Origin of the sequence: Brevundimonas sp. Root608, assembly GCF_001427825.1 — a bacterium.
Taxonomy (GTDB): domain Bacteria; phylum Pseudomonadota; class Alphaproteobacteria; order Caulobacterales; family Caulobacteraceae; genus Brevundimonas.
In genome coordinates, this window is sequence record NZ_LMGT01000010.1 from 53,253 (window position 1) to 99,124 (window position 45,872).

Consider the following 45,872-nt stretch of genomic DNA (forward strand, 5'->3'; position numbering starts at 1 on the left):
CCGTCGGCTTCAGCTACGCCATCGGCGGGCAGTATCAGAATTTCTGAGTGGCTGGTGGCTAGTGGCTGGTGGCCACCTTCTCACGCCGCCAGCGACACCACGCCCGCGTCGATCCAGCGGCGGGCCGCCTTCTGGGCCTCGGCGATCTCGTCCTGCTCCATCTCCTGGCTCATCTCGCGGCGATAGACGCGCGCTTCGATCGAGCCCTTCATGGCGGCGAGGTTGAAGATCATATGAGCAGAGACGCGGTCCATCGGACAACCGCCCTGGCCGCTCGAATACATCATGCCCAGCCGGAACAGATCATCGCCGTTCATTTCGGCGGTGGGCAGGGGAAGCCCCTGCTCCTGATCGACTTCCGGCGCCATTTCTTGCGCGTTCATCACCGTATCTCCCGGGTTGGTGGCCGTTCTGGCCCTGCCCTCTGACGGAGATCAAATACCCGCGGTTTGAAGTTAAAGTTAACAGCGAAACGGCCCGCCAGACTTTTCAGTAAAGCAGCAATGAATACTGGATCAGAGATTCAGATTTCTGAAATCTCTCGTAAATCTCCCGGTCACACCGGCTAACGAAGAGTCACCGGGCCCGTTGGCCGAACAGGACCCTGCGCGCCGCCTCGGCCGACCTGCCGGACGAGGCCAGATTGGCCCGCAGGGCCTCGCCCAGCGCCCGGCCGGCGATGACGCCGGGGCGTTCGCCGACGCGCTTCATCCAGGCCGCCAGATGCGGAAACTCGTCCAGGTTCTGACCCTGGAGCTCGGGAAGGATCCACGGCCAGCTGGCCATGTCGGCGATAGAATAATCACCGGCCAGAAAGTCACGGTCGGCCAGTCTTCGGTCCAGCACGCCGTAAAGACGGTGCGTTTCGTCGGTGTAGCGGCGGACGCCATAGGCGAGCTGGCGCTGATCCTTGATCAGGGCGGGGGCGTACTGGCGGAAATGATGCGTCTGGCCGGCCATGGGCCCCAGGCCCCCGACCTGCCAGAACAGCCACTGGTCGACCTCGGCCTTGCCGCGCGGGTCCTGCGGGTAGAAGCGGCCGGACTTGACGCCGAGATACTGAAGGATGGCCCCGGATTCGAAGATCGACAGCGGCCTACCATCCGGACCGTCCGGATCGACGATGGCCGGCATCCGGCCGTTGGGACTGATGGCCTGGAAGGCCGGCGCGAACTGGTCGCCCGCGCCGATGTTCACCGGCTTCATCTCGTACCGCAGGCCCATCTCCTCCAGGGCGATGGAGATCTTCCACCCATTGGGCGTGGGCCAGTACCAGAGTTCGATCGGACGGGTCACTCGGCGCTCCTGAAACGGCAGCACCTCAGGTGGGCGCCCCAGCCGTCTCGCACAACAGCGAACCTGACAGAGACGTTCAGGACGCGTTCATGCGCGCGGGATGAGCGTCAAACATGATTAACGGGCGGCAGGCAGTTCCGCCCAACCGGAGGGACGACCATGAACCGCTTCACCAGGGCCGCCGTGCTCGGGCTGGTGCTGGCCACCGCCGCCCCGCTCGCCGCCGAGGCCCAGAGCCTCAGCGACCGCCGCGAGTATCGCCAGGATCGCCGCGACGACCGGCAGGATTATCGCCGGGAACGCCGCGACGACCGTCGCGACTGGCGCAACGGCGAATACGACAGCCGCCGCGAATATCGCCGGGACCGGCGCGACGACCGACGCGACTTCCGGGCCGAGCGCCGTGATGACCGGCAGGACTTCCGCCGCGACCAGCGCTGGGACCGCAACGATCGCGACTGGTGGCGCGGCCGGGACGACTTCCGCGACTATCGCGGCGCGCGCAGCGGCTACTGGTACGCGCCCAGCTACGGCTACTACCGGGTCGAGCCGCGCTATTACGGTCAGCGCTGGCAGCGCGGCGGCTATCTGCCTCCGGCCTACCGCGGCTACTATGTGCGCGATCCGTACGCCTACGGCCTGGGCCCGGCGCCGCGCGGCTATCGCTACGTCCACGCCGGCAATGACATCGTCATGATCGCGATCGCCACCGGCCTGATCGCCAGCGTCCTGTCCGGCGCCTTCTAGACTTCGGCCATCGCATGAGGAGCGCCCCGTTGACGCTGGTCAGCGGGGCGTTTTTCTGTCCAATAGTTAACCTTACGACGCCGTTCGTTCAGTCACGGTTCATCGACCAGGCGCGACCTTTGGATCAAGCCGTCTGACAGGGACGTGCGGGGAAAGACCAAGACCATGAAACGTTCTCTGATGATGGCCGCGGCGGTGGCGGCCTTCGCCGTGCCCGCGGCCGCGCCGCTGGCTGTCCTGGCCCAGGACGGCGAACAGGACGGCGGCCGCCGCGGGGCTGCCCGCCAGAACGGCGACGACGAACGCGCCCTGGCGCGGGCGGACGCCCTGGCGCAAGCGCCGCAGCAAAACCGCGAACAGCGCCAGGAGAATCGCCAGGAACGCCGCGAAGAGCGGCAGGAGGCCCGTGCCCAGCCGCCCGAAAACCGTGAGCAGCGGCAGGAAAACCGGCAGGAGCGGCGGGAGAACCGCCAGGGGGCCCGGGCGCAGCAGCCCGAGACGCCCCGTGATCCGAACCAGCCGCTGTTCCGCAATCACCAGGACATCCGCGACGCGCTCGCCCGCGACATCCGGGAACGGAACCGTCAGGAGCGCCGGGAAGACCGCCCCAACGACCCGCCCCAGAACCGTGAGGAGCGTCGCGAGAACCGTCAGGATCGCCGCGAGGACCGTCGGGAGAACCGCCAGGACCGGCGCGAGGACCGCCGCGAATACCGTCAGGACCGGCGCGAATACCGGGAATTCCGCCAGCGCTTCAACAGCGATGCATGGCGGCGCGACTGGAACCGGAGCCACCGGTCCGACTGGTGGCGCAACGACCGGCGCTTCCGCGGCTACAACGGCCTGCGCATCGGTTTCTATTTCGCGCCGGGGTACGGCTACTACCAGGTGCCCCGCAACTACTGGGGCCAGCGCTACTACGAGGGCCAGTACCTGCCCTCGATCTTCTGGCGCTACCAGCTGAACGACTGGCGCACCTACGGCCTCGGCTATCCGCCCGAGGGCACGCGCTGGGTGCTGGTGGACAACCACATCTATCTGATCGACGCCTACGACGGCTACATCATCGACGTCGTCTACGACGCCTGGCGCTGGTAGTTCGTCAGTCCACGGAAGAAGCGCCGCCCGGTCTCGCGATCGGGCGGCGTTTCCGTATCCGGAACGGAGGTTGCGGCGGCGCGCTGGACACGCCAGAACCGGGGCATGACCGACGCGGCGATCAGCGACACGACCCGGGGCGAAGAGGTCCCGTCTTCGCGCGCGCCCCAACTGCATCTGTCCGAAGAGCTGATGGCCTCGCCCACGCGGTTCTTCAACCGCGAGATCTCCTGGCTGGCGTTCAACGGCCGGGTGCTGGAAGAGGCCGCCAATCCGGCCCATCCCCTGCTGGAGCGCCTGCGCTTCCTGTCCATCTCGGCCAATAACCTCGACGAGTTCTTCATGACCCGCGTGGCCGGGCTGAAGGGCCAGGTCCGCGAGCGGGTGCGGGTCCTGTCCTCCGACGGCCTGACGCCGGCGGAACAGCTGGACAAGGTCAATGTCGCCGCCGGCGCCCTGATGGCAGAGCAGCAGCGGCGCTGGCGCAAGCTGCGCAAGGAACTCAGGACCGTCGGCATCGACGTCGTCGACGCCGACCGGATCAGCAAGACAGAGCGGGACCGTCTGGAGCCCGAATTCCTGAACCAGCTGTTCGCCGTGCTGACGCCGATGGCGATCGACCCGGCCCACCCCTTCCCCTTCCTGCCCAACCTCGGCTTCTCGCTGGCGCTGAAGCTGAAGCGGCGGTCGGACAACCGCATGCTCTATGCGCTGGTGCCGGTGCCGACCCAGGTGAAGCGGTTCTGGCCGCTGGCCACCGACGGCCGCTCCACCCCGGGCAGGAAGCGCTACGTCAGCCTGGAAAGCCTGCTGACCCTGTTCATCGACCACCTGTTCCCGGGCTGCGACGTGCTGGAGCGCGGCGTCTTCCGCCTGATCCGCGACTCGGACATCGAGATCGAGGAAGAGGCCGAGGACCTGGTCATGGAGTTCGAGGAGGCGCTGAAGCAGCGCCGCCTGGGCTCGGTCGTGCGCATCAAGATCGAGGCGTCCATGCCCGACGACCTGCGCACCTTCATCACCAACGAGCTGGACGCCGCGCCGCAGGACATCGTCCTGGTCGCCGGCATGCTGGGTCTGGCCCAGGTCGCCGACCTGATCCCGTCCGGCCATCCCGACCTCAAGTTCAAGGGCTACGAGCCGCGCTATCCCGAGCGGGTGCGCGACAATGGCGGCGACATCTTCGCGGCGGTCCGCGAGAAGGACATGCTGATCCACCACCCGTTCGAGAGTTTCGACGTGGTGGTCCAGTTCCTGCGCCAGGCCGCGCGCGATCCCAACGTCATCGCCATCAAGCAGACGCTGTACCGGACGTCCAAGGACAGTCCCATCGTCGCCGCCCTGATCGAGGCGGCCGAGAACGGCAAGAACGTCACCGCCCTGGTCGAGATCAAGGCGCGCTTCGACGAGGAGGCCAACCTGCGCTGGGCCCGGGCCATGGAGCGGGCCGGCGTCCACGTCGTCTTCGGCTTCGTCGAATGGAAGACCCACGCCAAGCTCAGCGTCGTCGTGCGGCGCGAGGGCGAGGCCCTGCGGACCTATTGCCACTTCGGCACCGGCAACTATCACCCGGTGACGGCGCGGGTTTACACCGACCTGAGCCTGTTCAGCTGCGACCCCATGCTGGGGCGGGACGCATCGCGGGTGTTCAACTACATCACCGGCTACGCCCAGCCGGACGAGCTGGAGGCGCTGGTCGTCTCGCCGCTGAACATGAAGACCACCCTGATCGACCTGATCGGCAAGGAGATGACGGCGGCGGCCCAGGGCAAGCCGGCCGCCATCTGGGCCAAGATGAACTCCCTGGTCGATCCGGAGGTCATCGACGCCCTCTACCGCGCCAGCCAGTGGGGGGTGCGCATCGAACTGGTCATTCGCGGCATCTGCTGCCTGCGGCCCGGCGTGCCGGGGCTCAGCGACAACATCCGGGTCAAGTCGATCGTCGGCCGCTTCCTCGAGCACAGCCGCATCGTCGCCTTCGCCAACGGCCGCGACCTGCCGCACAACAAGGCCAAGGTGTTCATCTCCTCGGCCGACTGGATGAACCGGAACCTGGACCGGCGGGTCGAGCTTATGACCCCCGTGCTCAACGCCACCGTTCATGACCAGGTGCTGGACCAGATCATGGTCGCCAATCTGAAGGACGACGCCCAGAGCTGGGTGCTCGATCCGGACGGCGCCTATCGGCGGGTCGCGCCCGCCGACCCAGAGCGTCCGTTCTCCGCCCACAAATACTTCATGACCAATCCCAGCCTGTCGGGCCGCGGCCGCAAGGTGAAGACCCTGCCCGGGCAGCTCAGCTACGAGCCGTCACGGAAGAAGCGCTGATGCCCGAGGCCCTGCTGTCGGCCATCGGCGAGCCCCGCGACGTCGCGGCGATCGACATCGGCTCCAACTCCGTCCGTCTGGTCCTGTACCGGCTGGAAGGGCGGGCGATCTGGACCGTGTTCAACGAAAAGGTCCTGGCCGGCCTCGGTCGGGACCTGGCCGCCACGGGCCAGCTGTCGGTCGAGGGCGCGGCCCAGGCTCTGACGGCGCTGAAACGGTTCGCCGCCGTCATCGAGGGCGTGCGTCCGGCCCTGGTCTTCGTCGCGGCCACGGCCGCGGTGCGCGAGGCCGCCGATGGCCGGACCTTCTGCGAAAAGGTCGCCGCCGAGACCGGGCTGCAGATCCGCGTCCTGTCGGGCGAGGAGGAAGCCCGCTACGCCGCCCTCGGGGTTATGGCGGGCATTCCCGACGCCGAGGGCGTGGCGGGCGATCTGGGCGGTTCAAGTCTTGAACTGGTGCGTATCACCGGCGGCGAGGTCGGGCGCGGCGTGACCCTGCCGCTGGGGCCGTTCGCCTTCGCCGACGAGGGCTCCTTCGACGCCGACCGCCTGCGCGAGGCGATCGGCAAACGGCTGAAGCCGGCCGCCGACTTCAAGGCCGACACCCTCTACGCTGTCGGCGGGGCGTGGCGGACCCTGGCCCAGGTGCATATGGAGATGAACGGCTATCCGCTGCGCATCGTCCACCAGTATGCGATGAGCGCCGACGAAGTGCTGGCCACCGCCGGACTGGTCGCCCGGGCGTCGAAAGCCTCGCTGGAGAAATGGCCGGGCGTGTCGAAAAAGCGGTCCGAGACCCTGCCCCACGCCGCCCTGGTGATGGAGGGTCTGGTCCAGCGGCTCGGGCTGAAACGGGTGGTCGTCTGTGCATGGGGCGTCCGCGAGGGCCTGCTGTACGAGGCGCTGGAGCCCGACATCGCGGCCGCCGACCCCCTGCTGGCCGGTTCATCGGCTCTCGGCGCGCGTCAGGGCATTTCGCCGACGCTGCCCGGCGCCCTGAAGGGCTGGATCGCGCCCCTGCTGGCGGCCATGCCCGTGATCTTCGACAAGGGCCGCGACGACGCCCTGGCCGACGCCGCCTGCCGCCTGGCCGACCTCGGCGCCCGGCTGCACCCGGACCACCGCGTCGAGCTGGCCTTTGACCAGGTGCTGCGCGCCCCGGTGCCGGGCCAGACCCACGCCGAGCGGGCCTATCTGGCGACGGCGGTCAACGCCCGTTACGGCGGACCCGTGGCGACGCCCGAGCCGAACACGGTCTCGCGCCTGCTGACCGAGGAACAGCGTCAGGGCGCCCGGGCGCTGGGTCTGGCGATCCGGCTGGCCTGCGACCTGTCGGGTCGCGCCCCGCAGCTGCTGGCCAACGCCCGGGCGACCGTGAAGGACGGCGCCCTGGTGCTGACAGCCTCCGGCGGCTACGCCGACGTCCTGCTGGGCGAACAGACCCGGCGGCGCGGCAAGGCCCTGGCCGAGGCCATGGGGCTCAAGCTGGATATCCGCAACGGCGGCTGAACCGCTGTCAGTCGCCCATCCACCAGCGCAGGCGCACGTCGCGCACAGTCTGGCCGGCGGCGGTCAGGGCGCCGGTCACGACCACGCCCTCGTCGCCCAGATTGCGCCGCGACGTCGCGAGGGCGCCCTGGTCGATCCGCCCTTCGAACCGCACGACGCCGAGTTCGGCCGAGGTCCCCTCGAAGACGAGCCGGTCCTCGGCCACGGCATAGCGCGTCGGCAGGACCCGGGCGGTGACGCTGCGCGCCTCGCCGAGTTCGGTCTGGACCATGGGGCTGGTGGCGTCGTCGAACTGAAGCATCACGGGGGCGAAGGTCGTCCCGGACTCCACGCCCTTCCAGGCCTCGAACTCAAACGCCTGGCCGACGAAAATGTGATCGAAGACCCACTTGCCGATCCGCACCTCGCTGACGGGCATGTAGTAGCCCGACAGGTCGGACGTCGCGGTATGGCTGAAGGCGCCGGCGGTGGGAGCCGGGGCCGCGGGCGCGTCCCCGGGGGCGACGGAGCGGTCGCAACCCGTGAGGATCAGCAGACCCGCAGCCAGGCCGATCAGATGTCGCATGACGATCCTTCCCCGCACGTCCGACCGCGACCGGACCACGGCCGCGCGCGCCTGTCCACCGTCAGGGCAGGCGGGCGACAACATGCAGCCAGTGGGCTGCCTGTCCGGCGTCGATAAGTTCGAACACCGGGATGGCCGCCAGGAACATCAGCCCGTCGCGAATCGTCGTCACGAACAGGGCCGGACGGATGGTCAGCTGCTCCTCGTCCCGCCACAGCGAGAAACGGGGCCAGAAGCGCGGGGTGCGGGCCGTGTAGGCGGTGTAGACGGCCCCGAACTCCCGCTCCAGGAAGGCCTCTTCGCGCCGCACCGTCAGATAGAACACGGCCATCGCCGCCAGAACGAAGCCCAGGCCGATGGTGACGCTGCCGCTCTGGGCCCCGATTCCGAAGGCGCCGATGTAGCTGAAGACATAGAGCGGGTTGCGCGAGATCGAATAGGGACCGCGGTCGACGATCTCGGATTTCTTGCGCCCGCCGATGTAGAGCGAACACCAGGCCCGGCCCACGATCGCCAGGATGATGGCCGCGAATCCCGCGGCCTCGACATGCTCGTGCCATTCGCCGTCGACGCCGCCGATCGACTGGGTGACCAGCGCGAGGCCGACGAGGCTCAAAAGGGCCGTGAGCACGGCGGCCTTGCGGATTTTCTGGACCATGGAGAGGTCGAGGGTCGGCCGATGTGCTGCGGTCATGAGGTCGTCTCCGGTCGCCGGACCAAACGACCTCGGCGCGGTCATTTCAAGCCCGATCTTTGCGACCGAAACGCGCTCGCGACTAGCGATCCAGCGCCGCGTCCAGCGCCCGGAACGAGGCGATCGAGAGCTCGGTCGCGCTGATGAACACCGAAGGCGTGATGCGCTCGAAATCATCCGAGGGGCGGTGATAGTCGGGATGGTAGTTCACGCCCAGGTACAGGAAGGGCACCTGGGCCCTGTAGAAGGCGCCGTGGTCCGAGGCCTCGACCCAGTTGTCCTCGCCCGTGTCCTGCGGCGTGTCCTTGCCAAAGGCCAGGGCGACGGCGCCGTTGGCCGGCACCGCTTCCAGGATCGGGCGGAAATTCGGGTGCTGGTACGTGCCGGTGACCCACAGCTTGCCGTCCGTTTCGGCGCGGGCGGTCATGTCGAAATTCAGGTTCATGGCGATGGAAGCCAGCGGCACGGGCGGCGCCTCGACGAAATGTTTCGCCCCCAGCAGGCCGTGCTCCTCGCCGTCCAGGGCCACGATCAGCACGCTATGGTCAGGAGCCCGGCGCTTCAGGTCCGCCGCCAGGGCCAGCATGGTGGCGACGCCCGAGGCGTTGTCGTCCGCGCCGTTGAAGACCTGGCCCTCGGCGTTCGTTCCGACGTGGTCGTAGTGGGCGGTGACGACGATGTAGCGGTCGGTGACCCGCGTCCCCGGGATCAGGCCGATGACGTTGACGCCGTTGAAGGTCTTCGGACCCGCCCGGGTGCGCCCCTGCATCTCCCAGGGCTGCAACCGGCCCATCGGCGGCGGCGCCACGCCCAGGGCCTCCAGCCGCCCGACGATGTAGGCGCGCGCCCTCTCGCCGCCCGGAGCGCCCGTGTCGCGGCCCTGCATGTCGTCGGCGGACAGGATGCGCACGTCGTCCAGCAGCCGGACGTGCATGGCCGACGGAGCGGGGGGCGACACGACGACGGGCGTCGGAGCCGCGCTGGCGCAGGCCGACAGGAACAGGGCCGCCGCGATCGGCGACAGGGCGGGAAGGCGGGCGGGACGCATGACGACTCCTGATGGACGGGCGACGCTAGCGGTCGGCGGCGCGGGTGTCAGATTAACTCCCTGTCATACCCGTCGATGCACCGTCAGGGCCTCGAAAGCCGCGCCGGCGATGCTAGAACGACACAAGAATCCTTCTGGCGAGCCGCGTATGTCCGAAACTCCCGTCGATCAGCTGACCGAGTCCGCCGCCCGCGAGGAACTCGACCGGCTGGCCGCCGAACTGGCCCGCCACGACGCCCTCTATCACCGCCAGGACGCGCCCGAGATTTCAGACGCCGAGTACGACGCGCTCAAGCGCCGGGCGCTGGAGATCGAGGACCGGTTCCCCGACCTGACCGGGCCGGCCTCGCCCTCGCAGGTGGTCGGGGCGGCCGCCTCGAGCCAGTTCGCGCCGGTCCGCCACGGCGTGCCCATGCTGTCGCTGGACAATGCCTTCTCCCCGGAGGAGGTGACCGACTTCGTCGCCCGCATCCGCCGCTTCCTCAAACTGCCGGCGGACGAACCGGTGGCATTCGTCGCCGAGCCCAAGATCGACGGCCTCTCCGCCAACCTCCGCTACGAGAACGGCGTGCTGGTCACGGGGGCCACGCGCGGCGACGGGCGCACGGGCGAGGACGTCACCGCCAATCTGCGCACCATCGCCGACATCCCGCAGACCCTGGCCGGCGAGGGCTGGCCCGAGATCATCGAGGTCCGGGGCGAGGTCTATGCCTCCAACGACGGGTTCGACGCCTTCAACGCCGCCGCAGAGGCGGAGGGCGCGCGCACCTACGCCAACCCGCGCAATTTCGCCGCCGGTTCGCTGCGCCAGAAGGATCCGGCGATCACCGCCAAACGGCCGCTGCGCTTCTTCGCCTACGCCTGGGGCGAGGTCTCGGCGCCGTTGGCGGCGACCCAGGCGGGCGCCCTGGAGGCGCTGACGGGCTGGGGATTCCAGGTCAACGACCGCTCGCGCCGGGTCGAGGACGAGACGGGCCTGCTGGCGCTGTACGACGGGCTGCAACGCGATCGGGCGACCCTCGGCTATGACATCGACGGCGTGGTCTACAAGGTCGACCGGCTGGACTGGCAGGCCCGGCTCGGCTTCGTGGCCCGCACCCCGCGCTGGGCCATCGCCCACAAATTCCCGGCCCAGCAGGCGACCACCGTGCTGGAAGGCATCGACATCCAGGTCGGCAGGACCGGCTCGCACACCCCGGTGGCGCGGCTGCATCCGGTCACCGTCGGCGGCGTGGTCGTCCGCAACGCCACCCTGCACAACGCCGACGAGATCGCCCGGCTGGACGTCCGCCTCGGCGACACCGTCACCCTGCAGCGGGCGGGCGACGTCATTCCCCAGATCCTCGGCGTGGTCGATCCCGACCGGCCGGGCCGGGGCGAGCCGTGGGTCTTTCCCCACATCTGCATCTGCCCGCTGAAGACGGCGCTGGTGAAGGAGACCAACGCCTCGGGCGTCGAGAGCGTCGTCCGCCGCTGCACCGGCGAACTGGCCTGCCCCTTCCAGCGCATCGAACACCTCAAGCATTTCTGCAGCCGCCGCGCCTTCGACATTGAAGGTCTTGGAGAAAAGCAGATCATCGCCTTCCACGAGCGCGGCTGGATCAACCAGCCCGCCGACATCTTCCGCCTCGCCCGCGACGCCGAAAAGCTGGACGCCCTGCGCGCCGAGGACGGCTATGGCGAGACCAGCGTGCGCAACCTCGTCGCCGGCATCGACGCGCGCCGCACCATCGCCCTGGACCGCTTCATCTATGGCCTCGGCGTGCGCGACATCGGCGAACAGACCTCCATCGTCCTGGCCCGCGCCTTCGAGACCTGGCCCGCCTTCGAGGCCGCCTGCCTCGCCGCCGCCGAGGGCATCCCCAGCGAGGACTGGGTCCGTCTGAACGAGGCCCACGCCGTCTCGCCGCGCGTCGTCGCTGCGCTGGCCGAGGCCGCGCCGCCCGCCGCCGATCCCTGGCCCGAGGCGCCGATCGACCAGAAGATCGCCCTCGCCTTCCCCGGCCTCGCCGCCCCCGCCCGGCGCGGCCTCGCGACCCTCGCCGACGATTGGGCCGATCTGGTGCGGCTGGCCGCCGTGGCCCGCGACGAAGGCCCGTCTGAAGGCCTCGGCCAGATCGCGGGCGTTTCGGGCGTCGGTCCGGTCGCGGCCCGCGCCCTGGCCCTGTTCTTCCGCGAGCCCCACAACCGCGCCATGGTCGACGCCCTCGTGGCCGAGATGACGCGGATCGAGGATGCGGAGAAGCCGAAATCCGACACCCCCGTCGCCGGCAAGACCGTGGTCTTCACCGGCGCCCTCGAACGTTTCACCCGCGACGAGGCCAAGGCCCGCGCCGAATCCCTCGGGGCCAAGGTCTCGGGCTCGGTGTCGAAGAAGACCGACTACCTCGTCGCCGGCCCCGGCGCCGGCTCCAAGATGGCCGACGCGCTGAAGCACGGCGTCACGGTGCTGACCGAGGACGAATGGCTGGCCCTGATCGGCTGACGGACGGGCTACGGGAATGCAACAAAAACGTGTTCCGGCGCGACGGCCGGATCGATAGTCAACCCAAAGGCGTTCACCGGAGTCATGGCAAACGCTCCTCTCGACCCTGCTCCGGACGTCCGTCCGCCGGTCGAGCGCTTTTCGAGCGAGGACCTCGGGTCCCTGCTCGAACGCTTCCATGCGTCGGGCATGCTCGACGAGGGCCGGATCAATCTGATCGGGTTGGACGCGATCGCCGACCGCCTCGGCGACCGTTGGGAGGGTCGGCGCGAGCAGATCTATCAGCACGTCGAACGGTCCCTGGCCAAGCACCTCGAAAGCGGAGGCTTCTTCCAGCGCGTCTCGCCGACCGACTATCTCGTGGTCCAGCCGGAGCTGGGCAAGTTCGGCGGCCAGGCCTCGTGCATGCTCTATCTGCGCGACCTGCTGGCGCATTTTCTGGGCGGCGCCGCCCCCGAGGCTCTGGACGTGCTGGAGGTGACCAGCCTCAGCGGCGGCCGGATTTTCGCGGTCGAGATCGACGCCGCCTACGCCCTCGAGGCGGCCCGCACCGAACCCCGTGTCGCCCCGCTCGAGCCCGCGGCCCCGCCGGACGCCTGGAACCCCTTTGTCGCCGCGGACGGGCGGACCCTGCGGGTCTCGTGCACGCTGGAACCCGTCTTCGAACTGAAGGGCGTCACCCAGATCGGCTTCCGCATCGCGCGGCGCGTCCTGTCCGTTCCCGACGGGGCAGAACTGGGCGTCCAGGAGCTTCGAAACCTGACCACGGCCGATGTCGAACGGGTCGATCTCGCCACCATCGCCCGGGGCGTCAGCCGCCTGCGCTCGGAGCAAGGCAACGCCAAACAACCCACCCTCTTTCTGCCCGTCTCCTACACGACCCTGGCCAGCCAGCGCGGGCGGGCCCCCCTGATCGCCCGCTTCCAGGAAGCCACAGCGGGCGTCGAGAAGGGCCTCGTCTGCGAAATCTGCGACATCGAGGGCGTGCCGGGAAGCGCCCTCGCCGCCGCCGCGGTGCTGATCAAGCCGTTCTGCCTGATCGTTGTCGGCAAGCTGCGCGCCGCCCCGGGGCGCACGCCGGAAGATCTGCGCGGCGTGCGCCTCCAGGGGGTCGCCTTCGAGAGCGGCGCCCACCCGCTGGACCAGCAGGAATTCCTGACCTGGGCCGGCCGGGCCGTGGCCAATGCCAAAAGCGTCACGCGGTCGGTGATCATCCACGGCCTGGCGGGACCCGAATATCTGGCGTTGGCCGGTCTGGCGGGCGCGTCCCACGCCAGTCTCGGCGCGGGTCGCGCCGGGACCGGGTGAGCCTCGATCAGCGGTTCAGCGCCGCCCGCGCCGCCTCGGCGTAACGGTGGCCCGAGGCCGCGCCCTTGGGGAAGACCGCCTCGATCCGGGCCAGATCGTCCGCGGTCAGCACAAGGTCGCCCGCCGCCGCATTCTCTTCCAGAGTCCGGATGCGCCGGGTGCCGGGGATCGGGACCAGATGCTCCCCCTGCGCCAGCACCCAGGCCAGGGCCAGCTGCGCCGCCGTCACGCCCCTGTCCGCCGCGATCGCCGCCACGGCCTTCACCAGGTCGATGTTCTTCTGGAAATTCTCGCCCTGGAAGCGGGGGTTCGAGCGGCGGAAATCGTCCTCGGCCAGGTCATCGACCGACTTGATCTCACCCGACAGGAAGCCCCGGCCCAGCGGACTGTAGGGCACGAAGCCGATGCCCAGTTCCTCGCAGGTCGCCAGCAGTTCGTCCTCGGGCTCGCGGCTCCACAGCGAATATTCGGTCTGCAGGGCGGTGATCGGATGCTCCGCATGCCCCCGCCGCAGCGTCTCGGGCGAGGCCTCCGACAGGCCGAGGAAACGCACCTTCCCTTCGGTCACCAGTTCGCCCATCGCCCCGACCGTCTCCTCGATCGGTACGGTCGGGTCGACGCGGTGCAGATAGTAGAGGTCGACATGGTCCATCCCCAGCCGCTTGAGGCTGCCCTCGATGGCACGCCGCACGTTCCGGGGCGATCCGTCGACCGTCAGGGCCGTGCGTTCGGCGTTGTAGCCGATGCCGAATTTGGTGGCGACGAAGGCGCGGTCGCGCCGGTCCGCCAGCGCCTTGCCGACCTGGATCTCGTTGGTGTGCGGGCCGTACATCTCGGCCGTGTCGAGGAAGGTCACGCCGAGCTCGAGCGCGCGGTGGATCACCGCCGTCGCCTGCCCCTCGTCGGACGGCTGGCCGTAGAAGGCGGCCATGCCCATGCAGCCCAGGCCGATGGCCGAAACTTCGGGACCGGCCTTGCCGAGGCGACGGGTTTTCATGGGGCGCTCCTTCGATGTGCAGCGCCTCAGGTCGGCGCCCCGCCGTCGTTTCGCAAGGTCAGAGCGGCGCGGCCTGCGCCTTCAGCCAGTCCAGCGCCGCCCCGTCGAGCAACGGCCCGACCTTCGTCAGCACCTCCGCGTGATAGGCGTCGACATAGGCGCGCTCGTCCGGCGTCAGCAGGGCGACGTCGATCAGCTTGCGGTCCAGCGGCGCGAGGGTGAGCTGTTCGAACCCGTGCATCGGCCGTTCGCCGCCGGCGATCGGTTCCGGCGGCGTGACCACCTGCAGCGTCTCGATGCGGATGCCCCAGTGACCCTCGCGGTAATAGCCGGGCTCGTTGGACAGGATCATGCCGGTCAGCAGCGGCTGGGTGTTGACCGCCTTGGCGATCCGCTGCGGCCCCTCGTGGACGCCCAGATACGAGCCGACCCCGTGGCCGGTGCCGTGGTCGTAGTCAAAGCCCTGCATCCACATCGGAAGGCGCGCCAGGGCGTCCAGCTGGTGCCCCGTCGTCCCGGCGGGGAAGCGCACCACGGCCATGGCGATATGGCCCTTGAGCACCAGGGTGAACATCCGCCGCTGGTCGTCGGTCGGCTCGCCCACGGCCACCGTGCGCGTCACGTCCGTGGTGCCGTCCAGATACTGGCCGCCGCCGTCCACCAGCAGCAGACTGCCCTTCTCCATCCGGCGCAGGGTGCGGGTCACGGGCTTGTAGTGCGGCAGGGCGCCGTTGGGCCCGGCCCCGGCGATGGTGTCGAACGACAGGTCCTTCAGGGCGCCCGTCGCCTCGCGGAATCCCTCCAGCGCCTCGGCCACCTGGCGCTCGTCGGGCAGGGTCTCCTGCCCCACCGTATCGATCCAGTGCAGGAAGCGGGTCAGGGCCGCGCCGTCGCGGATATGGGCCTGGCGCGTCCCCTCGATCTCCACCGGATTCTTGGTCGCGCGCGGCAGGGTGCAGGGGTCCATGCCGCGCACCACGGTGGCGCCCGCCGCCGCCAGCCGGTCGAAATACCAGGCCGGCGACTGGCCCGGATCGACCAGCACCTTGCGGCCCGACAAGGCGTCCAGCGCACCCTCCAGCGCCTCGGGCGCCTCCAGCATGACCGCGTCGCCCAGCCAGCCGGGCAGTTCATTGGTCACCTTGCGCGGATCGAGAAACAGCGACGCCGTCCCGTCAGCCCTCACCACCGCCTGTCCCAGCGGCAGGGGCGTGCGGATCACGTCGCCGCCGCGGATGTTGAACAGCCAGGCCAGAGACGCCGGCGCCGTCAGCACGGCGGCGTCGGCTCCGGCCTTCGCCACCGCCTCGCCGATGCGGGCGCGCTTGGAGGCGCTGCTCTCGCCGGAATAGCGATCCTCGTGCGGCACGACGGGCGCGCTCGGCTGGCCCGGACGCTCGTCGGCCCAGGCCAGATCCAGCGGATTGGGGTCGACGGGTTTCAGTTCGGCCCCGGCCTTCGCCGCCGCCCGCTTCAGCCGCGCCAGCGCGTCCGGACTGTGCAGCCGCGGATCGTAGCCGATCACAGAGCCCTTCGGCGCGCGTTCGAGGTAGCTGGCCACGCCGCCGCCATCGAGATCGAGGATTTCGAACTGGGCCGCATCCACCTGGGCCCGCACCTGAACCGTATAGCGCCCGTCGGCGAAGACGGCGGCCCGGTCCTTCATGACCACGCCCGCGCCGGCCGAGCCGGTGAAGCCGGTCAGCCAGGCCAGGCGGTCGTTGGCGGCCGGCAGATATTCGTTCTGGTGCTCGTCCTCATGCGGGACCAGCAGGCCGTCGAGGCCCTGTTCGGCCATCTTGGCGCGGACGCGGGGAAGATGCTTCGCCCCGAAGGACGGATCGGTGGTTTCATCGAAGGACTGGCGCATGGGATGCGCATAGCATTCTCCCTCCCCTTCTGGGGAGGGTGGCGGTCGCTGAAAGCGACGGACGGGTGGGGAACGGCCGCACGGTCGTGCGCTGTTGTGACGTACCCCACCCTGTCGGCGCTACGCTCCGACGTCCCTCCCCACAAGGGGAGGGAGAAGCGGAAGGCTAGTTCTGCGGCGCGGTCGGCGTGACCACGGCGACGCCGCCGTTGGCCGGCGCCGGAGCCGGAACCTGACGCTCGATGATCACCGGCGAGGACGAGCGCGCCTCGGCGGCGCGGGCTTCACTGGCGGCGCGGATGGCTTCGGCCTGCGAGCGGGCGGCGTCGGCGCGGGCGATGTCGACGCTGGCCTGGGCGCCGGCGACCTGGCCCTGGATCAGGGCCGAGTCGGCCTGGGCCTGGGCGGCGGCGGCATCGGCCTGGGCCTGCAGCAGGGCCTCGTCGGTCTGCGGCTGCGCGCCCCGCGAGAACAGAATCCACAGCACGGCGAGGATGACGAGGCCGCCGAGGATGCCGGCGATCCACCAGCCGGTGTTGTTGGACTCACGGACCACCGTGGTCTCGACGGTTTCGGTGTGCAGCGGGGCGGCCGTGGTCACCGTCTCGGTGTAGACCGTTTCGACGGGCGGTACGCGGTTCGGATCGTTCGGGTCGTAGTGAGTCACGGGCAGTCCTCCAATGAACTGCCGGAACGGCTGCGCTTCGCCTCCGTTCCGCCGTTAACCCACTCGTCTCAGAACCAGGGCGCTCCAGGCGTCGCGATGGATGCGTCGTTCGAGGATGAAACCACGCGACAGATAGGCCGCCGACACCCGCCGCTCCTGCGTCCGCAGCAGGCCCGACAGGATGGCCACCCCGCCGAGGCTCAGCGCCTCCTTGATCTCCTGCGACAGCGAAACCAGCGGCGGGGCCAGGATGTTTGCGAAGACCAGGTCATAGGGCCCCTGCCCGCGCACCTTGCGGTCGTTCAGGCCGAAGGCGTGGACGAAGCGGGCGTTGGCCTGATTCAATTTCGCATTCTCATTGGCGATGCGCACCGAGGGCTGGTCGATGTCGGTGCCGACCGCGACCTTCGACCCGGTCTTCGCCGCCGCGATGGCCAGCACGCCCGTGCCGCAGCCGACGTCCAGCACCCGGTCGAACCGCTCCTTCTTCAGCAGTTCGTCGAAGGCCATCAGACAGCCGACCGTGGTGCCATGATGCCCGGTGCCGAAGGCGGCGCCGGCGTCGATCTTCAGGTTCACCGTGTTCTTCGGAACGATGCCCTGATCGTGGGCGCCGTAGACGAAGAAACGTCCGGCCCGCACCGGCGGCAGGCCCGACAGCGACATGGCCAGCCAGTCGGCGTCGGCCAGTTTCTCGACCACGACGGTCAGGCCGTCCTGCGCCTTCAGCCGCGCCTCGATGCCCCGCGCGTCGTCGGCGTCATTGGGAAAGGCGTCGATGCGCCAGATGCCCTTGTCCTCGTCTTCCTCGAGAATCGAATAGGTCGCGCCTTCCAGCAGCGGATCGGAATCCAGCGATGCGGCGGCGGCTTCGGCGATCGCGCGGGGACCGCGTGCGATTATTTGAACTGCGGACTCGGACATTTCTCAAACACCGCTATCATATCGACTCGAGGCGCGCGCTGGCGTGCGCTCCGCCGCCAGCATCAACCAACTGAACCGAGGGGTCGGGGAATTCATGGCTAAAGCACCATCCAAGTCGAGCACGGCCGCCAAACCGAAGGCAGCTGCTGCCGCTTCCAAGCCGAAACCGGCGACAAAGTCGAGCGCCGCGCCGAAAGCCGCCGCGAAACCCGCCGCCAAGGCCGCCGTCAAACCGGCCGTGAAGAAGACCGCGCCGAAAGCCGCCGCCAAACCGGCGACCAAAACCGTCGCTCCGGCCAAGGCCGCCGCGCCCAAACCCGCTGCCGTGAAGAAGCCTGCCGCCGCGAAGAAGCCTGCGGTGAAGAAGGCCGCCGCCCGGCCGGCCGTGAAGCCCGCGCCCAAGCCCGCCGCCAAATCGGCTGCTGCGCCGAAGCCCGTCGCCGCGAAACCGGCGGTCGCCCCGGCTGCGGCTCCGAAACCCGCTGCTGCTGCGCCTGCTCCGAAGCCTGCCGCCGCCGCTCCGGCCGCCGCTCCGAAGCCGGCCGCCAGGCCCCCCGAGAGCAAGGGCTTCCTGTCCGGCCTGCTCGACGCGATCTTCGGCAAGAAGTAGCCGCCGTCGCCTGAACGACGAAGCGCCGGTGGAGCGATCCACCGGCGCTTTTTCGTGCGCGTCGCGCGTCGGAAAAACTCAGTCCTGCGGCAGGTCTTCCGCCAGGATCGCCATCTCGAACATGAAGCTGCCGGCCTCGTCCTCGTCCTCGAAGACGACGCCGATGAACTCGTCGCCGACATAGACCTCGCAGGAGTCATTGGGCTTGCCGCGGGGCTTCAGGATGATCCCGCCCGTGTTGAAGGTGCGCTTCAGGTGCGTCTCGACGCGCTTCATGTCGGCGGTGTTCATGGTCGGCCTCGGGGATCACTCTTGAAGCCGCGGACCCTAGAGAAACCCGCCCCGCAGGGAAACCCTCAGATGACGAAGTCGTAGACGATGTCGGCCAGGGTATGGTCCATGGTCCGCGCCGGCGTCGCCCCGGTGGGGCAGTTGACCAGCCGCGCCGGCACGCCCGCCACCGTGCATCCGGCCGGCACGTCCTTCAGCACCACCGAGCCCGAGGCGACCTTGGCGTAGTCGCCGACGGTGATGTTGCCCAGCACCTTGGCGCCCGCTCCCAGCAGCACGCCCTTGCCGATTTTCGGATGGCGGTCGCCGCGCTCGGCGCCGGTGCCGCCCAGGGTCACGGCGTGCAGCATCGACACCTCGTCGCCGACCACGGCCGTCTCGCCGATGACGATGCCGGTGCCGTGGTCGAGGAACAGGCCCGAGCCCATCCGCGCCGCCGGGTGGATGTCGACCTGGAACAGTTCGGAAATCCGGCTCTGGAAGTGGAAGGCCAGCGCCTCGCGGCCCTGCCCCCACAGCCAGTGCGCCACCCGGTGCGCCTGCAGCGCCTGGAAGCCCTTGAAGTAGAGGAACGGCTGCAACAGCGTCTTGATCGCCGGATCGCGCTCGGCCACCGCCTGCAGATCGGCTTCCGCCGAAGCCACGATCCCGGCGTCCGCCTCGAAGGCGTCGCGGCAGATTTCTCGCACCGACATGGGCCCCAGTTCGCTGTCGCCCAGCTTGCGCGCGATCTGGAAGCTCAAGGCCGAGGCGAGGTCGCTGTGCGACAGGATCACGGCGTTCAGCTGCGACGCCAGATGCGGCTCGGCGCGCACCGTTTCCTCGGCCGCGGCGCGCAGAAGCGCCCAGGGTTCGCTGCGTGCGGCCACGACTTCCAGCTTGGGCATCGGAGTCTCCATGGCGGACATCATACGCTCGCCAGCATGGCCTTCGCCAGTTCGGGCGGCAGTTCGCCTTCCCGCGCCATATGGTAGGCCCTGAGCGCCGTCGCCAGGGTGAACATGTCCCGGATCGCGCCTGTGCCGATCTCGCGCAACAGGTCGCCGAACGGCACGCGGACGACGCGGATGATCTCGGTCGGATCGGGCGCGACCGGCACCGGCGTCAGCTGCCAGGCGATCCACGCCATGGCGCGTTCGTCGGTGACCGAATTGCTCATCTCGGCCTTGTAGGCGGGAATCCAGCGCGCCGCCTCCAGCCCGGCCTCCTCCATCAGTTCGCGCCGGGCCCCCTCGATCGGGTCCTCGTCGAACGGGGCGCCGCCCTCCGGCATTTCCCACGACCAGTTCATCAGGGCGAAGCGCTGCTGCCCGACCAGGGTCACCGTGCCGTCGTCGTGCACCGGCAACACCCCGACCGACAGATTGCGCGGCCGCATGACGGCATAGTCCGCCTTCAGCCCGGTCGGCGCGGTCGCGTCGTGCTGCATCAATCGCAACCACGGGCTTTCGAACAGGGCCCTGGAGCCATGGTCGATCCACGGCGGCGGCCGGTCGCTTCCGTCGTCCCAGGCGGGCAGCGGGCGGTCGTCGTCGAAGGCGGTGCGGGAATCGGTCATGGCGTGCGTATGGCGAGGGTGCGCCGATCCCGCAACGGCGCCCGGCCGTTTGACGTCGCGCGCGGCCGACGCCATGTGATCCGCATGACCCGCCCTGACCTGCCGCGTTTCGCCCTCGGCGATCCCCTCCCCCCCGCCAAGGCCTCGGACGAGATGCGCCTCAGGTTGGCGACGCGGCGATCCGCCCCGGCCCAGGCCCTGACCGAGCCCGGCCCGTCCGCCGACGAAATCAGGGAAATCCTGACCCTCGGCGCCCGCACCCCGGATCACGGCAAGCTGTTTCCGTGGCGGTTCGTCGTCCTCGGCCGCCAGACCCGCGCGTCCCTCGCCGAGGCGCTCACGCCCCTGGCCGCCTTCCAGCCCCAGCCCGATCAGGCCCGCGCCGCCCTGGCCAAGCTGACCGCGGCGCCGGTCACCCTCATGGTCGTGTCCGCCCCGATCCCGAACGTCAAGGTTCCGGAGTGGGAACAGCAGATGTCGGCCGGCGCCGTCTGCATGAACCTGGAACACGCCGCCAACGCTCTCGGCTACGCCGCGAGCTGGATCACCGACTGGTACAGCTACGATCCCCAGGCCCTGGACGTCCTCGACGTCGGCGGCGGCGAAAGGGTGGCGGGCTTCATTCACATGGGGACGCTGGCGCAGGCGCCGCTGGAGCGGCCGCGGCCCGATCTGGCCGACAAGGCGATCTGGCGGCCCTGAGCGGCGGGTTCAGCCCGGCAGGGTCGTGGTCAGCAGGATCGTGGCCAGGCCGAGCAGCGCCGTCGTCGCGACCAGGGCGCCGATCAGCAGGCATTCAATGGCGTCCGGGCGTCGGCTCATGTCGCTCTCCTGCCCGGAGGATAGAGGGATTCGGCGCTACCGCCGCGCCCCCGCGACATAGGTCCGGTGCAGCAGCGGCTTGCCCAGCCAATAGGCCAGCTCGGCCGGCCGGCCGATGTCCCACACCGCCAGATCGGCCGCCTTGCCCGCCTCCAGCGTCCCGATCTCCTCGCCCAGCCCCAGGGCCCGCGCCGCCTGCCGCGTCGCCCCCGCCAGCGCCTCCTCGGGCGTCAGCCGGAATTGGACGCACGCCAGGGTGATCGCCGCCGTCATCGAGGCCACCGGCGAGGTGCCCGGATTGCAGTCCGTCGCCACCGCCATCCGCACCCCGTGCGCCCGGAACAGATCGATCGGCGGCGGCGTCGTCTCGCGCAGCATCAGATAGGCCCCCGGCAACAGCACCGCTACCACGCCGCCCTCGGCCATGGCCCGCACCCCCGCCTCGGTCGTGTGCTCCACATGATCCGCCGACAGCGCCCCGTACCGCCCCGCCAGAGCCGCCCCGCCGCCGTCCGACAGCTGGTCGGCATGCAGCTTGACCGGCAGCCCCAGCGCCCGCGCCCGGTCGAACAGCCGCGCCGTCTCCTCCACCGTGAAGGCGATAGGCTCGCAATAGGCGTCGACCGCATCCACCAGCCCCTCGGCGTCGGCCGCCGGCAGGATGTCGTCGATGGCCAGGTCGACATAGGCGGCCCGGTCCGCCCGGTGTTCCGGCGGCACGGCGTGCAGGCCCAGATAGCTGGTCCGCACCCTGACCCCGGCCTCGCGCCCGATCCGCCGCGCCACGCGCAGCATCTTCAGCTCGGTCTCGCGATCCAGCCCGTAGCCCGACTTGATCTCGACCGTGGTGACGCCCGTCGCCGTCAGCCCCGCCAACCGCCCCACGGCGCTGGCGTAGAGCTCATCCTCCGACGCCGCCCGCGTCGCCGCCATGGTCGAGACGATGCCGCCTCCGGCCCGCGCGATCTCCTCATAGGTCGCGCCTTTGAGCCGCTGTTCGAACTCGCCCGAGCGGTCGCCGCCGAACACCAGATGGGTATGGCAGTCGATCAGCCCCGGCGTGACCCAGCGCCCGCCCAGCCGGTCCGTCTCCTCCGCCGTATGTTCCGGCAGATCCGCCAGCGCCCCGACCCAGGCGATGCGCCCGTCGCGGATCAGGATCGCCCCGTCCTCGATCGCCCCATAGGCCGCGCCGCCCTCGACCAGGGTGGCGAGGCGGCAGTCGGTGATGAGCCTGTCCGCGCGGATCATCGCGTCTCGAACCCCGCCAGCAGTTCGCAGAACCACCGCCCCGCCGTCAGCGAGCCGAGGTCGCCGATCTCCAGCGACGGATCGTATTCCGTCAGATCGACCGCCCGGACGTTCGGATGGGCCCCGATGACCCGCGTCGCGTCGAGGAAGTCCTGCGCCGACACCCCGCCCGGCCGCGCGCCCGGCGACGCCGGCCACTGGCTGCGATCGATCACATCGATGTCGAAATCGACGTAGATGACCTCGCACAGCTGCGACAGCCGCCACAGTTCCTGCCCCACGACGGTCGCCAGACCCTCGTCCCGGCAGTCCCGCGCCGTCCGCACCGATATCCCGGCCCGTTTCGCCTTCTCATGCGCCCGCCTGGTGTTGGCGAAGGGCGCCAGCCCGACCTGGCTGATGCGCTCCCCCGCCAGCCCGTCCTCCAGCAGCGCCTGGATCGGATTGCCGTTGGTCAGCCCCTGATCCGTGTCCCTCAGGTCGAAATGGGCGTCCAGCGTCAGCACCCCGACCCGGTCGAGCCCCAACGCGTGCACGCCCGGCCGCGTGATGGCGTTGTTGCCCCCGACCAGAACCGTCAGCGCCCGCGCCGCCTGCGCCGCCGCCGCATCCCGCACCGGGGCGAAGGCGTCGGCCGGCGACACGCCCTTCAGCGCCACGTCGCCGGCGTCATGAACCCGCGTCGTCAGCTCCGCGCCGGTCTCGACGTCATAGGTCGAGAACCGCGGCAGCACGGCCCGAAACGCCTTCGGCCCGAGGTCGCACCGCCCCGGCGTCAGCGAGCGCTCGTTCAGCCCGGCGCCGATCAGGGCGACGGGGGCGTCGGGGTGATCGCCGATCAGGTCGGCGACGCTGCGCCAGCCCAGCGCGTCTGAGTCTTCCAAGGTCATGGGGTGGCAGCGTAGAGAGGCCGCCATGACGACTCAACAGACGAACACCCGCGTCATCCGCAGCCCCCGCGGCCTGGAGATGACCGCCAGGACCTGGGCCGCAGAGGCCGCCCTGCGCATGCTGATGAACAACCTCGATCCCGAGGTGGCCGAGCGCCCCGAGGACCTCGTCGTCTACGGCGGCATCGGCAAGGCCGCGCGCGACTGGCCGTCGTTCGACCGCATCGTCACCGAGCTGCGCAATCTCGAGCCCGACCAGACCCTGCTGGTCCAGTCGGGCAAGCCCGTCGGCGTCTTCCGCACCCACGCCGACGCCCCGCGTGTGCTGATCGCCAACTCCAACCTCGTCCCGAAGTGGGCGACCTGGGAGCATTTCAACGAGCTCGATCGCAAGGGCCTGATGATGTACGGCCAGATGACGGCCGGCTCGTGGATCTACATCGGGACCCAGGGCATCGTTCAGGGCACATACGAGACCTTCATGGAGGCCGGACGCCAGCACTACGGCGGCGACTGGTCGGGGAAATGGATCCTGACCGCCGGCCTCGGCGGCATGGGCGGCGCCCAGCCGCTGGCCGCGACCATGGCGGGGGCGTCGTGCCTCGCCGTCGAATGCCAGCGCAGCCGCATCGAGATGCGGCTCAGGACCCGCTACCTCGACGTCATGGCCGAGACCCTGGACGAGGCCCTGGCCCTGCTGGACGCGGCCAGGGCGGATGGAAAAGCCATATCTGTCGGCCTGTTGGGCAACGCTGCGGATGTTCTGCCTGAACTGGTCCGACGCGGCGTTCGGCCTGATCTGGTCACCGACCAGACCAGCGCCCACGACCTCGTCAACGGCTACCTGCCGCAGGGCTGGACCGTGGCCGAATGGGAGGACAAACGCGTCTCCGACCCCGCCGCCGTCGAGGCCGCGGCGCGCCAGTCCTGCGCCGTCCACGTCCAGGCCATGCTCGACTTCCAGGCCGCCGGCATCCCGGTCACCGACTACGGCAACAACATCCGTCAGGTCGCCTTCGACGCGGGCGTGACCAACGCCTTCGACTTCCCCGGCTTCGTCCCCGCCTACATCCGCCCCCTGTTCTGCCGCGGCGTCGGCCCCTTCCGCTGGGCCGCCCTGACCGGCGATCCGGACGATATCCGCAAGACCGACGCGGCGATGAAAAAACTGTTCCCCGACAACGCCGGCCTGCACCGCTGGCTCGACATGGCGGGCGAGCGCATCGCCTTCCAGGGTTTGCCGGCCCGCATCTGCTGGATCGGCCTGGGCGACCGCCACCGCGCGGGGCTGATGTTCAACGATATGGTCGCCTCGGGCGAGCTCAGCGGCCCGATCGTCATCGGCCGCGACCACCTCGACTCCGGCTCGGTCGCCAGTCCGAACCGCGAGACGGAATCAATGATTGACGGATCGGACGCCGTGTCCGACTGGCCCCTGCTGAACGCCCTGCTCAACACGGCCTCGGGCGCCAGCTGGGTTTCGCTGCACCACGGCGGCGGCGTGGGCATGGGCTACTCCCAGCATTCGGGCGTGGTCATCGTCGCCGACGGCACCCCCGAGGCCGCGAAACGCCTCGAACGCGTCCTCTGGAACGACCCCGCCACCGGCGTCATGCGCCATGCGGACGCCGGATATGAGATCGCCCGCGACGCCGCCCGCGAACACGGCCTGAACCTGCCGAGCCTGAAGGCCTGATCATGACCACCCTGACCATCGGCTCCGCGCCGCTCACCCTCGCCCAGCTGCGCGCTGTCCTCGACGCCCCCTGCACCGTCGAACTCGCCCCCGCCGCCTGGACCGCCGTCGAGCGCGGCGCCGCCGTCGTCGCCGCCATCCTCGCCGAGGGCCGCACGGTCTACGGCATCAACACCGGTTTCGGCCTGCTGGCCAACACCTCCATCGCCACGGAAGATCTGGAGACGCTGCAGAAGAACCTCGTCCTCAGCCACGCCTGCGGCGTCGGCGCCCTGCTGCCGGACAACGTCGTCCGCCTGCTGATGGTGCTGAAGATCGCCAGCCTGTCGAAGGGCGCCTCGGGCATCCGCCGCGAGACGCTCGAGGCCCTGATCGCCCTGGTCAACGCCGACGTCCTGCCCTGCATTCCCTCCAAGGGCTCGGTCGGCGCCTCGGGCGACCTCGCGCCCCTGGCCCATATGTCCTGCGTCCTGATCGGCGTCGGCGAGGCCCGCCATGACGGCGAAACCCTCGACGCCGAAGCCGCCCTCGCCCGCGTCGGCCTCAAGCCGCTGGTGCTCGGTCCCAAGGAAGGCCTCGCCCTGCTCAACGGCACCCAGTGCTCCACCGCCCTCGCCCTCGCCGGCCTGTTCGCGACCGAGGCCGCCTTCGCCGCGGGGATCGCCGCCGGGGCCCTGTCGGTCGACGCGCTCAAGGGCTCGGACGCCCCGTTCGACGCCCGCATCCACGCCCTGCGCGGCCAACCCGGCCAGATCGCCGTCGCCGGCGCCTTGCGCGCCCTGATGGCCGGTTCGGCCATCCGCGACAGCCACCGCCACGACTGCGCCAAGGTGCAGGATCCCTATTCCCTGCGCTGCCAGCCCCAGGTCATGGGCGCCGTGCTCGACGTGCTGCGCAACGCCGCCGCCACGCTCGAGAGCGAGGCCAACGCCGTCACCGACAACCCGCTGGTCTTCATCGACGACGGCGACGTCATCTCGGGCGGCAATTTCCACGCCGAACCGGTCGCCTTCGCCGCCGACATGATCGCCATGGCCCTGTGCGAGATCGGCAACATCTCGGAACGCCGGACCTCGATCCTGGTCGATCCCAAGATGAGCGAACTGCCCGCCTTTCTCGTCAAGGAGAGCGGCCTGAACTCCGGCTTCATGATCGCCCAGGTCACCGCCGCCGCCCTCGTGGCCGAGAACCGGATGGTGGCCCATCCGTGCAGCATCGACACGGTCCCGACCTCGGCCAACCAGGAGGACCACGTCTCAATGGCGACCCACGGCGCCCGCCGCCTGCTCGACATGGCCGAGAACACCGCGGCCGTGGTCGGCATCGAACTGCTGGCCGCCGCCCAGGGTCTCGAATTCCACCGCCCGCTGACGTCGTCGCCCGATCTGGAAAAGGTCTGGGCGATCGTGCGCGAGGCGGCCGCCGCCTACGGCTCCGACCACTATTTCGCGCCGGACATCGCCCGGGCCACGGACGGCGTCCGGGCGGGCCGCTACCGGGTGTTCGCGGGCGATCTCCTGCCGTCGGCCTAGCCCACCCTTCCTTTCGTCATCCGCCGGCGAGCGTAGCGAGACCGGGGGATGACGAAAGCAGGCGCGTGCGATGAAGACTCTCGCCCCTCCCGACCCGCTACTCTCGCCCCTTGAGTCCGCTACTTCCGCCCCTTCGGAAACGGGACCGATCGTCCCGGGACGACCCTGCGACCAATTCTGGCGCAGCCGCATGCTCTATGGCTGTAACGCCCGCCGGGCGGGGTCTTTGATATCTCCAACACACGCCGCGCCGCCGCGTAAGGCCCGGTTTCCGTCCCGCCCGCAGGTTCAGCTGCGACTGCAGATTTTCGCAGAATTTTTTGCGGGGATTGCGGGACTCTCGCCCCCTGGTTCAGTCCTGCAGCGGCGCCTTGCGCAGGGCGGTCAGATTGGCCGAGCCGGTGCAAAAGCAGACGGTGCGCATCTGCCGGATCACGGTCTGGAAATGCTCGACCACCGCCTCGGTCGAGACCGTCGCGGCCGCCAGCACGCCCGCCGCCTGACCGACCATGTCGGCGCCCAGCCGGATGGCCTTGGCCGCCTCGACCCCGTCGCGGATCCCGCCCGAGCCGATGATCAGGGCCTTCGGGCAGGCCGCACGGACCTCGGCGATGGCACGCGCCGTGGGAACGCCCCAGTCGGCGAAGGCGGCGGCGTGGGCCTTGTCCGCCTCGCCCTCGGACCGCTCGCCCTCGACCGTGGCCCAGTTCGAGCCTCCGGCTCCGGCCACATCGACCGCCGCCACGCCCATGGCCAGCAGCCGCCGCGCCGTCGCCGCCGACAGGCCCGCCCCGGTCTCCTTGACCACCACCGGCGCGTCCAGCGCCTTGACCAGGGCCTCCAGCGCCGCCCCGACGCCCCACCAGTCGCGGTCGCCCTCGGGCTGGCAGGCTTCCTGCAGCGGGTTCAGATGCACGATCAGGGCGTCGGCGGCGATCATGTCCAGCACCCGCCGCGCCTCATCGACGCCGAAGCCGCGCGTCAGCTGGGCCGCGCCGATATTGGCAAGGATGGGCGTGTCGGGCGCCTTGAGCCTGAGGGCCATGTCCAGCCCGGGCGCCCCGCCGCTCTCCAGCGCCGCGCGCTGCGAGCCGACGGCCAGGGCGATGCCCAGCTGCTGCGCCGCCTCGGCCAGCCGGGCGTTGATCGCCTCGGCCCGCGCCGGCCCGCCGGTCATCGAGCTGATCAGCAGCGGCGCCTTCAGCCGCCGGCCCAGAAAGTCGACGCCCAGATCGATCTTGCCGTGATCCAGGTCGGGCAAGGCTTCATGCACGAAGCGGATGTCGGCGAAGCCGCTGTCCAGCCCGTGCCGCGCCCGGCCCGACAGGATGACGTCCAGATGCTGGTCCTTGCGGGCGGTGATGTCGGTCAAACGGTCACTCCACTCTCCCTGCGACCCTAGCGGCGTCGCGTCCCGGTTGGAACGCCCCGCGGCGCGGCCTATCCTCCCGCCATGATCCCCGCCGCCTTCATCGCCGTCGCGCTCGGCGTCTTCGCCCTGATGGAGGGCGTCGCCTGGTGGTCGCACCGCTATGTGATGCACGGCTGGGGCTGGGTCTGGCATCGCAGCCATCACGAACCCCGAACGGGAACGTTCGAGGCCAACGACCTCTACGCCGTGGTCGGCTCCATCGCCGGAATCAGCCTGTTCAGCCTCGGCTGGTGGACCGGCTCGTGGCTGGTCTACGCCGTGGCCACGGGCGTGACCCTGTACGGCGCGGCCTACGCCCTGTTCCACGACGGCCTGGTGCACCAGCGCTGGCCCTTCCGCTGGGTGCCGCGCCACGGCTATCTGCGCCGCCTGATCCAGGCCCATCGGCTGCACCACGCGGTGATGAGCCGGGGCGGGGCGGTCTCCTTCGGTTTCCTGCTGGCGCCGGATCCCCAAGCCCTGCATTCCGAGCTGAAGCGGCTGCGCGCCGATCGCCGGGGCTAGACCCGGGTCCACAGGGCCGGGCGGGCCGGCGGGACGCGGCCCTTGTCCAACACCTGGGTCCAGATGGCGATCAGAAAGCCTCGCCCGAACAGCCACAGCTTCATCGGCTTGCGCACCACCACCCGCTGGCCCCAGACGCCCGGCCCGCGCCGGCGCACCTTGCGACCGATCTCGCGATAAACCCCCCGCGCCGCCGCGATCGCCATCGACGACCGAAACGGCAGCCCCCGCAGACCGTCGCGGGCGCTGTCGTAGTAGGGTTCGGCCAGCTTCAGCAGCCGGGTCGTGACGGCATGGACCCTGGCCCGGTTGGCCGGATCGGCCACGGCCTCCGCGGTCGGCTCCAGCCCCGCCTCGACCAGCCAGTCGGCCGGCAGATAGACCCGCCCGTTCTCCGCGTCCTCGACCACGTCCCGGGCGATGTTGGTCAGCTGGAAGGCCAGCCCCAGATCCTGGGCCCGGCGCAGCACCTCGGGATCCGACGCGCCCATGACGCGGGCCATCATCACCCCGACGACCCCCGCCACATGCCAGCAATAGCCCATGACGTCGTCGACGGTCCGGTACTGGCGATGGTCCACATCCATGGCGAAGCCGTCGATCAGATCCAGCGGCCAGCGTTCGGGCAGATGGTGGCGGCGGGCCACGCGCTGGAAGGCGGCGAAGGTCGGATCCGCCATCGGTTCTCCCGCCAGGGCCCGGCGGGTCTGGTCGTAAAGGCCTTCCAGCCGGCGCCGCTGCTCCTCCGGCGTGATGTCCTCGTGCCCGTGTCCGTGATCCTGCCCGTCGATGGCGTCGTCGCAGGCCCGGCACCAGGCGTACAGCAGCCAGGCGTCCTCCCGCACCTCCGGATCGAACAGCCGCGACGCCGAGCGGAAGCTCTTCGAGCCCTTGACGATCGACGCCCGCGAAGCTTCCAGAATGGCGTCGGCCGTGGCCATCAGCTTTCCTGCTCCAGCATCAGCCCCGCCGTCGCCTTGGCCGAGCCGACGACGCCGGGGATGCCCGCGCCGGGATGGGTCCCGGCCCCGACGACATACAGGTTCGGAATGCGGTCGTCGCGGTTGTGGGTCCGGAACCAGGCGCTCTGGGTCAGGATCGGCTCCAGCGAGAAGGCGCTGCCCAGATGGGCGTTCAGCTCGCCCTTGAAGTCCGCCGGCGTGAAGATGCGGCTGGTGACCAGATCGCGCCTGAGGTTCGGGATGTACCGGGCCTCGAGATAGTCGAGGATCCTGTCGCCATATCGCGGCCCCTCGACCGCCCAGTCGATATCGGCGGCCCCAAGATGCGGCACGGGCGACAGCACGTAGTGGGTCGAACATCCGGCCGGCGCCATGCCGGGGTCCGTGGCGCACGGACTGTGCAGATAGAGCGAGAAATCATCGGGCAGCTTCGGCCCCTTGAAGATTTCACCGATCAGGTCGCGGTAACGCGGGCCGAAACAGATCGAATGGTGCGCCAATTGAGGCTGCGGCGTCTTCAGTCCGAAATGGCAGACGAACAGCGACATGGAGAACCGTTTGGCCTTCAGTGATTTCGCCTTGGCCTTGCCGCGCGCCGTATGGCCCAGCAGCCGCTCGTAGGTATGGACCACGTCCGCGTTGGAGCCGACCATGTCCGCCGGGATGACTTCTCCGCCTTCCAGCGTCACGCCCGTCGTCCGTCCGTCGGCCATGTTGATCGCGTCCACCGGCGCGTTCAGTCTCAGGTCGCCGCCCAGATCCGTGAAGAACCGCGCCAGCCCGGCGATCAGGGCCCCCGTGCCGCTCCTGGCGAACCACACCCCGCCGCGCCGCTCGAGCGCGTGGATCAGGGCGTAGACCGAGCTCGTCTTGAACGGATCGCCGCCAACCAGCAGGGTGTGGAAGCTGAACGCCTGTCGCAGTTGCGGGTCCTTGATGTACCGCGCCACCATCGCGTGGACGCTGTTCCAGCTTTCCAGCCGGGCCAGTTCGGGGGCCGCCCTGATCATCGACCAGAAGCTCTGGAACGGCACCGCGCCCAGCTTGACGTAGCCCTCCTGGTACAGCTCTTCCGAATAGGCGTGGAAGCGCCGGTAGCCCTCGACATCGGCCGGATGGAATTTCGCGATCTCGGCGTCCAGCACGGCCTGATCGTTGGCGTAGTCGAAGCTGCGTCCGTCCTCCCACAGCAGGCGGTAGAAGGGATCGACCGGCAGAAGCTCGACATAGTCGGACAGCTTGCTGCCCGTGCCCTCGAACAGCTCTTCCAGGCAGCCGGGATCCGTGATCACCGTCGGCCCGGCGTCGAAGACGAAGCCCTGATCGTTCCAGACGTAGGCGCGGCCACCCGGCTTGTCGCGCTTCTCGACCAGCGTCGTCTTCACGCCGGCCCGCTGCAACCGGATGGCCAGGGCAAGACCGCCGAATCCCGCGCCGATAACCGCCGCCCGTTTCGCCGCCCGATCTCTCACGCTGATGATCCCTGTCCGGTTTCACGCCACTGCCGCAGGGCCGCCGCGACCGGCACGGGCGGTTTTCCCGCGAGAATGCGAGCCCTGTCGAGCGGGGTGCTGCCGCCTGCGTAGAAGCGCCGCACCACGCCTTCCGGGAGACCGTAAAAGCGCTGGAACACCCGCCAGCGCTGACGCGGTTCGGCCGCCCGGAACAGCATGCGGTTCAGCAGGCGGTAGAAGCCCCGCTCACGCCACAGCCGCTTCGAGCGCGCCTCGGTCAGCGCCCGCAGCGAATCCGACCCCAAATCGGCTGCTCCGGCGATCTCGCGGGCCAGGCCCACCGCGTCGGGCAAGGAATAACCCGTCACCGGATGGAACAGGGCGGCCCTCAGGCCGGCGCGGGCGACGGGCGGGCCCTCGGCCCAGAAGGCGTCGATGTCGCCGTCCAGGGCGATGGGAAGCACGCCCTCTTCCTCTCCGGCCACCGCCTCGACGACCCAGCCGCGGGAGCGGACATAGGCGCTGATGCGCGCGCCGAGAGATGCCCGGTCCAGCGTCGGATCATCGGCATAACTGGTGTCTTCGACCATGACCGTCCGCGCATCGAACGGCAGGAGATAGACGAAACGATAGCCGCCGGTCTGGGTGACCGTGGCGTCCATGATGGTGGGCCGGATCAGGCCGTGCGGTTGCGTCAGCCGTAGGGTGCGGCCGAGGAAGACCTGCCAGCCCAGGTCGAGATGGGCCGTCGGCCGCGGACCTCGCGCATCGATCACACCATGTCCCGACAGCCGGCGACCGTCCGCCAGGATAACGCCTTCCCGATCCACTGAAGCCGCCTCGCCAACGATGAGCCGGTCGCCCAGACGCGGGGCGACTACCGCATCCAGGGCTTCCGACGTCAGGCTGTTGTAGGGCGTGGACAGGGTGCGACTGCGGCCGGGGAAGTAGACCTCGTGCCCCGCGGGCCAGCGATGGGCGACGGCCGGAGCCAGCCATGCGCGATCCGCCTCGGGCAGGTCGCTGTCGAAGAAGGACCAGGTGTGCCGCCCGCCCAGCCGCGCGTCGCGCTCGACGACGGCGACCCGGACGTCCGGCCGGTCCAGCGCCAGCCGCCAGGCGATCAGGCTCGCGGCCAGACCGCCGCCGACGAGGATCAGGTCGAAATCGTCAGCCGGCCGCGCCATGCCTCGGGTCTAGCACGTCCCGCCGCCGGGCCAACCGCTATGGCTGCTTCTCGACGTTCAGCGCATAGGCGCCCGTCTGACCCTGCTGGAAGGTCCCCGCCCGGACCTCATAGACCCCGTCGGCCGGCGCGGTCCATTCGAGCTTGGCGTGGGTGTCCGACAGGCTGTCATCGTCCGACCCCAGGCTCTCGAACGTCCCGTCTTCCTTTTCGCGGCCGACCACCACGAAGCTGTCGACCTCGTTGGAAACCATGGTGATCAGCAGCTTCTCGTCCTCCTTCAGGGTGACGCGATAGGCATCGTAATAGCTGTTGTCCTCGGCTGTCGCGTCCGCCTCGGTCAGTGTTCCGCGCGCCGTCGCGCCGACCAGCAGGCTGCCCGGCTGCGGCTGGGGTCCGCGGTCGATCAGCTGCAGCGAATACAGGCCCTTGCCATCTGATCCCAACGGCAGGGCGCGCAGCACATAGTCGCCGGCTTCCGGCAGACTGTAGTTCAGTCGCGAGTCCGTCCCTTCCCCCAGGCCGTCATCGTCCGACGCCAGCGCCTCGAACTCCGCCCCGGCCCGGCCGATCTGCAGGAAGGTGTCGAAATCGCCTGAACGCATGATGGCCTGAATCCGCTGTCCGGCCTGACCGGTCAGGGAATAGGCGTCGAAACCACGGTCCTCGCTGTCCGTCGAATCGGTTTCAGCGATTTCGCCCTGCAGGGTCGAGCCGAATGTCAGGGCCTCCGGCGGGCGTTCGGGCTCGATCTCGGCGATCGTCAACACATAGCCGCCGGTGTCTTCCGAAAAGGCGCGGGCCTCGACGATGTAGGCGCCGGTGCGCGGCAGGGTGAAGGTGAGGCGCGAATCCGTCCCTTCGGCGGCGCCGTCATCATCCTCAGCCAGACTGACCCGGCTGTCGTCGAACAGCTGAAGATAAGTGTCGAAATCCGACGAGCTCATGTCGATGCGAACCCGCTGGCCTTCGCGGCCCGAGAACCGGTAGGCGTCGGCGAACCGGCCGGACTCGCTCTTGCCATCGCCAGCCGCCAGCTCGCCCTGAACAGTGGCCCCGATCTCGATGGCCTGGGCGGGTGCGGGCTCGGGTCCCTGGGCCACGGCGAGGGTGTAGGCGCCCTCGCCCGCGCCGTTCAGCGCCGTCGCCCTGATGACGTATTCGCCGGCCCGGGGCGCCGTGAAGACGAGCCTTGAGTTCAGTCCGGTGTCCGGGCCATCATCGTTCATGGCGAGTTCGGTGAAGACGGCTCCCTCCATCCGGCCGACGCGCAATACCGGGTCGAAGTCCTCGGCCGTCAGGTCGATCGCGAATCGTTCGCCAGAACGGGCGCGGACGACGAAGGCGTCATAGTTTCCGCCGTCATCACTTTCGGGATCGGCGGCCGCCAGACGGCCCTGCAGGCTCTGCCCGACGCGGATGCGGGCAGGGCGCGGCGCCGGCCGCGCCTGCGGCCGTTCGGTCAGGGCGAGGGTGTAGGCCCCGCCTTCGAGCCCCGACAGCGTCCTGGCCCTAAGCACATAAACGCCGTCGCGATCCGCGGTGAAACGGAGCCGCGAATCGGTGCCTTCGCCCAGCCCGTCGTCGTCGGAGAAGAGCGGTTCCGCGGCTTCGCCCGGGCCATAGACCTCCAGGTAGGCGTCGAACGCGGCGGAGCGCATCACCGCCTCCAGCCGCTGGCCCGCGCGGGCGCTGAGGGCATAGCTGTCGTAGCGGAAGGCGTCGTCCGGACCGGTCGCGTCGCCTTCGGCGATCTGCCCGTCGATGGTGCGGCCCACCGGGAGCTGGACCGCCGTCTGCGCCAGAGCCGGCGCCGCGATCAACAGGGTAAGCACGCTGACGGCGGTCAGGATGGTGTAACGGCGCATGAAAGTCCCCCGGTTGCAGCCCGCGATCATAGACGCCGAACCGCGCCATCTGTAAATCGCGGCGGGCGCGCCTTCCCCATAACCGGAACCGAAAGCCATGACGGTCGATCCCGCCCCCGCGACCCTGATCGACGGCAAGGCTTTCGCCGCCGGCCTGGTCGACCGCGTCGCCGCCGCCTCCGCCCGGCTTCAACAGGCGCATGGCGTCACGCCGGGATTGGCCGTCGTCATCGTCGGCGAGGACCCCGCCAGCCAGATTTACGTCCGCAACAAGGGCGAGACGACGCTGCGCGCCGGCCTCCGATCGGACACCCACCGCCTGTCCGAGGCGACGACCCAGGCGGACCTGCTGGCCCTTATCGCCGACCTGAACGGTGACGCCGGCATCCACGGCATCCTGGTGCAGCTGCCCCTGCCCGGTCACATCGATACGGCCGCGGTGCTGGGCGCCATCGACCCGGACAAGGACGTGGACGGCTTCCATGTCGTCAATGCGGGCCGGCTGGCGGTCGGCTTGCCGGGGCTGGTTCCCTGCACGCCGCTGGGATGCCTGATGCTGCTGAAGGCCGAGCTGGGCGACCTGTCGGGCCTGAACGCCGTCATCGTCGGCCGCTCCAACATCGTCGGCAAGCCGATGGCGCAGTTGCTTCTGGGCGAGAGCTGCACGGTGACGGTCGCCCATTCGCGCACCCGCGATCTGCCCGCGCTGTGCCGGACCGCCGACATCCTGGTCGCGGCCGTGGGCCGGGCCGAGATGGTGCGGGGGGACTGGATCAGGCTTGGCGCCACGGTCATCGACGTCGGCATCAATCGCGTGCCGTCGCGGGATCCGGTGAAGGCGGCCGAGGGCAAGACCCGTGTGGTCGGCGACGTCGCCTTCGAGGAGGCCCGGATGGTCGCGGGTCGGATCACGCCGGTTCCCGGCGGCGTCGGCCCCATGACCATCGCCTGCCTGCTGGCCAACACCTATACGGCGGCGTGCCGGGCGGCGGGTGTCGCGCCGGAACCGCTGGACGCTTGAACCGCCGCCGCTCAACCCCGATAGTCGGAATCTGATCTGTCAGGAGATGTCGATGATCCGGTTTTCGCCTCGTGTTTCGGCCCTCGCCGCCGTCGTGGTCCTGGCCCCCGCGGCCGCGGGCTGCGGCATCAACGCCATTCCGACCAAGGAAGAAGCCGCCAAGGCGCGCTGGGCCGACGTCCAGTCGCAGTACCAGCGCCGCGCCGACCTGGTTCCCAATCTGGTGGCCACGGTCCAGGGCGCCGCGATCGCCGAACGCACCACCCTGACCCAGGTGATCGAGGCCCGCGCCGCGGCCACCGGCGTGACGGTCACGCCCGAAACGCTCAGCGACCCCGCCGCCTTCCAGCGCTATCAGGCGGCGCAGGGCCAGCTTTCGCAGGCGTTGTCCCGGTTGCTGCTGGTCGTGGAGCGCTATCCGGAGATCAAGTCGAACCAGAATTTCATCGCCCTCCAGTCGCAGCTTGAAGGCACGGAAAATCGCATCGCGGTGTCGCGGCGTGACTACAACGAGGCCGTTCGCGACTACAACACAAGCCTGCGGACCTTCCCGACGGTGATCTGGGCCAAGACCATCCATGGGGGGTCCGAGCCGATGCAGCTGTTCACGGCCACCGAGACCGCCCAGACCGCGCCCAACGTCAATTTCGACGCCCTGAACCCGTCCGCTCGGCCGGGCGGCGCGGCGCCCGCCGTCGCTCCCGGCGCCGCGCCGCCCGCAGCGCCGACGGCCCAGTGAGCCGCATACTTCCGGCGATGTCGATCAGCCGGGCCGCCGCCTTCCTGACGGTCCTGCTGGCCGCCGTCTGGCTGGTCGCGGCTCCGGCGCTGGCCCAGACCGGCCCGACGTTTCCGCCCCTCAGCGGCCGGGTCGTCGACAACGGCGACCTGATCTCGGATGCGAAGGAGCAGGCGCTGGCCGAAAAGCTGGCCGCGCTGGAGCGCGACACCACCGATCAGCTGGTCGTTGTCACCGTGCCGGATCTTCAGGGCTATGAGATCGAGGACTACGGATACCAACTGGGCCGGGCCTGGCGCATCGGGCAGGCGGACAAGAACAACGGCGTCCTGCTGATCGTCGCGCCCCGGGAGCGCAAGGTGCGAATCGAGGTCGGCTACGGCCTCGAAGGGGTTCTGACCGACGCCGTGTCTGCCCTCATCATCCAGAACGAGATCCTGCCCTCGTTCAAGGAAGGCTTTTACGAGCGCGGCATCGAACAGGGCGTGGACGCGATCGACCAGCAGCTGCGGCTCGACCCGGCGGAGGCCCAAGCCCGCGCCGCGGCGGCCGAACGCCCGAAATCAAAGCCTCCGATCGGCATCGCCGTCATCATCACCCTGATCTTCGTGATGCTGCTGCTGCGGATGATGGGCGGCGCCGGCCGGGGACGCCCGCGACGCGGAAGCGGCGTCGGCCCCGTGCTGATCTGGGCCGCGTCGGAAGCCTTGCGCAACAGCGGTCGCGGCGGAGGCGGCGGCTTCGGCGGCGGTGGCGGCGGCGGGGGATTTGGCGGCGGCGGCGGCAGTTTCGGCGGCGGGGGCGCTTCAGGCGGATGGTGATCAAACTGACCCCGGACGTGCACGACCGCATCGCCGAGGCCATCCGCCTTGCCGAAGCCCGCACCTCCGGCGAGATCTTCTGTGTCATGGCGCGGAGAGTGTCGTCCTACCGCGACATCTCCCTGGGATGGGCGGCGGCGGCGGCCCTGATCCTGCCGCTGGGCCTGATTCCGTTCGGCTTCGAACCCGCCTGGGTGCCCGGCCTGGGCAGCGGCTGGGAGGCGGCGCACCTGGCCTCCAGCGACGTGACCGTGGGCCTGGCCCTGGGGGCCTACGCCCTCATCCAGGCTGTCGTCTTCCTTGTGGTCTTCCTGCTCACCTCCATCCCCGCCGTAGCGCGGAGCGTCACGCCCCGAAGCATACGGCAGGCGCGCGTGCGCAAGGCGGCGCTGCAGCAGTTCCTCGCTCACGGTCTTCATGTAACCGAGGCCCGGACCGGGGTGCTGATCTTCGCCGCCCTTGGCGATCATCAGGTCGAGGTCGTCGCCGACGAGGGAATCCACGGCAAGGTTGACCAGGCGGTCTGGGCGGATGCGGTCGAGAGTCTGGTCAGGGGGCTGCGACGCGGCGACCCTGCCGGCGGGTTCGTCGACGCCATCGCCCTGTGCGGCGCCGTGCTGGCCGAACACTTCCCGCCGAAACCGCGTGATCCGAACGAGGTCGAGGACAAGCTGGTCGTGATCTGACTCCGACACACCGCCGCTGTGGTGTCGCATTCCCCCCGTGGTATTGGCTGGCCGCCATCACCCCCGCTGGACCGTTCCGATTCAATGCCCCGCCTGCTGACCTACAATGTGCACCGTTGCGTCGGCGTTGACCGACGGCTGGACGTCGGGCGGGTCGCGGGCGTCATAGCCGAGCATGAGCCCGACATCGTCTGCCTGCAGGAACTGGACGTCGGGCGGGCGCGAACCGGTTTCGTCGATCAGGCCCAGTCGATCGCCGACCAGCTGGCCATGACTTTCCACTTCCACGCCGCCATGCGCGTGGAAGCCGAGCAGTACGGCGACGCCATCCTCACCGCCCGACCCGAGCGGCTGATGAAGTCAGGTCCGCTGCCGACCATCCGCGGCGTTCCCGGCCTGGAGCCCCGCGGCGCGCTGTGGGCGGCGATCGATATCGACGGCGCCACCCTGAACGTCATCAACACCCATCTGGGGCTGGTTCCCCGTGAGCAAAGGCTCCAGGCCGCCGCCCTGATCGGTGGAGACTGGCTGGGCCATCCGGACTGCACCGGCCCCACCCTGCTGACCGGCGATTTCAACGCCACCTCGGTGACCCGCCCCTATCAGGCGCTGGCCTCGAAACTCGCGGACTGCCAGCGCAGCCTCGGGCTGCGGCCTTCGGTCAAGACCTTCCCGTCCAGCTTCCCGGCCATCCGCATCGACCACTGCTTCACCAGCCCCGAAGTCGTGGTCACCGGCGTCAAGGCGCCGTTCTCGCCTCTGGCGCGGATGGCGTCCGACCACCTGCCGCTGATCATCGACTTCGAGATCAGGACTGCCCGGGCGCCGGCAGGGTCCGGTGCGACCGCGTCCGGCGCTTCCAGGGCCTGAAGGCGTCGCGGGTCGAGGTCGGATCGCCGAGCTGGAACTCGGCGATGATCCGTTCCGCGCGAGACGGCGGCTCGGCGCCCAGGGTGTGCATCCGCCCCGTGTCGAACCGTTGAATGGCCTGGCCCACCGTTCCGGCTGTCGCCTCGGCCGCCGCGAACTCGGCCGCCTTGATGCCGATCCAGTGACCGATCGTACGGTGGCGGAAGGCGCGGATGGCGTCGCGTCCGGCCTGGTCCACGGGCTCGGCCGCGACGTCGCATTCAGTGTCGAAGCCAAAGGAGCGGTTGTTCAGATTCGTCGAGCCGACGCGCAGGACCGCATCGTCATAGATCGACACCTTGGCGTGAACGATGATCCGCTCGCCGCCCTTGGTGTAGGGCGTGAAGGCGAAGAAGCGGTTGTGCCGGTCCGCCTGCTCCAGCCGGAAAAGAATTTCCGACCGCGCGGTGTCCATGGTGATGCGGTCGAACCAGCTGGGGCTGCTGCCTGTCGACACCAGCACGATTTCCGGCCCGTCCTCCTCCGCCAGGCGTTCGGCCAGGGCCGTCGCGATGACGGGCGAGGTGAAATACTGGTTCTCAAGATAGATCAGCTTCCTCGCGCCGCGGATGGCGTCGAGGTGCAGCGCCTCGTTCTCGCGCACCTCGGCGCGCCCGCCCGTGGCCGGCTCGGTGCGCGCGATGGCCACCGGCACGTTCCGCATGTCCGGCTCGACGCCGTCGGGCCAGGGGTCGGTGTCGACCTTGTCGGACACTGTCCGCTCCCAGGTCGAGCGGAACCATCGCTCGCGCGCGAGATCCCCGAGGGCCCGCGCCGCGGCGCCGTCCATAACCGCCATGACCTCGTGGCGCGGCGACGGGATTTCCCCCGACGGCTGGCAGCGTCGCGGATCCCCGTCCAGATGCTCTTCCGAGTCCCAGCGATCGGTCGATATGTCTCCCCCACCGCAGAAGGCCACGGCGTCGTCGATGATGACGGCCTTCTGATGATGACAGGCGCCGATGGGACCCGGCTGGTCGAGCCGGAATTCGACCATCCGCTTGCGGAACCAGCCCTGCGCCCTGTGCGGATAGAATCCCTGGGACGCCGCGATCAGGAGGGGCGACTTCCAGATCAGCAGTCGGACATCGAGGTCCGGATTCGATTTCACCAGCATGCGCAGCTGATGGCCGATCTGGGCCTGGTGATCGTTGTGGGGACTCTCGGGGTCCAGCCGGGTGCGCGGGTCGAACTGCCAGCCAAGGATGACGATGGACCGCCGCGCCTTGGCCAAGGCCGAGCGCAGGGCTTCGAAATAGGCGGCGTTCTCCATCAGCACGGCGAAACGGTCCGCCGTCTCCGCCCGCCAGCAGTTGTGGCCGGGTTTCAGCAAACTGCGGCTGTCGTCCTTGAAGTCGGTCATGGCGCGGTCTGGCCCATTCACGTGGCGGGCGCTGGTCGCCTCAAGCTTTACAGGACGCGCACCGGCCCTTTCCGTTCCATGGCTTGATGCGGATGGTCAATGGTGACGCTTTGTTCATGTCGCCCCCGATTGTCCGAACGCGGTTTTGGGTGCATAAGATTTGCCGCAGTCGGGACAGGGAGATCGGCGATGCAGGCGCTGATCGAGTTTATCGCGGGATTCGTCGCCATTCTGGCCGCCGCTGCCCTGTCGCAGTTCGGTCTCGACCTCGACACGCCGCAAAAATCCCAGCGTGAAATCCATCGTGTCCGCGACTGTGACGACGCGGCCTCGGCCGCGATCTTCTCCGCTTCCTCCGATCGCAAGCGGGACTGCTGATCCGCGACGTGGACTTCGCCGGATTCGTTGGTCGTCGCCTTTGCGCGCCGCGATTGACTCGTTAGGGTCGTTGCGTCCTATCGCGCGTCGGTCGCCGACGCCGCTCCGTGACGAGATCGCCGCACCATGAAGCCACCCCGCCAACGGCCCCCGCTGAACCTGACCGAACCGGATCCGGAGGCCGGGATCGCCGACTCCGCGCCCGCGGCGGATCAGCCGCCGGCCGAGCCCGTCGCCGACCGTCCGATGTCCGAGCGCCGCAAACGCCGGCTGGCCGAGGAGCAGCGCCGTGCCGAGGAGCGAGCGGCCGTCGAGGCGGCTCGCGCGGACCCCTGGCCGGCCGGTGCGCTCGAGCTGGCGGTGTCCGCCGACGCGCCGCCGGTCGCCCGCGACCCCGCCCCTGTGCCGACATCGGTGCGCCGGCGCGAAACCGCCGCGCCGTCGGGCCGGCACGCCTATCTGGTCGCCGGCGTCGCCTCGGCCCTGTGGATCGGCGGCGTCGCGGCCTGGTTCATGTACGAGTTCGGTTCGGGCGCCGTGGAGCTGGAGCCGTTGCGGTTGGCGGTCTATGCGCTGATCGCCCTGGCCCCGGCCGGTATGGCGATCATGCTGGCCCACGCCGTCCGCCAGGGCGCCGGCCTGGCCGTCGAAACCCGCCGCGCCCGCGAATTGTCCGAGGCCCTCGTCGCTCCGACCGCCCTGGCGGCGCAGCAGACCGGCGAGGTCCTTCAGTCCCTGCGCAACGACATTGATCAGGCGTCGCTCGCGGCCGAGCGGGCCCGCAACGATATGGCCCTGTTGCGCGAAGCCCTGTCGCAGGAAACCACTCGTCTCAACGAGGCCGCCGAGGTCGCCGGCCGCACCGCACGCAGGCTGACGGAACAGCTGGGCGGCGAACGCACCCAGATGGCGGCGCTGGGCGTCCAGCTGGACTCCCAGGCTGCCGGCGTGATCGACGCCGTCGAGCGCCAGTCGCGCATGGTGGTCGACGCCTCGGACCTGGCCCAGACCCAGCTCCGCGAAGCCGAGGCCGCTCTGGCGGCCCGGGCCGCGGATTTGGCCGCCGCCGCGGGCGAGGCCCAGGACGCCGCGCGCGTGGCCGCCGACGATCTGGCCCGGCAGACCCTGCGCCTCGAGAACGCCGGTTCCGGCGTCGCTGAACAGATCCAGTCCGTCGAGGAAGGCCTGGGCCAGCAACGTGCGGCGCTGGTCACCGCCGCCTATGCCCTGCGCACCGATCAGGAGGACTTCTCCGCACAGGTCGAAAGCCAGCGGGCCCAGCTGACCGAACAGCTTTCGGCCAGCCGCACGGCCGCCGGCGAACTGGGCGAGACCTCGACCCGCACGGCCGAAACGATCAGGGATCTGGTCGAGGCCGCGACCGATCAATTCCGCGCCCTGGTCGAGATGTCCCAGCGCGAGGCCGATGGGTTCGACGCGGCCACCAAGCTGGCGCTGGACCGGTTCGAGGCCTTGGCCGCCGAGGCGCGCGACGCGCTCGTCGAGGAAACCCGCCTGGCGCTGTCGGCGCTGCAGGCCACAGCCGAGGAATCCCGCGCCGCCGCCGCCGAGGCGGCTGAACAGGCCAGCATGCGGGCGGACCGGCTCGGCGAAGCCCTGTTCGAAGCGGCGCAAAAGGCCGATCAGGCGGCCGACGCCCGCGTCGACAGCGCGCGCAAGATCGTGGTGGAGACCGGCGGACTGGTCGACGAGGCCGGCGAACGGGCGCTGGAGCAGCTGGAATCCACGCTCGAACGCATGAATGCGGCCCTCGCCCGGATCGGCGAGACCATAGGCGATCTGGACGAACGCGCCGCCCGCCTGCCGGAAGAGGCGCAGAAGCGGATCGACGCCGTGCGAACGTCGGTGGAAGACGGCCTGGCGGCCCTTTCCGCGGCCTCCCAGAAGGCCGCCGCCGACACCGAGGCGCTGGACTCCGGCTTCCAGGAGCGGGTGCGCCGCAACTACGACATGCTGACCGAGGCCGTCCGGCTTATGGGGGTGGTGTCGGGCGACACGCCGGCCATCCGCCGCCGTGAACCCGCGCCGGTTTCGCCCCCGGTCGAACCGGAAGCCCCGCGCGAGCGCCCCGCCAAGGGGGAGGAATCGCGCGGTTTCGGCCTGCGCGGGCGGCTGAAACTGGAGCCGATGCCGGGTTCGGCGCCGCCGGCGACATCGACGGAAGACCGTCTGGGCTGGAGCGACCTCGTCGACGACGGCCCCGGCGAGGCGCCGCTGGACCTCGATACGCCGGTCATGCCGGTCGCCGACATCGCCGGACTGGAGGACCGCGTCATCGCCGCCATCCGGCGCATGGGCGTCGATCCCAACGCCCTCCTGCCCCGGTCCCGCATCGAGGAGGCCGCGCAGGCTGTGGCCCAGCGGGATCCGGACCGCGCGCGCCAGATCGTCCGCCGCGTGGCGCCCGCCGCGGTGCGCAGCGTCTCCCGCCGGGTCCTGACCGATCCGGATCTGCGCGGAGACGCGGAGGCCTACGTCCGGGCCTTCGCCCGCGATCTGACGGCGAGAGCCGACGCGGGCGACGCGGCCGGCATCCAGGCCCGCCTGACCTCCGACGGCGGCCGGGCCTATATGTTGCTGGACGCCGCCATCGGCGATCTCGCCTGACACGGGAACGGGCATGCGAGACCGGTCCCGAAGGCGATTTCGTCTTGACGGGGGCCACGGGATGGCGACACCGTTCGCGCTGTCACGCATCTGTCACGCGTAAGCAGGGTCCATGCCCGACATAGCCGACGAGACGCCGCCCGATCATCGCCCCGCGATCGTGATCTGCGCATATGACGCCGATGACACCGGCTGGGACCCCGTCGAGGACCTGTCCGGCCGACCCTGGAGCCCCTCCGGGGTTCGAACGGTCGCTGTCCCGGGCGGAGAGCCCGACGTCCTGGCCGAAACCCTGGCCACGCATCTTGACGACCGGCACTGCCGGGCCGTGTTGCTGGTGGGGCGCACGCGCCGCAGCGCCGCCTTCAGATTGCAGATCCGGGCCGAGAACCGTTCACTGGACGGCGTGCGGCGCCTCACGAGCGTCGGTCCCGCCGTCGCAAGGGCGACGGCGCCGGCGGCGGACATCGTCGGCGCGCTCAACGAGGCGGGGCTGCGGGTCGAGACCAGCTCGGACGCCGAGGACGATGCGGGCAGCTATCTGCTGTACCGGGTGCTCTCGGCCCTGCCGGAAGGGCTGGACACGCCGGCCGTAGGGCTGCTTCGAGCGCCCGAAAACGCCTCCGACGCCGAGGTTCAGCGTGCGGTGAAGGCCGCGGCCGAGGCGATGGCGCGTCACCTGTCGCCCCTGCCCCGCTCGCGCGCCAGCTGACCTCGCAGCGGGAGCGCGGCCAGCAGGCCGGCGGCCGCCATCGCCGCCATCGCCCAGTAGCCGCCTGCCCCGTACCGGTCGTAGAGGGCGCCTGACGCGGCCGTGGCCAGACCGATCAGGACCCCGGCCGACAGCACCGAACTGAGCATCTGCCCCGCGGTCTGGCTGTCGCGCGGGGCCAGCTGCTCGACGATCTGGATTCCCGCGAGAAAGGTGGCCGCGAAGGTCAGGGCGTGCAGCCCCTGCAGGGGCCACAGCAGCCACAGCGGCGGGGCGAAGGCCATGGCGCTCCAGCGGACCACGGCGGCGGCCGCGCCGACGACGAGCATGATCCAGGGATCGACGCCCGCGCGGCGGCGCCAGGGTTCGAACAGCCACATCAGGGCGATCTCGGCCACGACGCCGAAGGCCCAGAGCTGGCCGGTGACGGCCTCGCTGATCCCCTCGGCCTTCCACAGGATGGCGGAGAAGCCGTACTGGTAGGCGTGCGCCGCCTGGACCGCGCCGATGGCGAAGATGGCGGTCATGAAGGTCGGGTCCTTCACCAGCCGGCCGAGGCCGCGGAACCGTTCGCGGCCGCGCAAGGGCGCCCCATCGGCCGCCGGCTCGGGCGGCAGGGCCAGGACCGCGACCACGGCCAGGCCGAGGGAGGCGACGACCAGCCAGACGATGATCGCGTCGGCCGGCAGGGTCAGCAGCATCGCGCCCATGACCATGTTGGCGGCGACGAAGGCCGCGGAGCCGAAGGCCCGGGGCAAGGCGAAGGTGTAGCCCAGCCGGCCGGCCAGACGCAGGTTCAGCACGTCGGTCAGGGGCACCAGAATCCCCATGGCGGTGGCGCCGACGAACCAGCAGGCCGCCCAGGCGAGATAGCCGTCCACGAGGCCGGCGGCGCCGTAGCCGAGCGTCATGACCACGCCCAGCAGGGCGATGGGGGTGCGCCGGAGTCGGAAGCCGTCGGCCCAGACCGCCAGCAACGGGCCGGTGATGATTCTGGCCAGCATGGGGACGGCCAGCAGGGTCCCGATCTGCGCGCCGCTCAACCCCCGCGAGCTTAACCATAAGCCTGCAAACGGAAGGCTGACCCCGGTGGCGCCGAAGAGCAACACATACTGCAAAGCCAGGCGCTGGGCGGCGGTCATGGAGCGCGCAATAGCAGACTCGCAGGATTCTGTCGGCTAGCGTTCCGTCATGAAAGTGATGCGCAGCCTGGCGGTCTTCGCCGCCGTGAACGGAGCGATGGCCGTGGCCATCGGCGCGTTCGCCGCCCATGGCGCCGGGCCGCAGATCAAGACCCTGCTGACGACCGGCGGCCACTATCAGCTGGTCCACGCCGTGCTGGCCCTGGTCTGCGCCATCTGGCCGTCCGGTTCGCGTCTCGTGGCCGCGGCCGGCTGGCTGGCGGCGGCGGGCGGACTGGTGTTCTGCCTCGCCCTGTCGGCCGTCGCCCTTCTGAGCCTGCCTGTCATGGGAGCGGTCGCCCCGATCGGCGGCGTTCTGATGATCGCGGCTTGGCTTTTACTCGCCGTTACCGCATTGCGGTCACAAACCGTCACCGCCTGAACGGCGCGAACAGAGATCCGATTATCGTATGGCTTTCCCTGCGCCCGAAACGTCCCGCCGTGAACTGTTCCCCGAGATCGAGCCCTACGCCACCGGCTACATGCCGACCGGCGGCGTGCACGAGATCTATTATGAGGAATGCGGCAATCCCCAGGGCCTGCCGGTCGTCGTCCTGCACGGCGGCCCGGGCGGCGCGGTCAATCCGGGGATGCGGCGCTATTTCGATCCCGCGAAATACCGCATCGTCCTGTTCGACCAGCGCGGCTGCGGCCGGAGCCGGCCCAACGCCTCGCTGGAAGAGAATACGACCTGGACGCTGATCGAGGACATCGAGCGCCTGCGCGAGCTGCTGGGCGTCGACAAATGGGTGGTGTTCGGCGGCAGCTGGGGATCGACGCTGTCGATGGCCTACGCCATCACCCATCCCGAGCGCGCCGAGGCGCTGCTGCTGCGCGGCATCTTCCTGCTGACCAGGCCGGAACTGCACTGGTTCTACCAGGACGGGGCCTCCAACATCTTCCCCGACGCCTGGGAGCGATTCCTGGCCCCCATCCCCGAGGACGAGCGCCACGATCTGATGGGCGCCTACTACAAGCGGCTGACCGGCGACGACAAGGCGGAGCGCGAGCGCTGCGCCATCGCCTGGTCCAGCTGGGAAGGCGAGACCGTCAGCGTCGAGGGCCCGGACGCGCGTCCGGACAAGTTCGCCGAGCCCGAGTTCGCGGTCGCCTTCGCCCGCATCGAATGCTGGTACTTCATGAACGGCGGCTTCTTCCCCGAGGAAGGCTGGCTGCTGAAGAACATCGGCCGGATCAGGCACATCCCCTGCTGGATCGCCCAGGGACGGTTCGACGTGGTGACGCCGATCGCCAGCGCCTGGGCCCTGCACCGGGCCTGGCCGGAAGCGAAGCTGGACATCGTCAAGGACGCCGGCCACGCCTCGACCGAGCCCGGCATCGTCGACAGCCTCGTCCGGGCCACGGACTGGGCGGCGGGGCTCTAGGTTTCAAAGACCGGAGCGAGGTTCTCCCTCCCGCTTGAGGGAGGGTGCGGCCTTCCCATCCGCTCATCCCCGCCAAAGCCGGGACCCAGTGCTTTGGGTGATCCGGCGGCTCCGGTGATCTTCGTCCGCCCGTCCCATGCAGCGTGCGCCGCGAAAGAACGGGGTCCCGGCTTTCGCCGGGATGCACGGAATCCATTGCCATTTTCAAAGACCGGGCAGGCTGAAGCGCTCGCCGGCGTTTCCGCCGGAAAGGGACGGGGAGGTCGCGGAGCGCGGGCGGCTAGCCCGGAACCGATATGTGGCCCCCTGCTTTCGCGTTACGGGGACCGGACTGTGTTTTCGGCGTCGCCGCCTGTGCTCCGCGTGATCGCGGCTTCCGAGCGCTTCGGGGCGGGCATCGCATGGCCAGCCGGGGTTTGCCTGTTTTCGGCCCCCGACCTCTCGCCATTTAGGCCCTT

At 69.8% G+C, this 45,872-nt stretch carries 43 protein-coding genes (1 of these 43 only partly in view); 22 read left to right on the top strand and 21 right to left on the bottom strand.

Features of this window, described 5'->3' with window-relative positions:
• A protein-coding gene (locus ASD59_RS13220; protein WP_055832449.1) for a polysaccharide biosynthesis/export family protein crosses the window boundary here: on the top strand, positions 1-47 show its 3' end. It extends 733 nt beyond the left edge of the window; 47 of the gene's 780 nt are visible here — the last part of the coding sequence; its start codon lies off the left edge, out of view; the stop codon is at positions 45-47.
• A gap of 33 nt (positions 48-80) precedes the next feature.
• Here ASD59_RS13220 and ASD59_RS13225 read toward each other — a convergent pair whose 3' ends face one another.
• Both ASD59_RS13225 and ASD59_RS13230 read right to left on the bottom strand, forming a co-directional pair.
• On the bottom strand, positions 81-383 hold the full coding sequence (locus ASD59_RS13225) for a sel1 repeat family protein (RefSeq protein ID WP_156377041.1): 303 nt from the start codon (positions 381-383) through the stop codon (positions 81-83).
• A 193-nt stretch (positions 384-576) separates the two neighbouring features.
• Entirely contained in the window at positions 577-1,296 is a 720-nt protein-coding gene (locus ASD59_RS13230; protein ID WP_055832453.1) for a glutathione S-transferase N-terminal domain-containing protein, read from the bottom strand.
• 159 nt (positions 1,297-1,455) lie between these two features.
• Here ASD59_RS13230 and ASD59_RS13235 point away from each other — a divergent pair, with 159 nt between their 5' ends.
• From ASD59_RS13235 to ASD59_RS13250, 4 genes are all read left to right on the top strand, one after another.
• On the top strand, positions 1,456-2,043 hold the full coding sequence (locus ASD59_RS13235; RefSeq protein ID WP_055832455.1) for an RcnB family protein: 588 nt from the start codon (positions 1,456-1,458) through the stop codon (positions 2,041-2,043).
• Positions 2,044-2,208: 165 nt separating this feature from the next.
• Positions 2,209-3,141 carry an RcnB family protein gene (locus ASD59_RS14640; RefSeq protein WP_235561828.1) on the top strand — a complete coding sequence of 311 codons (933 nt, stop codon included), beginning with the start codon at positions 2,209-2,211 and terminating at the stop codon, positions 3,139-3,141.
• 105 nt (positions 3,142-3,246) lie between these two features.
• On the top strand, positions 3,247-5,469 hold the full coding sequence (locus ASD59_RS13245; RefSeq protein WP_055832457.1) for an RNA degradosome polyphosphate kinase: 2,223 nt from the start codon (positions 3,247-3,249) through the stop codon (positions 5,467-5,469).
• The gene (locus tag ASD59_RS13250; protein ID WP_055832458.1) at positions 5,469-6,977 is read left to right on the top strand and encodes a Ppx/GppA family phosphatase; all 1,509 of its coding nucleotides are present in this window, start codon (positions 5,469-5,471) and stop codon (positions 6,975-6,977) included. The genes ASD59_RS13245 and ASD59_RS13250 overlap by 1 nt, the downstream gene beginning before the upstream one ends.
• A 7-nt stretch (positions 6,978-6,984) precedes the next feature.
• Here the strand turns inward: ASD59_RS13250 and ASD59_RS13255 are convergent, their stop codons facing one another.
• The 3 genes from ASD59_RS13255 to ASD59_RS13265 all read right to left on the bottom strand — a co-directional run bounded on the left by ASD59_RS13255 (position 6,985) and on the right by ASD59_RS13265 (position 9,284).
• Positions 6,985-7,542 (bottom strand): hypothetical protein, encoded by a 558-nt coding sequence (locus ASD59_RS13255; RefSeq protein WP_055832460.1) that lies wholly within the window; start codon positions 7,540-7,542, stop codon positions 6,985-6,987.
• A 61-nt stretch (positions 7,543-7,603) separates the two neighbouring features.
• On the bottom strand, positions 7,604-8,236 hold the full coding sequence (locus ASD59_RS13260) for a methyltransferase family protein (RefSeq protein WP_055832462.1): 633 nt from the start codon (positions 8,234-8,236) through the stop codon (positions 7,604-7,606).
• Positions 8,237-8,318: 82 nt separating this feature from the next.
• On the bottom strand, positions 8,319-9,284 hold the full coding sequence (locus ASD59_RS13265) for a M28 family peptidase (RefSeq protein ID WP_055832464.1): 966 nt from the start codon (positions 9,282-9,284) through the stop codon (positions 8,319-8,321).
• A gap of 148 nt (positions 9,285-9,432) precedes the next feature.
• Between ASD59_RS13265 and ligA the strand changes: the two genes are divergently transcribed.
• Positions 9,433-11,769, top strand: coding sequence for an NAD-dependent DNA ligase LigA (ligA, locus tag ASD59_RS13270; RefSeq protein ID WP_055832466.1), 2,337 nt, complete (start codon positions 9,433-9,435; stop codon positions 11,767-11,769).
• Between the two features lie 84 nt (positions 11,770-11,853).
• Positions 11,854-13,077: a hypothetical protein gene (locus ASD59_RS13275; RefSeq protein WP_055832468.1), complete on the top strand. Its 1,224-nt coding sequence runs from the start codon at positions 11,854-11,856 to the stop codon at positions 13,075-13,077.
• A gap of 7 nt (positions 13,078-13,084) precedes the next feature.
• Here ASD59_RS13275 and ASD59_RS13280 read toward each other — a convergent pair whose 3' ends face one another.
• The 4 genes from ASD59_RS13280 to ASD59_RS13295 all read right to left on the bottom strand — a co-directional run bounded on the left by ASD59_RS13280 (position 13,085) and on the right by ASD59_RS13295 (position 17,535).
• Positions 13,085-14,074: an aldo/keto reductase gene (locus tag ASD59_RS13280; protein WP_055832471.1), complete on the bottom strand. Its 990-nt coding sequence runs from the start codon at positions 14,072-14,074 to the stop codon at positions 13,085-13,087.
• Positions 14,075-14,132: 58 nt separating this feature from the next.
• A complete protein-coding gene (locus ASD59_RS13285; protein ID WP_055832472.1) occupies positions 14,133-15,944 on the bottom strand; it encodes an aminopeptidase P family protein in 1,812 nt (603 codons plus the stop codon).
• A 166-nt stretch (positions 15,945-16,110) separates the two neighbouring features.
• A complete protein-coding gene (locus ASD59_RS13290) occupies positions 16,111-16,611 on the bottom strand; it encodes a hypothetical protein (protein WP_055832475.1) in 501 nt (166 codons plus the stop codon).
• 54 nt (positions 16,612-16,665) lie between these two features.
• Entirely contained in the window at positions 16,666-17,535 is an 870-nt protein-coding gene (locus ASD59_RS13295; RefSeq protein WP_055832477.1) for a 50S ribosomal protein L11 methyltransferase, read from the bottom strand.
• A gap of 43 nt (positions 17,536-17,578) precedes the next feature.
• Here ASD59_RS13295 and ASD59_RS14080 point away from each other — a divergent pair, with 43 nt between their 5' ends.
• The gene (locus ASD59_RS14080; RefSeq protein WP_200943612.1) at positions 17,579-18,145 is read left to right on the top strand and encodes a hypothetical protein; all 567 of its coding nucleotides are present in this window, start codon (positions 17,579-17,581) and stop codon (positions 18,143-18,145) included.
• A 78-nt stretch (positions 18,146-18,223) separates the two neighbouring features.
• On the opposite strand, the gene ASD59_RS13305 is transcribed toward ASD59_RS14080, so the two are convergent.
• The 3 genes from ASD59_RS13305 to ASD59_RS13315 all read right to left on the bottom strand — a co-directional run bounded on the left by ASD59_RS13305 (position 18,224) and on the right by ASD59_RS13315 (position 19,994).
• Positions 18,224-18,436, bottom strand: coding sequence for a DUF3126 family protein (locus tag ASD59_RS13305; RefSeq protein WP_055832479.1), 213 nt, complete (start codon positions 18,434-18,436; stop codon positions 18,224-18,226).
• A 65-nt stretch (positions 18,437-18,501) separates the two neighbouring features.
• On the bottom strand, positions 18,502-19,323 hold the full coding sequence (gene cysE / locus ASD59_RS13310) for a serine O-acetyltransferase (RefSeq protein ID WP_055832540.1): 822 nt from the start codon (positions 19,321-19,323) through the stop codon (positions 18,502-18,504).
• 20 nt (positions 19,324-19,343) lie between these two features.
• Positions 19,344-19,994: an NUDIX domain-containing protein gene (locus tag ASD59_RS13315; RefSeq protein WP_055832481.1), complete on the bottom strand. Its 651-nt coding sequence runs from the start codon at positions 19,992-19,994 to the stop codon at positions 19,344-19,346.
• A gap of 84 nt (positions 19,995-20,078) precedes the next feature.
• On the opposite strand from ASD59_RS13315, the gene ASD59_RS13320 reads away from it, so the two are divergent.
• Complete coding sequence (locus tag ASD59_RS13320) at positions 20,079-20,696, top strand: nitroreductase family protein (RefSeq protein ID WP_082560206.1); 618 nt, start codon at positions 20,079-20,081, stop codon at positions 20,694-20,696.
• 156 nt (positions 20,697-20,852) lie between these two features.
• Here the strand turns inward: ASD59_RS13320 and hutI are convergent, their stop codons facing one another.
• Positions 20,853-22,064 carry an imidazolonepropionase gene (gene hutI / locus ASD59_RS13325; protein WP_235561830.1) on the bottom strand — a complete coding sequence of 404 codons (1,212 nt, stop codon included), beginning with the start codon at positions 22,062-22,064 and terminating at the stop codon, positions 20,853-20,855.
• Positions 22,064-22,957, bottom strand: a complete 894-nt coding sequence (locus ASD59_RS13330) for an agmatinase family protein (RefSeq protein ID WP_235561829.1) — start codon at positions 22,955-22,957, stop codon at positions 22,064-22,066. Before ASD59_RS13330 ends, hutI begins: the two co-directional genes overlap by 1 nt.
• Before the next feature lie 25 nt (positions 22,958-22,982).
• Here ASD59_RS13330 and hutU point away from each other — a divergent pair, with 25 nt between their 5' ends.
• The gene (hutU, locus tag ASD59_RS13335) at positions 22,983-24,653 is read left to right on the top strand and encodes a urocanate hydratase (protein WP_055832487.1); all 1,671 of its coding nucleotides are present in this window, start codon (positions 22,983-22,985) and stop codon (positions 24,651-24,653) included.
• Between the two features lie 2 nt (positions 24,654-24,655).
• On the top strand, positions 24,656-26,185 hold the full coding sequence (gene hutH, locus ASD59_RS13340; protein ID WP_055832489.1) for a histidine ammonia-lyase: 1,530 nt from the start codon (positions 24,656-24,658) through the stop codon (positions 26,183-26,185).
• A 352-nt stretch (positions 26,186-26,537) separates the two neighbouring features.
• On the opposite strand, the gene fni is transcribed toward hutH, so the two are convergent.
• Positions 26,538-27,557, bottom strand: a complete 1,020-nt coding sequence (gene fni, locus ASD59_RS13345) for a type 2 isopentenyl-diphosphate Delta-isomerase (RefSeq protein ID WP_055832491.1) — start codon at positions 27,555-27,557, stop codon at positions 26,538-26,540.
• An 81-nt stretch (positions 27,558-27,638) separates the two neighbouring features.
• Between fni and ASD59_RS13350 the strand changes: the two genes are divergently transcribed.
• Positions 27,639-28,121 (top strand): sterol desaturase family protein, encoded by a 483-nt coding sequence (locus ASD59_RS13350; protein WP_055832493.1) that lies wholly within the window; start codon positions 27,639-27,641, stop codon positions 28,119-28,121.
• On the opposite strand, the gene ASD59_RS13355 is transcribed toward ASD59_RS13350, so the two are convergent.
• The 4 genes from ASD59_RS13355 to ASD59_RS13370 are packed head-to-tail and all read right to left on the bottom strand — an operon-like array spanning position 28,118 to position 33,591.
• Entirely contained in the window at positions 28,118-29,062 is a 945-nt protein-coding gene (locus ASD59_RS13355; RefSeq protein ID WP_055832495.1) for a phytoene/squalene synthase family protein, read from the bottom strand. The two genes, ASD59_RS13350 and ASD59_RS13355, sit on opposite strands and share 4 nt — an antisense overlap.
• The gene (locus tag ASD59_RS13360) at positions 29,062-30,555 is read right to left on the bottom strand and encodes a phytoene desaturase (protein ID WP_055832497.1); all 1,494 of its coding nucleotides are present in this window, start codon (positions 30,553-30,555) and stop codon (positions 29,062-29,064) included. The genes ASD59_RS13355 and ASD59_RS13360 overlap by 1 nt, the downstream gene beginning before the upstream one ends.
• Positions 30,552-31,724, bottom strand: coding sequence for a lycopene beta-cyclase CrtY (crtY, locus tag ASD59_RS13365; protein ID WP_055832499.1), 1,173 nt, complete (start codon positions 31,722-31,724; stop codon positions 30,552-30,554). Before crtY ends, ASD59_RS13360 begins: the two co-directional genes overlap by 4 nt.
• A gap of 37 nt (positions 31,725-31,761) precedes the next feature.
• Positions 31,762-33,591 (bottom strand): PPC domain-containing protein, encoded by a 1,830-nt coding sequence (locus ASD59_RS13370; protein ID WP_055832501.1) that lies wholly within the window; start codon positions 33,589-33,591, stop codon positions 31,762-31,764.
• A gap of 97 nt (positions 33,592-33,688) precedes the next feature.
• On the opposite strand from ASD59_RS13370, the gene ASD59_RS13375 reads away from it, so the two are divergent.
• From ASD59_RS13375 to ASD59_RS13395, 5 genes are all read left to right on the top strand, one after another.
• Positions 33,689-34,612: a bifunctional methylenetetrahydrofolate dehydrogenase/methenyltetrahydrofolate cyclohydrolase gene (locus ASD59_RS13375; RefSeq protein WP_055832502.1), complete on the top strand. Its 924-nt coding sequence runs from the start codon at positions 33,689-33,691 to the stop codon at positions 34,610-34,612.
• A gap of 52 nt (positions 34,613-34,664) precedes the next feature.
• Positions 34,665-35,351 carry a LemA family protein gene (locus ASD59_RS13380; protein WP_055832544.1) on the top strand — a complete coding sequence of 229 codons (687 nt, stop codon included), beginning with the start codon at positions 34,665-34,667 and terminating at the stop codon, positions 35,349-35,351.
• A gap of 17 nt (positions 35,352-35,368) precedes the next feature.
• On the top strand, positions 35,369-36,172 hold the full coding sequence (locus ASD59_RS13385; protein WP_055832504.1) for a TPM domain-containing protein: 804 nt from the start codon (positions 35,369-35,371) through the stop codon (positions 36,170-36,172).
• The gene (locus ASD59_RS13390) at positions 36,166-36,858 is read left to right on the top strand and encodes a TPM domain-containing protein (protein ID WP_055832506.1); all 693 of its coding nucleotides are present in this window, start codon (positions 36,166-36,168) and stop codon (positions 36,856-36,858) included. Before ASD59_RS13385 ends, ASD59_RS13390 begins: the two co-directional genes overlap by 7 nt.
• Positions 36,859-36,942: 84 nt before the next feature.
• Complete coding sequence (locus ASD59_RS13395; RefSeq protein ID WP_055832507.1) at positions 36,943-37,728, top strand: endonuclease/exonuclease/phosphatase family protein; 786 nt, start codon at positions 36,943-36,945, stop codon at positions 37,726-37,728.
• Here the strand turns inward: ASD59_RS13395 and ASD59_RS13400 are convergent.
• A complete protein-coding gene (locus ASD59_RS13400) occupies positions 37,667-39,130 on the bottom strand; it encodes a phospholipase D-like domain-containing protein (protein WP_055832509.1) in 1,464 nt (487 codons plus the stop codon). The genes ASD59_RS13395 and ASD59_RS13400 overlap by 62 nt on opposite strands.
• A gap of 189 nt (positions 39,131-39,319) precedes the next feature.
• On the opposite strand from ASD59_RS13400, the gene ASD59_RS13405 reads away from it, so the two are divergent.
• The 3 genes from ASD59_RS13405 to ASD59_RS13415 all read left to right on the top strand — a co-directional run bounded on the left by ASD59_RS13405 (position 39,320) and on the right by ASD59_RS13415 (position 42,848).
• A complete protein-coding gene (locus tag ASD59_RS13405; protein WP_055832511.1) occupies positions 39,320-39,508 on the top strand; it encodes a hypothetical protein in 189 nt (62 codons plus the stop codon).
• 126 nt (positions 39,509-39,634) lie between these two features.
• On the top strand, positions 39,635-42,136 hold the full coding sequence (locus ASD59_RS13410) for a hypothetical protein (protein WP_055832513.1): 2,502 nt from the start codon (positions 39,635-39,637) through the stop codon (positions 42,134-42,136).
• 112 nt (positions 42,137-42,248) lie between these two features.
• The gene (locus ASD59_RS13415) at positions 42,249-42,848 is read left to right on the top strand and encodes a hypothetical protein (RefSeq protein ID WP_055832515.1); all 600 of its coding nucleotides are present in this window, start codon (positions 42,249-42,251) and stop codon (positions 42,846-42,848) included.
• On the opposite strand, the gene ASD59_RS13420 is transcribed toward ASD59_RS13415, so the two are convergent.
• Positions 42,812-43,990 carry an MFS transporter gene (locus ASD59_RS13420; RefSeq protein WP_055832517.1) on the bottom strand — a complete coding sequence of 393 codons (1,179 nt, stop codon included), beginning with the start codon at positions 43,988-43,990 and terminating at the stop codon, positions 42,812-42,814. The genes ASD59_RS13415 and ASD59_RS13420 overlap by 37 nt on opposite strands.
• A 49-nt stretch (positions 43,991-44,039) precedes the next feature.
• Between ASD59_RS13420 and ASD59_RS13425 the strand changes: the two genes are divergently transcribed.
• A complete protein-coding gene (locus ASD59_RS13425) occupies positions 44,040-44,411 on the top strand; it encodes a DUF423 domain-containing protein (protein WP_055832519.1) in 372 nt (123 codons plus the stop codon).
• Positions 44,412-44,439: 28 nt separating this feature from the next.
• Positions 44,440-45,414: a prolyl aminopeptidase gene (pip, locus tag ASD59_RS13430; protein WP_055832521.1), complete on the top strand. Its 975-nt coding sequence runs from the start codon at positions 44,440-44,442 to the stop codon at positions 45,412-45,414.
• The last annotated feature ends 458 nt before the right edge of the window (positions 45,415-45,872 follow it).

Coding starts and splice junctions, on each gene's coding strand:
- ASD59_RS13225 (WP_156377041.1), bottom strand. CDS start 383: ATGAACGCGCAAGAAATGGCGCCGGAAGTCGATCAGGAGCAGGGGCTT.
- ASD59_RS13235 (WP_055832455.1), top strand. CDS start 1,456: ATGAACCGCTTCACCAGGGCCGCCGTGCTCGGGCTGGTGCTGGCCACC.
- ASD59_RS14640 (WP_235561828.1), top strand. CDS start 2,209: ATGAAACGTTCTCTGATGATGGCCGCGGCGGTGGCGGCCTTCGCCGTG.
- ASD59_RS13245 (WP_055832457.1), top strand. CDS start 3,247: ATGACCGACGCGGCGATCAGCGACACGACCCGGGGCGAAGAGGTCCCG.
- ASD59_RS13250 (WP_055832458.1), top strand. CDS start 5,469: ATGCCCGAGGCCCTGCTGTCGGCCATCGGCGAGCCCCGCGACGTCGCG.
- ASD59_RS13255 (WP_055832460.1), bottom strand. CDS start 7,542: ATGCGACATCTGATCGGCCTGGCTGCGGGTCTGCTGATCCTCACGGGT.
- ASD59_RS13260 (WP_055832462.1), bottom strand. CDS start 8,236: ATGACCGCAGCACATCGGCCGACCCTCGACCTCTCCATGGTCCAGAAA.
- ASD59_RS13265 (WP_055832464.1), bottom strand. CDS start 9,284: ATGCGTCCCGCCCGCCTTCCCGCCCTGTCGCCGATCGCGGCGGCCCTG.
- ligA (WP_055832466.1), top strand. CDS start 9,433: ATGTCCGAAACTCCCGTCGATCAGCTGACCGAGTCCGCCGCCCGCGAG.
- ASD59_RS13275 (WP_055832468.1), top strand. CDS start 11,854: ATGGCAAACGCTCCTCTCGACCCTGCTCCGGACGTCCGTCCGCCGGTC.
- ASD59_RS13280 (WP_055832471.1), bottom strand. CDS start 14,074: ATGAAAACCCGTCGCCTCGGCAAGGCCGGTCCCGAAGTTTCGGCCATC.
- ASD59_RS13285 (WP_055832472.1), bottom strand. CDS start 15,944: ATGCGCCAGTCCTTCGATGAAACCACCGATCCGTCCTTCGGGGCGAAG.
- ASD59_RS13295 (WP_055832477.1), bottom strand. CDS start 17,535: ATGTCCGAGTCCGCAGTTCAAATAATCGCACGCGGTCCCCGCGCGATC.
- ASD59_RS13305 (WP_055832479.1), bottom strand. CDS start 18,436: ATGAACACCGCCGACATGAAGCGCGTCGAGACGCACCTGAAGCGCACC.
- cysE (WP_055832540.1), bottom strand. CDS start 19,323: ATGCCCAAGCTGGAAGTCGTGGCCGCACGCAGCGAACCCTGGGCGCTT.
- ASD59_RS13315 (WP_055832481.1), bottom strand. CDS start 19,994: ATGACCGATTCCCGCACCGCCTTCGACGACGACCGCCCGCTGCCCGCC.
- ASD59_RS13320 (WP_082560206.1), top strand. CDS start 20,079: ATGACCCGCCCTGACCTGCCGCGTTTCGCCCTCGGCGATCCCCTCCCC.
- ASD59_RS13330 (WP_235561829.1), bottom strand. CDS start 22,957: ATGACCTTGGAAGACTCAGACGCGCTGGGCTGGCGCAGCGTCGCCGAC.
- hutU (WP_055832487.1), top strand. CDS start 22,983: ATGACGACTCAACAGACGAACACCCGCGTCATCCGCAGCCCCCGCGGC.
- hutH (WP_055832489.1), top strand. CDS start 24,656: ATGACCACCCTGACCATCGGCTCCGCGCCGCTCACCCTCGCCCAGCTG.
- ASD59_RS13350 (WP_055832493.1), top strand. CDS start 27,639: ATGATCCCCGCCGCCTTCATCGCCGTCGCGCTCGGCGTCTTCGCCCTG.
- ASD59_RS13355 (WP_055832495.1), bottom strand. CDS start 29,062: ATGGCCACGGCCGACGCCATTCTGGAAGCTTCGCGGGCGTCGATCGTC.
- crtY (WP_055832499.1), bottom strand. CDS start 31,724: ATGGCGCGGCCGGCTGACGATTTCGACCTGATCCTCGTCGGCGGCGGT.
- ASD59_RS13370 (WP_055832501.1), bottom strand. CDS start 33,591: ATGCGCCGTTACACCATCCTGACCGCCGTCAGCGTGCTTACCCTGTTG.
- ASD59_RS13375 (WP_055832502.1), top strand. CDS start 33,689: ATGACGGTCGATCCCGCCCCCGCGACCCTGATCGACGGCAAGGCTTTC.
- ASD59_RS13380 (WP_055832544.1), top strand. CDS start 34,665: ATGATCCGGTTTTCGCCTCGTGTTTCGGCCCTCGCCGCCGTCGTGGTC.
- ASD59_RS13385 (WP_055832504.1), top strand. CDS start 35,369: ATGTCGATCAGCCGGGCCGCCGCCTTCCTGACGGTCCTGCTGGCCGCC.
- ASD59_RS13390 (WP_055832506.1), top strand. CDS start 36,166: ATGGTGATCAAACTGACCCCGGACGTGCACGACCGCATCGCCGAGGCC.
- ASD59_RS13395 (WP_055832507.1), top strand. CDS start 36,943: ATGCCCCGCCTGCTGACCTACAATGTGCACCGTTGCGTCGGCGTTGAC.
- ASD59_RS13400 (WP_055832509.1), bottom strand. CDS start 39,130: ATGACCGACTTCAAGGACGACAGCCGCAGTTTGCTGAAACCCGGCCAC.
- ASD59_RS13405 (WP_055832511.1), top strand. CDS start 39,320: ATGCAGGCGCTGATCGAGTTTATCGCGGGATTCGTCGCCATTCTGGCC.
- ASD59_RS13410 (WP_055832513.1), top strand. CDS start 39,635: ATGAAGCCACCCCGCCAACGGCCCCCGCTGAACCTGACCGAACCGGAT.
- ASD59_RS13415 (WP_055832515.1), top strand. CDS start 42,249: ATGCCCGACATAGCCGACGAGACGCCGCCCGATCATCGCCCCGCGATC.
- ASD59_RS13420 (WP_055832517.1), bottom strand. CDS start 43,990: ATGACCGCCGCCCAGCGCCTGGCTTTGCAGTATGTGTTGCTCTTCGGC.
- ASD59_RS13425 (WP_055832519.1), top strand. CDS start 44,040: ATGAAAGTGATGCGCAGCCTGGCGGTCTTCGCCGCCGTGAACGGAGCG.
- pip (WP_055832521.1), top strand. CDS start 44,440: ATGGCTTTCCCTGCGCCCGAAACGTCCCGCCGTGAACTGTTCCCCGAG.